This is a genomic window from Paenibacillus sp. sgz302148 (assembly GCF_056120465.1).
Map to the genome: position 1 here is coordinate 1 of NZ_JBVYOJ010000008.1, position 57,671 is coordinate 57,671.

A 57,671-nucleotide genomic window follows, 5' to 3' on the forward strand; every position below is an offset into this window, starting at 1 on the left:
TTTCCCAATTCGTAAGACCCCTCGTAGACGACGAGGTTGATAGGTTCGGGGTGGAAGCGCAGCAATGCGTGCAGCTGACGAATACTAATCGGTCGAGGGCTTAACTAAATTACCCCAAAAAGTGACGTAATGCTCTGTAGCATATGCCGATTACTTTTCGGGGACCCCGGAACCAAAACACCGGGAAGCTAAGGATATCGAAGCACACTTACTTTCGCATTCAGTTTTCAGGGAATAATGATGAACGCTCGAACCGCCAAGCGCGATTCGGGTGAACGTTGTTTTCGCGGCATTTGGCGATGCTGCAACCTGAGCATTGCACGCTTTCGCGATAAGCGATAGCACGTTTGGTGGCGATGGCGGAGGGGTTCCACGCGTACCCATCCCGAACACGACCGTTAAGCCCTCCAGCGCCGATGGTACTTGGATCGCAGGATCCTGGGAGAGTAGGACGTCGCCAAGCACATGCAGAGAACAGCCATTACGATTCGTCGTAATGGCTGTTTTTTATGTTCTACATTTTTTTTAACTCCCGGAATACGATATCCCTCCGTTCTCGAATGTAATTGATAATCACATCCGGTTCTCCGCTGAATACCGAATAGGACCATTTACGCATCGTATCGCGATAGATATGCGGAGCTATGCTGTCGTGCAGCTTGTAGACGATCGGTTCGATCCGCTCTCTCGTGAACGTATCGTCCAGGATACCTTCCAGAATCGATTTGTATTTTTTCTTGACTGAGCTGTAGTTCAAAAGAGCTTTCGTTAACTTATTGTGTCCCGTGACCGATACCAAGTCGCTCCTGCAAATTTTGCCGTAGCAGTTTCTTCCCCAAGTCCCTTCATAATCCCAAGGCACAATGCGAAGTACGTCGCGTGATCGATGCCTGTACAGGGCATAGTTCTGATCAAATCCGTCATAATTGCCGGTTAACACGGCCCCTGCAAGCCAATGCAAATAGTTGTCGATGTCGAGGTGGCGGTTTAAATAAGCGTATAAATCTTTTTTGCCTCGACGATTCAAATTGCGAACGAATGAAGCGATCCGTTTGCGGGTGCCGCTATTGCCGATTTTGAGCCGATAGCCGTCGAATAGCGATTTTTTGCGCTTATTCGTATCCGGACTTATCAATGAAAAGTTGGCATCGTCGTTTGACGCGTATACCAGCGATTTAACGGAGATGCCGCGGCGGTTGAAAAAATGTTTGTCAACCGCCTCGATTTCCAGATATGGACCGAGCGGTTCATCGTTCAAATAAAGCAAGCAGTGTCTTGTTTGGGGGCTGGGTACGCCAATCATTCGAAAAAAACGGAAGGATAGCGCATTTCTGATCATTGAAGGGTCATCGTATTCGGCATTAAAATGAACGGTTTTGCCTTTTCTGACGATCTCGTACGATTTTTTGGGATAATCGCGCGTATGGCCGCCGCGATAACGCAAGTAGATTTGTTCTTGCTTCCCTTTATCGTTGTCGTAAGAGGCTCGAACGAACTCGTCGCTCCATACGTCTTTTTGGAGTTCTTTCATTTGTTGATCCCGAACGGCAAAATGTCGAGTAGGCAGCTCCATCGAGATTCTCCGCCTTCCATCGGAAAATAAATAAGCCTATCTTGGAATGATAGGCTTACGATGGATTACTATATGACGCCGAACAAGACTCTGGCACGGCGAATGGCGATATGCGGTATATTATCAGCGGCCACGGCGAAATCCATGGGAGCCCCCGCGAGAACCGTGAGAGCGGCGAAAACCGTGAGAACCGCGAGTACCGCGAGTACCGCGAGAACCGTGGGAGCCACGAGAACCGTGAGAGCCACGAGAACCGTGAGAACCGCGAGAACCGTGAGAGCCGCGAGAACCGTGAGATCCGCGAGAACCGTGTGAACCGCCAGAGCCGTGGGAGCCGCGAGAACCGCGGGAACCATGGGAACCACGAGAGCCACAAGAGCAATGCGAGCCTTTTGAACCGCCAGAATCATGACAGCCGCAAGAGCGTCTAGAACCGTCTGAGCTGCTGGAATCCCCGCATGAGCAATCTTCGTTATCCCCTAACCACCAATCGCCTAAGTTCCACTCATTCATATTGGTATCCTCCCTTCATTACTATAATCTATGATCTAGCTGCTAGCTTTGATTGGATAAAGGTCATCCTTTTTAAAAATAGGAGAATATATTGCAAGCGTATTCGCCCGCTTGTTCCATATGAGTGGAATTTATCAGGAAATAGTTTTAAGACTAGTACACCCCTTATACGGGATACATATTTATAAATTACAAATAAACATCAATGACACTTGAAAGGAGGTAATTGTCCAACAGGTACCCGAGTGAATCATAAAACGCCGCAAAAGCTTCTTATAAGGTCAATCGGAACGTAATTCCGTAAAGGAGGTGATCCGCAAGTTATCGTTGCGGTCTATCCTGCAGAACAGTTTACTCGCAGATTTGCCGTGAACAAGCGGCGACCGGCCATGAGTGGCGGAGGGAATTATTTTATTTTCAGGAGGAGAAAACAGAGATGGCGAACTATGAAATGGTAGGCAGAGAAGTTAAGGTCAATAGAGGTGGACCTGATACGATCACCGGCAAACTGCTCGAGATCGGTTCCGACTTTTACGTAGTCCATTCCTATAACAACAACAATAACAATAAGAATAACAACGGCGACAATAACGGAGGCAACAACAATAACAACAATCAGGGCAATGCGGTCATTATGTACGTGAATGCAAGGCACGTAAAAAGCTTAAGCGACTCCGGCGAATCGAACTATTCCTATGATGAAACGCCGGAACACATTACAGGATCGAACTTCAAAAGCATCCTGCAGAAGCTGAAGCATGAATTCGTGCAAATCAACAGCAACGGTCCGGAAAAAGTCGCCGGTTTCATTACGGAATGCACGGACAACTCTTTGCTTCTGGTCGTAAACAATGAAGTGGTGCAAATCCCGTTGTTCCACATCAAAAGCGCAAGCATATATGACAGAAGCAATAACAACAATAACAATAACAAAAACAACAACAACAACGAAAAAAACAAAGACAACAATAAAAGCGAGCGCAAAGATAACCGCAGTTCCAAACATAACAGCAGCGGACGCAGTCATAGCAGCAATCACAGCCACAGCAGCGGACGAAGCAGCAGCAAACGCGATCGCAGCAGCAAGTTCAGCCGGAGCCGCAGATCGAGAAAAACCAGCAGCCGACGCAGAAAAACAAACGCCAGAAGCAAAAGCACAGCCAAAAGAAGGTAACAAGCTAGCCCGGCGAATAAATCCTTCCAGAAGGAGAGTTTACCCGGTCCGGTTGAATGACTGTGATGCGGAGGCTGCAGTTGCGAAATCCTACTTGGCGGATAGGATACAGGTCGCTCCTATGGCTTTCGCATCCGGTTTCTTTTTTTAAATCGTGTATAGCGAGATGGTGTATTGTTTGATGCGGTGCGTTGGTCGCAGCAGCCTCCAGCGCACCAATTATGTCGGCCGATTTTGCGTTGGAATGCTCGGAAAGGAGGCTTCGGAGTGAATAAATTACGTACATTCGTAGGGAAATATGTCGAGATGGAAATCTCGGGAAGACCGATCCCGATCAAAGGAAATTTGGTCGATTTGGGCAGCGATATCCTCGTCATCCATGACGGCATGCAATTTTTATATATTCCATTAATTCATTTGCAGAACATTCGATTGTCTCGATCGAAGGATGCTGAAATCATTGTCCCGCCGGAGGTTCCGTTCGAGAACCAAAGCGAAACGATTTCCTATCGCAAAATGCTGATGAATGCCAAAGGGATGTTCGCTGAGTTGTATATTGCCGGAAATCAGTCGATACATGGTTATTTGACAAGCATTATGAACGATTTCTTCGTTTTCTACTCCCCGGTGTTTCATACGGTGCTTATTTCGCTGCAGCATCTCAAATATTTGATTCCGTATCACCCGAACTTGACGCCTTACTCATTAAATCAGGAACGGTTTCCTGTCAAACCGTCGAATATGACGTTGGCGCGCACGTTTGATTTGCAGCTTAAAAAGCTGGAGGGCGAGTTTATCGTACTGGATCTGGGTGAAAACCCTAATAAAATCGGCCTGTTAAAATCGGTGGAAAATAGTACGCTCGAGCTCGTTACGGCGAATGGAGGAACCGTCTTTCTGCATCTGGACCACGTGAAGACGGTGCACCTGCCTTAAAGGAACATACAAACAGACTTAGAAAATAGACTTGGCAGCCTTTCGGGTTGCCAAGTTTTCGATGTTGCGGTTTCGCCGGTTTATTTTGCCCCCCTAAGCGCATGGCTTCTCCTCTCTGTTCCTTTGTGGTATGCTGGTGAACAATCGCCGTGAAATGAGGGTTGGAATTGGGGAACGAGATCATTTTGATCGCTTATGCGGTTGTCATCAATGGTATAGGACTAGCTTCCATGCTGTCCGATAAGAAAAAAGCGAAACGAAGGAAACGCCGGATACCGGAGCGGATGCTGTTCATCGTTGGCGCGCTTGGGGGCGCGTTAGGCTCGCTCATCGGGATGTATTCGGTCCATCACAAGACGAAGCACCGATCTTTTGTCATTGGCATGCCGATCTTATTGCTGGTGAACGTCGTGAGTTACGTTTATTTGCGACAATTGTGTTAAAAACGAACTATTCCCAATATACATATTATGAATGTTCGGCTTTTTGGGTTGACACCTTTCATTTAACTACGTTAAACTAAAAGTGAAGATAACAATTGAATCTCGTATAATATCGGGGATAAGGCCCGAAAGTATCTACCCAAAAACCGCAAATTTTTGGACTACGAGAAAAACCTCGCTGCGGAAGGTAAATAATACGGCGCTGTTTGTGCGATACTATGCGATATAGGTAGTTGAGAGCAAAGGCGTTCGGACAATGCCGCAAAGCGAACGGTTGAAGTGCGGCAGTGGCCGGTGCAATGCGAGACGGATGATCATCCTCCGACTGCTGTACGGGCATTTCGCACGTTTTCTCGTGTCCAGTGGGTAGGTTCCTTGCGATCCTGTCGCCGGACTTTTTTTGTTTGGAGAAAACGTTCCTTATTTCATTTTATTGCAGAAGGTAGGTTGAAGGATGGCAGTGCAAGTGGGCGTCATCATGGGCAGCCAGTCCGATTGGGAAACGATGAAGCATGCGTGCGACGTGCTGGACGAGCTAGGCGTGGAATATGAGAAAAAGGTTGTTTCCGCGCATCGCACGCCGGATTTGATGTTTGAATATGCGGAAGCGGCGATCGGCCGCGGATTGAAGGTTATTATTGCGGGTGCCGGCGGCGCTGCGCACTTGCCGGGCATGGTCGCGGCGAAGACGGTGCTGCCGGTCATCGGCGTACCGGTCAAGTCGGCGGCGTTGAACGGGCTCGATTCGCTGCTGTCGATCGTGCAGATGCCGGGCGGGATACCCGTCGCGACGGTAGCGATCGGCAAAGCGGGCGCGACGAACGCGGGACTGCTCGCGGCGCAGCTGATCGGCGCATTCGACCCGGAATTGCAGCGCAAAGTACAAGCGCGGCGGGACCGGACCCGCGACGACGTGCTCGCGACGAGCGACCGTCTTGGGGAGGAAGCGCTATGAGCGCCTACGATCCGGGGAAAGTTCTTCTTCCGGGCTCGACGATCGGCGTTCTGGGCGGCGGACAGCTCGGGCGGATGCTGGCGCTTGCGGGCAGCAACATGGGCTACCGGTTCGTGACGCTCGACCCGACGCCGGATTCGCCTTGCGGCCAAGTCGCCGGCCGGCAAATTACGGCGGCTTACAGCGACATCGTTGCGGCACGGGAATTAGCGAAGCTTGCGGACGTCATTACCTATGAATTCGAGAATGTGGATGCGGGCGTTGCGGCTCTGCTTATGGACGAGTCTTACGTACCGCAAGGCAGCGAGCTGCTCTACACGACGCAGCATCGGCTTCGCGAGAAACGCGCGATCGAAGCGGCGGGCGTCAAGGTGGCGCCATACGTTGAGATCGTCAGCGCGGAGCAGCTTCGGGAAGCGGCCCGACGCTTCGGGACGCCATGCGTGCTGAAGACGGCGACCGGCGGGTACGACGGCAAAGGTCAATGGGTCATCCGTTCGCTTGACGAAGTCGGAGAAGCTTACGAAACGTTAAGCCGTGCCGGTACGCAGCTTGTACTAGAGCAGTTTATCCGTTTCGAGAAGGAACTATCGGTGATCGCGGCACGCAGTCCGCGGGGCGAAGTGAAGGCTTTTCCGGCGGCGGAGAACATCCATGTCGATAACATCCTGCACTTGTCCATCGTGCCTGCGCGGATCGAAGCTTCGGTGCAGCGGCGAGCGGAGCAGCTCGCGGTCCAAATAGCCGAAGCGCTCGACGTCGTCGGCCTCATCGCGGTAGAGCTGTTCATGACGCCGGACGGCGACCTGTTCGTGAACGAGCTGGCGCCGCGGCCTCACAACTCCGGTCACTATACGATGGAGGCATGCAAGACATCGCAATTCGAGCAGCATGTGCGGGCGATTTGCAACCTGCCGCTTGGCTCCACGGAGCTAATGTCGCCGGTCGTCATGGCGAACATACTCGGCCAACATGTCGAGCCGCTGTTGCAATGGATGGCGGGACAAGAACAAGATCAAGCTGACGGCGTGAATGGAACAAATGCCGGTACAGGTACCGGTGTCACGCCTAAGATTCATTTATATGGCAAGCAAGAAGCGAAACGTCAGCGCAAGATGGGACATGTGAACATCCTCTGCGATGATGTGGAAGATGCGCTGGCATGGGTTCAACAATCGAATATTTGGAGGGCCGATAGAACATGATCGAACGTTACAGCAGACCGGAAATGCGGGCCATTTGGACCGAAGAGAACAAATTCAAGGCATGGCTCGAGGTGGAGCTTTGCGCTTGCGAGGCTTGGGCCGAGCTGGGCGCCATTCCGAAGGAAGATACGGTGGAGCTGCGCAAAAACGCGGGTTTTAACATCGACCGGATCTACGAAATCGAGCAGGAAACCCGCCACGACGTCATCGCGTTCACGCGTGCCGTGTCGGAAACTTGCGGGCCGGAGCGCAAATGGGTGCATTACGGTTTGACGTCGACGGACGTCGTTGATACGGCGCTAGGATATTTGCTGCTGCAAGCGAACGCAATTATCGACAAGGACATCGTCGCTTTTATCGACATTTTGCGCGAGAAGGCGATTCAATATAAGCATACCCCGATGATGGGACGGACGCACGGCGTTCATGCCGAGCCGACAACGTTCGGCCTTAAGATGGCGCTCTGGCACGAAGAAATGAAGCGCAACTTGGACCGTTTCCGCTCGGCGGCAGATGGTGTACAATACGGCAAAATGTCCGGCGCGGTCGGCACGTTCGCCAACATCGATCCGTTCGTAGAGTCGTTCGTATGCAACAAACTGGGCATTAAAGCGGCGCCGATTTCGACACAAACGCTGCAGCGCGACCGCCACGCCGACTACATGGCAACGCTGGCACTGATCGCAACGTCGCTCGACAAGTTCGCGACGGAAATCCGCGGCCTACAGAAGAGCGAATTCCGCGAGGTCGAGGAGCCGTTCGGCAAAGGGCAAAAAGGCTCGTCGGCGATGCCGCACAAGCGCAACCCGATCGGCTGCGAGAACATCAGCGGCCTCGCGCGCGTCATTCGCGGCCACATGGTTTCGGCTTACGAGAACGTGCCGCTCTGGCATGAACGCGACATCTCGCACTCGTCCGTGGAGCGGATCATTCTGCCGGATGCAACGATGCTGCTGAACTACATGCTGAACCGTCTCGGCAACATCATTAAGAACTTGACCGTGTTCCCGGAAAATATGAAGCGCAACATGGAAAGAACGTACGGCGTGCCGTTCTCCGGACGCGTCATGACGAAGCTGATCGAAAAAGGCTTCAGCCGCGAGCAAGCTTACGACACGGTGCAGCCGAGAGCGATGCAGGCTTGGGAAGAGCAGCGTTCGTTCCGCGATATCATTTCGGAGACGCCGGCAATTACCGAAGTGCTGAACGCCGACGATATTGCTGATTGCTTCAACCCGGCTTGGCATTTGAAGAACGTCGATGCGATTTTTGAACGTCTAGGACTTGCGTAATTTGAGGTTGTAGCAGATAGAACAATCATGTGGGAGAAAAGGAGATGCCGGAGCTGATGAACAATACGGCGATTGCAACCGCGGCGGAGTATGTCAAAGCACCCCTGCTGTACAAAGGCAAAGTCCGCGAGCTTTATGACCTCGGCGAGCATTATTTGATCGTCGTGACGGATCGGATTTCCGCCTTCGATTATGTGCTGGAGCCGGCCGTGCCGGAGAAAGGCAACGTGCTGAACCGGCTGAGCGCTTACTGGTTCGAGCAAACGGCGGCCATTCAGCCGAACCATGTCGTTCATACCGACGTTGAGCGGCTTGGCGACATCGTCACCGATAAGGCGGTCATGAAGGACCGGATCATGGTGACGAAAAAGGCGGAGCGGATCGACATCGAATGCGTCGTACGCGGCTATATAACGGGCGGCGGTTGGAGACAATACGAAAAAACGTCCGAAGTGAACGGCATCAAGCTGCCTAGCGGCATGCGCAAAAACGAGCGCTTCCCCGAGCCGATCTTCACCCCTGCGGCCAAGAACGACGTCGGTCACGATGAAGACATTTCGTTCGCACGAATGGTGGAACTCGTCGGCGCCGACGTGGCGGAGCAGCTGAAGGAAAAAAGCATCAAGCTGTACGAATTCGCTCATGCGTATTGCGCGGAGCGCGGCATTATCCTGGCGGATTGCAAGTTTGAATTCGGCATCATCGACGGCCAGATCATTCTGATCGACGAGTTGTTTACCCCGGATTCCTCACGTTTCTGGGCCAAAGAAAATTACGCTCTCGACATCGAGATCGACAGCATGGACAAGGAGCCGGTCCGGACGTATCTTGCAGGCTCCGGCTGGGACAAGAACAGCAAGCCCGATCCGCTGCCGGCCGAAGTCGTAAGCGAAACGACACGCCGCTACAAAGAGATTTACGATCGTTTAACCAAATAGATTTGTTGAAAAGAGGAGAATAATCGATGATCAAAGCAACCGTCTACGTAACGATTAAACAGAACGTTTTGGACCCGCAAGGCAACGCCGTGCAAGGAGCGCTTCACTCGATGGGCTTTGCGGAAGTAGCCAAAGCGCGCGTCGGCAAATATTTGGAGCTCGACCTGAATACGACGGACCGCGCCGAAGCGGAAGCACGAGTGAAAGCGATGTGCGAAAAGCTGCTTGCGAATACGGTCATCGAAGACTACCGTTTCGAGTTGGAGGGCTAAACGACATGAATTTTGCGGTTCTCGTATTTCCGGGCTCGAACTGTGACGTCGATTGCTACAAAGCGATCGAAGATATCGTGAATCAGCCGGTCGAATACGTTTGGCATACGGCTACGGACTTATCCAAATACGATTGCATCATCCTGCCGGGCGGATTCTCCTACGGCGACTACCTGCGCTGCGGCGCGATCGCGCGCTTCGCGCCCGTCATGGCCGAAGTGGCGAAAGCAGCCGAGCAAGGCAAATATATTATCGGCATTTGCAACGGGTTCCAGATCCTGACGGAAGCGGGACTTTTGCCGGGCGCGCTGCGCCGCAACAAATCGATGAAATTCCAATGCCACGCGCAAATGCTGCGGGTGGAAAACAACAAAACGCCGTTTACGAACCAATATGCGGTGGGTGAAGAAATCAATATTCCAATCAACCACGGTGAAGGCAACTATTATTGCGACGCCGCAACGCTTGAGCAGTTGAAAGCGAACAACCAGATCGTATTCCGTTACGCGGGCGGCAATAATCCGAACGGATCGGTGGACGATATCGCGGGCGTGTGCAACAAGCAAGGCAACGTCGTCGGCATGATGCCGCATCCGGAGCGTGCAGTGGATCAATTGCTCGGCTCGGAAGACGGCAAACGGATGTTTACTTCGATTTTGAACGCATGGAGGGAACAGCATGGCGCAGCAGTTAACGGCTAAAGAACCGACGGCGGAACAAATCGCCGAGCAAAAAGTATATAAGCAATTCGGCGTGACCGACGACGAATACGCGAAAGTATGCGGATTCCTCGGACGGAAGCCGAACTACACCGAAATCGGCGTATTCAGCGTCATGTGGTCGGAGCATTGCTCTTACAAAAACTCGAAGCCGGTATTGCGCCGCTTCCCGACGACGGGCCCTCGCGTTCTGATGGGACCGGGCGAAGGCGCCGGCATCGTCGACATCGGCGATAACCAGGCGGTCGTATTCAAAATCGAAAGCCATAACCACCCTTCCGCGATCGAGCCTTACCAAGGCGCAACGACAGGCGTGGGCGGCATTATCCGCGATATTTTCTCCATGGGCGCAAGACCGATCGCATTGCTCAACTCGCTGCGCTTCGGACGTCTTGAGAACGAGCGCGTTCGTTATCTGTTCGAAAACGTCGTTGCCGGTATCGGCGGCTACGGCAACTGTATCGGTATTCCGACGGTTGGCGGCGAAGTCATGTTCGACGAAAGCTATGAAGGCAATCCGCTCGTGAACGCGATGTGCGTAGGCCTCATTGATCATGATAAAATTCAGCGCGGCGTCGCCAAAGGCGTCGGTAACCCGGTATTCTACGTTGGCCCGGCAACAGGCCGCGACGGCATCCACGGCGCAACGTTCGCTTCGGAAGAGCTGACGGAAGAGTCGGAAGCGAAACGTCCGGCGGTGCAAGTCGGCGATCCGTTCATGGAGAAGCTTGTTATGGAAGCTTGCCTCGAGCTGATCGACTCCGGCATCGTGCTTGGCATCCAAGACATGGGCGCAGCCGGCTTGACCTGCTCCAGCGCGGAGATGGCGAGCAAGGCGGGCAACGGCATGGAGTTGTACCTAGACGAGGTGCCGCAGCGCGAAGAAGGCATGACCGCTTATGAAATGATGTTGTCCGAATCGCAGGAACGGATGCTGTTCGTTACCGAGCCGAAGGACGAAGCGCAAGCGAAAGCGATTTTTGAGCGTTATGGCCTGCACTGCGCGAAGGTAGGCAAAGTAACTGACGACGGCCGCCTAAAGCTGTTCCACCACGGCGAAATCGTCGCCGACATGCCGGTTGGCGCACTCGTTGACGAGTGCCCGGTTTATCATAAGCCATCGAAGGTGCCTGCTTATTACGAAGCAAGCGCGTCGATCGATACGAACCGTTACCCGGAAGTGACCGACCTGAACGAAGCGCTCAGCAAAGTGTTAGCTTCTCCGTCGGTTGCGAGTAAGGAATGGGTTTACAAGCAATATGACCATATGGTTGGTACGAGCACTTACGTACAACCTGGTTCGGATGCGGCTGTCGTCGCAATCCGCGGCACGCGCAAGGCGCTGGCGATGACGACGGACTGCAATGGACGCCATGTATATCTTGATCCTGAAGTCGGCGGCAAAATCGCGGTCAGCGAAGCGGCGCGCAACATCGTTTGCTCGGGCGCGGAGCCTCTTGCGGTAACGGACAACCTGAACTACGGCAGCCCGGAGAAGCCTGAGATTTTCTGGCAGTTGGAGCGTTCGGTCGACGGCATGGCGGAAGCTTGCCGCGTGCTGGATACGCCGGTTATCGGCGGCAATGTCAGCTTGTACAACGAAAACGCCAAAGGCGCGATTTACCCGACGCCGGTTATCGGCATGGTCGGCCTCGTTCATGATATCGATCATATTACGACGCAAGCGTTTAAACGCGAAGGCGACGTTATTATTCTGCTTGGCGAGACGAAAGCCGAGCTTGGCGGCAGCGAATTCCAATACGTCATCCATGGCGTAACGGAAGGACGCCCACCGCAGCTTGATCTGCAAACGGAAAAAACGTTGCACCGGACGGTGCTTGGCGCGATTCAAAAGGGCCTCGTCGCTTCGGCGCACGACTTGTCCGAAGGCGGCCTTGCCTTGGCGCTGGCGGAGAGCTGCATCAGCGGCGGCATCGGTGCGGAAGTGAACTTCACGGCCGATCTGCGCAGCGATATCGCTTTGTTCAGCGAAAGCCAATCGCGTATCCTGCTGACGGCAACGCCTGAGAAGGCGGAAGCGTTGAAAGCATGGGTTGTGGAGCAAGGCGTTCCATGCCAAACGCTGGGCGTCGTCAAAGGCAGCGAGCTGAAAATTCAAGTGAATGCAAAACAAGCCGTCCAGGCTCCGGTTAAGGGGCTGGAAAAGGTTTGGAAGGATGCGATTCCATGTCTGATGCAATAAAAGGCAAGCAGGTATTGTGGACCGGCGATTACTACAACGAAGGCATGGGCCGGGACGATATATTCGACAAGCTGAAGGAGGAGTGCGGCGTGTTCGGCGTGTACGGACACGACGCCGCTTCCACGCTGTCGTATTACGGCTTGCATGCGCTGCAGCATCGCGGGGAAGAAAGCTCGGGCATATGCGTCACCGACGGTAAAACGTTCAACTATCATCGTAACATGGGGCTTGTGAAGGAAGTGTTCGACAACGATAAGCTGGCGTCGCTGACCGGCAACGTGGCGATCGGCCACGTCCGGTATTCGACGGCCGGCGAAAGCAAGCTGGCGAATGCACAACCGCTCGTGTTCAAATATCGCGAAGGCGACCTCGCGATCGCTACGAACGGGAACATCCTGAACGCGCCGGAAATCCGCAAGAAGCTGGAGCAGCAAGGCTCGATCTTCCAAACGACAAGCGACACGGAAGTTATCGCGCATTTGATCGCCCGTTCGCCGCTTGACGTTGTCGAGGCGGTTCGGGAAGCGCTGCAGCAAATTATCGGCGGCTACGCGTTCCTCATCCTGACGAACGACAAGCTGATGGTCGCTTCCGACCCGCACGGCTTGCGCCCGCTCGTGATGGGGCGTCTCGGCGACGCGTATATTTTCGCGTCGGAGACGTGCGCCTTCGAAACGATCGGCGCCGAATACGTGCGCGATATCGCGCCGGGCGAGCTGCTCGTGCTTGACAAAAACGGCTTGCGCGAGGATACGTATACGCCGCTGGAGCGCCGCGCGGTATGCGCGATGGAATATATTTATTTCGCGCGCCCGGACAGCGACCTGAACGGCAACAACGTGCATACGACGCGCAAGAAGATGGGCAAGCAGTTGGCGCAGGAAGCGTTCGTCGACGCCGACGTCGTAACCGGCGTGCCGGATTCGAGCATTTCCGCGGCGATCGGTTTTGCCGAGGAAACGGGCATTCCGTACGAGCTTGGCCTCATCAAGAACAAGTACACGGGACGTACGTTCATTCAACCGAGCCAAGAGCTGCGGGAAAAAGGCGTCAAGATGAAGCTGAGCGCCGTTCGCAAAGTCGTCGAAGGCAAACGCGTCGTCATGATCGACGACTCCATCGTACGCGGCACAACATCGCTGCGAATCGTCAACCTGCTGCGTGAAGCGGGCGCAACAGAGGTGCATGTGCGGATCAGCTCGCCGCCTTTTGCCAATCCGTGCTTTTACGGCATCGATACGCCGGATCGCAAGGAGCTCATCGCTTCGTCGAAGACGATCGAAGAGATCCGCAAGGCGATTAACGCCGACTCGCTCGCTTTCCTGAGCAAGGAAGGCTTGATGAATTCGGTAGGCGGCGGCGAAGGCGAGCATAATCGCGGATTGTGCATGGCGTGCTTCGATAACGATTATCCGACCGAGCTGGTTGAAGCGGAAGCCGGCTGCGGCGGTTGCGATTGATACGGTTGGATTTATAGATATCACTTATAGAACAAGGGGAGTGGGCACGGTGTCGGAAGCTTATAAAAATGCCGGAGTCGATATCGCGGCAGGCAACGAAGCTGTGGAACGGATGAAAAAACACGTCAAAACGACGTTTCGGCCGGAAGTATTGACCGATCTGGGCGGTTTTGGCGCATTGTTCTCGCTGAACAAGGACAAATATGAGGAGCCTGTGCTCGTATCCGGAACGGACGGCGTCGGAACGAAGCTGAAGGTTGCTTTTACGATGGATAAGCACGATACGATCGGCGTTGACGCCGTGGCCATGTGCGTGAACGACATTATCGTGCAAGGCGCGGAGCCGTTGTTTTTCCTAGACTACTTGGCTTGCGACCGTGTCGTGCCGGAGAAGATCGAAGCGATCGTCAGCGGCATCTCGGACGGCTGCCGTCAATCGGGCTGCGCGCTCATCGGCGGCGAAACGGCGGAAATGCCGGGCATGTACTCGGAAGGCGAATACGATATAGCCGGGTTTACGGTAGGCATCGTCGACAAGAAGAAGATCATCGACGGCAAGTCGATTCGTCCGGGCGACGTTGTATTAGGTTTGGCATCGAGCGGCGTACACAGCAATGGCTTCTCGCTCGTTCGCAAGCTCTTGTTGGAGCAGAAGGGCTACAGCTTGCACGATACGATTGACGCTCTAGGCGGTGCTCGCCTTGGCGACGTATTGCTGGCGCCAACGAAAATTTATGTGAAGCCGGTTCTTGCCGTGCTGGAGCAAGTGGCAATCAAAGGGATGGCGCATATTACGGGCGGCGGCTTCCTCGAGAACATTCCGCGCGTACTGCCTGAAGGCGTCAATGTCGAAATCGATTACGGCTCCTGGCCGATTCTGCCGATTTTCGAACTGATGCAGCGTGAAGGGAACATTACGAACAACGATATGTTCCGCACGTTCAACATGGGCATCGGCATGGTCGTGATCGTATCCGAAGCGGACGCGGCCAAGGCGGCGGCTTTGTTCGAGCAGCACGGGGAAAAAGCATATACGCTGGGACGCGTAACGGCAGGAGAGCAGGTCGTTACATTTACCGGGGCGGACGTATGAGTGCAAAACAGGTGACCATCGCCGTATTCGCATCGGGAAACGGCAGCAATTTTCAAGCGATTGCGGATGCGGCGAAGGAAGGACGGCTCGATGCTCGCATCGGGCTTTTGGTCTGTGACCGCCCGAACGCGGCGGTCATCGGACGTGCCGAGGCCGCAGGCGTGCCTGTGTTTGCTTTTCGGCCGAAGGAGTATGCTTCGCGCGAGGCGTACGAGACAGAGATTCTACAGCAGCTGCGCGAGAGGCAGGTTGATGTAGTCGTCTTGGCCGGCTACATGCGGATTTTGACCCATGTCATGGTTGAGGCGTATTGGGGACGCATGATCAATATTCATCCGTCCTTATTGCCGAGCTTCCCCGGTCTGGACGCGATCGGACAAGCGCTGCGCCATGGCGTGAAGGTGACCGGCGTAACGGTCCATCTCGTCGACGGCGGTATGGACAGCGGCCCGATTCTCGCGCAGCGAGCGATCGAGATCGGCGCGGACGATACGGAAGAAACGCTTGCGGCGCGCGTGCATGAGATCGAACACAAGCTGTACCCTGAAGTGATTCAAAGCATTTGCAACGGCAGCATCAACCTGAAGCAGGCTGCCGATTTTAAACATAAGGATGGGATTCCTCAATGAGTCAGTCGAACGTTCTGGAACTGCGTTACGGAATGAACCCGCATCAAAAACAAGCGAAGCTGATGAGCGAAGGGGAGCTGCCGATTAAGGTGTTGAACGGCGATCCTGGTTTTATTAACCTTCTCGACGCATTCAATGCGTTCCAGCTTGCCCGCGAGCTTCGCCATGCGACGGGAATGCCTGCGGCGGCGTCGTTCAAGCATGTCAGCCCGGCAGGAGCCGCGATTGCCGTTCCGATTCCGGACGATCTGAAAAAGGCGTATTTCGTCGACGACCTGGAGTTGTCCCCGCTTGCAACGGCTTATGCCCGCGCCCGCGGCGCAGACCGGATGTCCTCGTTCGGCGACGCCGCCGCGCTTAGCGACATCGTGGACGTTTCGACGGCGCTGCTGTTGAAGCGCGAAGTATCCGACCTTGTCGTCGCGCCGGGGTATACCGACGAAGCGCTTGAAATTTTGCGCGCCAAAAAAGGCGGCAAATATCTTGTCCTGCAAATCGATCCGAACTATGAACCGGATCCGGTGGAAACGCGCACGCTGTTCGGGCTTACGCTTCAGCAAGAGCGCAACAACGCGGTCATCGACAGCTCGGCGCTTGAGAAAATCGTCACCGAAAACAAGGAGCTTCCGGAGCAAGCGAAGCTGGATATGCTTATTGCGCTCGTGACGCTGAAATATACGCAATCGAATTCGATCTGCTACACGCTGAACGGCCAAACGATCGGCATCGGCGCAGGACAGCAGTCGCGCATTCATTGTACACGCCTTGCCGGCGACAAAGCGGACCGTTGGTTCCTGCGCCAGCATCCGACGGCGCTGAGCATGAAGTTCCGCGAAGGCTTGTCGCGCGCGGAGCAGAATAACGCGATCGACCTGTGGCTCGAGGAGGAGCTGACGCCTGTGGAGCAAGCGGCGTGGGAAGCTTGCTTCGCGGAAGTGCCTGCGCGCCTGACGCGCGAGCAGAAGCGCGAATGGCTGAACAAGCTGCAAGGCGTGTCCTACGGCTCCGACGCATTCCTCCCGTTCCGCGACAACCTCGACCGCGCCAGCCGCAGCGGCGTCAAATACGTCGTCCAAGCTGGCAGCTCGATGCGCGACGAGGAAGTGGTCCAAGCCGCGAACGACTACGGCATGGTAATGGTATACTCCGGCGTACGTTTGTTCCACCATTGATTTGAAGCGTCGGAGCGGTCCGAACATTTCGGGCCGCTGCGTCGGCAGGTGTTAAGACTAGTGATTTCCGGCCGCTGCGCCGACGTGTGTTAAAGGCTCGGTGCTAAGATAAATGTAAAGGGAACCCGCTGACGCCCCGGGCAAAATAACTGGAAAAGCTCCATTTAAATTCGCCGAATTTCCGCGAATTCATCAAATAACTGGATTTCATGCAGGTAATCCGGGACATTATTCCCGCAGACGGCTTTTTCGCTGAAATTACCTGTAGGTTTTCCAGTAAAATGATCTGACACGGCGAGTATGATCGAATTTAACTGTAGGTTTTCCAGTAAAGTAACTCCGTTCAAGATGCCGGGTTAGCAGCAGGGGATCTCATGCGAGAGTAAAGTCGAAGTTTGCACGTAAAATCGAGGAGGAAACAAAGTGTCGACGAACAGAGCCGCGCAAGCGGAGCAACATTTGAACAATTTGCGGGAAAATCCGTACCCGGGCCGGGGTATCGTCATCGGGCTGACGCCGGACGGCACGAGACTCGTGCAAGTGTATTGGATCATGGGTCGCAGCGAAAATAGCCGCAACCGCGTATTCATCGGCGAGAACAACGGATTCGTTCGTACCGAGGCCAAAGATCCGGCGAAGCTGACCGATCCGTCGCTGATCATCTATTACCCGGTCCGTCACGCAAATGGCGCGCATATCGTCACGAACGGCGACCAGACGGATACGATTTACGACGCGCTGGCTCAAGGCGGCACGTTCGAAGCGGCGCTGGCGACACGGACGTACGAGCCGGACGCGCCGAACTTCACGCCGCGCATTAGCGGCATCGTCGACCTGAACGACAGCCAGTTCGCGTACAAGCTGTCGATTCTGAAATCGAACGGAAACAGCGAGGACCAAACGCTTCGCCATACGTACACGTACGAGAAGGCGTTGCCGGGTTACGGCCACTGCATCCATACGTACCAAGGCGACGGCAATCCGCTGCCATCGTTCCAAGGCGAGCCGGCGCTTGTCCCGCTGCATGACGACGCGGCGGAGATCGCCAAGACGTATTGGACCGCGCTGAACGAAGAGAACAAAATTTCTTTGCTGGTCAAAACAATTCGCCTCGACAACGGCGCGGCGGAATTGCTGATCGTGAACAAGGAATAGGGGGAGCGCCACGTGCGGATATTGGTAGTAGGCGGCGGCGGCCGCGAGCATGCGATTTGCTGGGCGATTCGCAAAAGCGCCAAAGTAAAGGAACTGTATTGCGCGCCGGGTAACGGAGGCATTGCCGAAGTTGCGGAGTGCGTGCCGATTGCAGTGAATCAATTCGAGGAGCTGTCGCAATTCGCGATCGACCATGCGATCAATCTCGTCGTCATCGGACCGGATGATCCGCTGGCCGACGGCATCGTCGATCATTTCGAAGCGAAGCATATTCCGGTGTTCGGACCGCGTCAGAACGCGGCATTGATTGAAGGCAGCAAAACGTTCATGAAGGATCTGCTGAAAAAATACAACATTCCGACGGCCACCTACGAAAAATTCGACAGCTACGAGGCCGCGGCGGCGTATTTGAAAACGCAACAAATCCCGATTGTTATCAAAGCCGACGGACTTGCGGCAGGCAAAGGCGTTACCGTCGCTTTCTCGATGGAAGAAGCGGAGAAAGCACTGCATGACATCATGGTTTCCAAAGTGTTCGGCGAGTCCGGCAACCAGGTCGTCATCGAGGAATTCCTGCAAGGCCAGGAGATGTCGATTCTGTCGTTCGTCGACGGCGACATCGTCAAACCGATGGCACCGGCGCAGGACCATAAGCAGGTATTCGACGGCGACAAAGGGCCGAATACGGGCGGAATGGGAACCTATTCGCCGCTTCCGCACATCCCGCAATCGGTCATCGACGAAGCGATCGAAACGATCATCAAGCCGACGGCGGCGGCCATGGTGTCCGAAGGACGGCCGTTCAAAGGCGTTCTGTTCGCGGGACTTATGATTACGCCGGAAGGCCCGAAGACGATCGAGTTCAACGCCCGCTTCGGCGATCCGGAAACGCAGGTTGTCCTGCCGAAGCTGAAGACGGACATCGTGGACATTTTCCTCGCGACGGTGAACGGCTGCCTCGGCCAGCTCGACATTCAGTGGAGCGACGAAGCGGCGGTCTGCGTCGTGCTTGCATCCGGCGGATATCCGGCTTCGTACCCGAAAGGGCTGCCGATCGACGGCCTGGATCAAGTGAGCGATGCGCTTGTGTTCCACGCGGGAACAGCCGTGAAGGACGGGCAGGTCGTCACGAATGGCGGCCGGGTTCTCGGCGTCGTAGGCCTCGGAGCGAACATTGCCGAAGCCCGCACGAAAGCGTATGCCGAAGCGGACAAAATCCGTTTCGACGGCAAGCACTACCGGACGGATATTGCGAACAAAGCACTTGTCTAACATTAAATCACATAGCGTACGCATGCATTACAGCAGCCGGTTATTGGAGCAATAACCGGCTCTTTTTCTACGCGGGACTGAAGGTGGGTAGTTCGTAGGGATACAAATCCCGGTTTCCTGATCCCGTGACACAAGCTCTCTTTTATACACGACAATTCACTGCGAGAAGGCTTCGAATAACTTGTCTTATAAGCTGACTATAGCTGAGAATTGAGATGAGGGCTTCGATAGAAGATATGTTTAGTCTTGGCAGTTTCGTGACGGGACTGGTCTTTTGGTGTGATTTTTGTTACTGTAGTATCGTTACTTACTATTTATAAGGAAGAGGGATCCGCAGTTGAACAAAAATGAATCGAAAAAGGAGCGTAAGGAATTACGCCAACGACAGCACGCTAGACAACAGAAAATCAAAAATCTCATCTGGATTACGGCCGCTTGCCTGGTAGCTCTTTTTATCGTTTTATTGATTTTCAAGCCAAAGGCCGATCCTGCCGACTTTGCTTACGACCAGCTCCCACGCCTCGGCAGCGCGGAAGCGCCGATCAAAATCGTCGAATTCGGGGATTACAAATGCCCTTCATGCAAATATTTCAGCGATAACGTGAAACCTCAGCTTGTAAAAGATTATGTCGACACCGGCAAAGTCGCGTTCTACTTCATGAACTTTACGATCATCGATCCGGACTCGACGACGGCCGCTTATGCGGGACAAGCCGTGTACAAACAAAATAACGATGCGTTCTGGAAGTATTTTGACGCGTTGTTCAAAAATCAGGGCGAAGAGCATGTGCCTTGGGCCACTTCGGAATTCCTGACGGATTTGGCGAAGAAGGAAAACTTGCCCATCGATTACGATAAAATGAAAAAAGAAATCGACGAAGGCACGTACGCCGATGTCGTGAAGAACCATTACAACATCGCGCGCCAATTGAATCTGACCAGCACGCCTTCCTTATTTATTAACGGGAAGCCTGTTGCGGAAGAAGCCGTATTCGATTACGCGAAGCTGAAGGAAGTTATCGAAAAAACGTTAAAGGGTGAATAATGCGATGCGTGCTTTTTGCCGGCAGTACAGCTTATATTTAGCCTGGGTCGTATCGCTGGTCGCAGTGGGCGGTAGCCTATATTTCAGCGAAGTGATGCGCTATGAGCCGTGCAAGCTATGTTGGATTCAGCGCATCTTCATGTACCCGCAAGTGCTGCTTCTTGGCATGGCGGCTTACAAGAACGACCGGAAAATGATCGGTTACGTGCTGCCTTTGTCGTTCATCGGCGGGTTCGTATCGCTCTATCATTACGCAGAGCAGAAAATTCCCGCTCTGGCCAAAATGACGCCGTGCACCGTCGGCGTTCCGTGCAATCAGGATTATATCGATTGGCTGGGCTTTATCACGATTCCGTTTCTGGCCCTTATCGCGTTTATTCTCATTATTATTTTCTTGTCGTTCGGCAAAGTGCGCTCGAATGAGGCGGAGCTGGACGAGATGGAAGAAGACGAACTTCAAGATGCATGATGTGTTGTAAGGCCACAGATAGAGGGCACGAATTGCCGCAGACCGAGGACACTTCATTTCTTCCTCGTATTCTAGGTGACAGAACTGAAGTTTGAAGTTTGGACGGAAGTTGAACAGGATCCTTCTTCGAATCCAGGCATATACGTTTCGGAAAATCTTTTCTGAATTTCAGAAAGGATTTTCTTTATTTTGCGATAAAAAGCGGGAAATGATCGTTATTCAGAAATTTATTTCTGAAATTCAGCCAAAAGGTTCCGAAAATCAGAAAGTATTTTCTGAATGCTGGGTAAAATGCAACGATTCACGGTAAAGTCAGAAGATTGCTTCTGAAATTCAGCCAAGAATTTCTGAATGCGAGTCCAATTACTTCCGCGCAGCGGAAGTTTCTGAATGAGAGTCAGTCTGACGAATTTTCTGATTGTGAAAAAGTTCGGCATAGCAAGTTTTTCCCCGCATAACCGGACTTCCCGTATAACCGGACATCCTGTATAACCCGTCCCGGCACGACCGGAAATTGCCGACAATCCTATTGACACCATAGGAGGAGGGTGGTAAACTGTGTTTAATTCATACTAAACTTATCGGAATTATATGTTAAGATAGAAGGAGTGCTGCTGCTATGGAACGCCACATCGTTATACGCCATGAATCGCTGGATCTGACCGGTACGATCCATTACCCGGTGCGTGAGGAGGCCGCCGTCGGCAAAGGCTGCACGCGTGTGCCGCTCATCGTGATATGCCACGGGTTCGTCGGCAATCGGATCGGCGTCGATCGGCTGTTCCTAAAGACGGCGCGGGCGCTGGCGGCGGAAGGCTACATGGTGCTGCGCTTCGACTATGGCGGCTGCGGCGAGAGCTCCGGCGAATACGGCGAGCTTGGCCTCGACGCGATGATCGAGCAGACGCGGACCGTGCTGGACTACGGGCTCGATATCGAGAACGTCGACCCGACGCGGGTGACGCTCATCGGCCACAGCTTGGGCGGTGCCGTTGCGGTGCTGACCGCGGCCAGAGACAAGCGGGTCAAAACGCTTGTATTGTGGTCGGCCGTTGCATATCCTTTTAACGATATCGTCAAAATCGTCGGCCGGGACAAATACGATGAATCGGTCAAGACGGGGCAAACCGATTATCTCGGTTATACGTTCAAGCCCGAATATTTCGATTCGTTGTCGCGATACCAGCCGTTCCAGCAAGCGGTCAAGTTCAGTGGAGACGTCCTGCTCGTTCACGGTACGAGTGACGACGTCATTCCGGCCGACTACAGCTTCCTGTACCAGAAGCTGCTTTGGATGCGGCAGGAGGGGCAGTGCGACAAGGAAATTATTTTTCAGGCGGATCACACGTATTCCTCGGGACCGCATCAACAGCGGCTCATCAAGATCACGAAGCAATGGCTCGGCGGACTTGAGAAGCGGCACGGCGACTGGCTCCACTGGACGATATAGAAGCGGCTATAGAAGCAAGCGGCCGGCGTCATTCTTTGTAGAAGAGGTGTTTGCGCCTAAAGAATACGTACAGTGAAGCATAGAGCAAACCCAAGATGAGGACGATCGACAGCCAATGCTCGTAAATAAAATCGAATATGCGGTTCAAATCGAGCATAAACATCCCTGCCTTAACAGTCATGATGTGAAGCATATGGAGCGTATCATTGTATAGCATTCCCAGAGATGTCCCAAAATATTGCCGAAACCGGTATTTTTCAGGGAGAAATATGCTACAATGATAGTAACCGAGCTTCGGTTGATACTATTTAGGGTGGTAGGTGAAATTTATGAACTACGAGCAAAATCAAACGATGATCGATACGGAACAGACATACAACTCTTCGTTCCACAAGCTGATGCGGATGTTTACGCTGTCGGTTCTCGTATCGTTTATCGGAACTTTCGTCGGCGTGATGTTCGTTCCGCCAGCGCTTGTGATGCCGCTTGTGATCGTGGAACTGATCATGCTGGTGAGCGTATTTTTCATTCGCAAGAGAAAATCGGTCGGCTACGGTTTCGTCTTCGCATTCTGCTTCATTAGCGGCGTTACGGTTTATCCGGCCATTCAGCATTATGCCAGCATCGGCGGTTCCAGCCTGATCCTGACGGCATTTGGCTTAACTACGGTGAGCTTCGCAGGACTATCGCTGTACGCATATTATTCGAAACGCGATTTCAGCTTCCTCGGATCGTTCCTGATGATCGGACTCGTGACGCTGATCGGATTCAGCCTTGTCGGATTGTTCACCGGCGGCTTCGGCAGCACACTGGGGTTGGTCATCGCGGTGGTAGGCGTGCTGGTATTCTCCGGCTACATCCTGTACGATGTGTCCCAATACCGTCACGGTCTTGCAGAGCAGGACATTCCGCTCGCCGTATTGAACCTGTACTTGGACTTCATCAATCTGTTCTTATATTTGCTGCGTCTGCTCGGCATCCTCAGCTCGGACGACTAGGATTGCAGCAATACATCAAGAAAGCCATGACTTTGGGTCACGGCTTTTTTTGCATGCAGACGCGCCCTACAATCGGGCATTCCGCAAATAATACGCCCAATACCCTTGCATCGCTCCATAACGCTCGGCAAGGCTAAGCAGCGTCCCCGGCGTCATCGTATCGGCTAGACGGTACAGCCGCGCCGCGGCGGTTTGGATGTTCTTCTCGTCCAGCGGCACGCGCTCCATCCGTCCGAGTCCACGCAGCATAATGAACGCAGCCGACCAAGCGCCGATGCCCTTAAGGCCGAGCAGCCGCGCCTTCACCGTCTCATAGTCGCCGGTTCGCAGAAACGCTTCGTCTACAACCAGGAACTGCTCGGCTATTCCGTATAGATACGCCGCGCGTTTGGTGCCGACGATCGCGTCAAGCTTGCCGATGCCGTTCGCCAGTATCGCGTCAGGTACCGGAAATGCGTAGTAATCGGCACCGTCGACGTACATGGGTTCGGCATAAGCACGGACCAAGGACATCTTCACCCGCCTGGCCAGCGGCATCGGATTGCGCTGAACGAGCACCGACCAGCAGGCGATTTCGAACGGCGTCATGAATTTGACATGGTGAAAGCCGTACAGCTGTTGGACTACGCGTTCGAACGGAGCGTCTTGACGAGCTGCCGAGTAGAACGCGGTCAGGTCATCCTCCAAGCTGAGGAAGAAACGGATCCGATCAAGCACGGCGTCGATAGCCACAGTATCCAATGGTTCATAGGAATACAACGTGTACTCGAGCAGCGGCCGGTCAACGGTGCCGCGGGAAACGAGCCGGAAAACGACGGGCTTCCCGGCTGCGTAAACGGCTTTCGTCAATGCTTGCGGCGCAAGCGACTGTTCCTCGCTCATCGGCGTAAAACCGTTCAAAAAAGCGATCGTATGCTGAAAATCAAACGGAGGTACGGGAGACAAGGTTCCGGTTGCGACGACAGCGGCGCCGTTATGCATGGTTGTTCTTCACGCCGTACAGCTTATACACGGTCAGCAGGTTGCCCTCAGGATCGTATGCGATAAATTTGCGGCCAATCGAGAACGTGACAGGGGATTCCACCGATATCCCTTGATCGCGCCATTGCTGCCACACGGCATCGACGTCGTCGGCCTCAAATCCGATCTCGATCCGGTTGTGCGTACGATCGCCGGCTTCGTAAGAGGCGTCGATATTGCGAAGCGACAGCATCGTCCCCGTTCCGGTTGCAAAGGCCGTAAACCGGTTGTTGGAGATCGCCTCCACAACGGCAAGCCCGATCGTTTCCCCGTAAAATCGTTTCATGGCATCCATATTCGCCGTATGAATCGTGATCGTTCCCAATTTCAAATTGTTGTTCATGTTCATTATTATCGCTCCTCGTCTTGTTTTCGTGACCTACAAGACCACTATACAAGAACGCTCCTGACAACATTATGTCAGGAGCGCGAAGTGCGATTTTTAAAATGTTGAATTATTTTCTGCGCTTCCTCGGCAATCCGTTCCTGCAACGATGAAGGCGCAATCACTTGAACGGCGCCTCCCCAGCTCATAATCCACGGCAGCACGTCTTCGATGCGATTGACGCGCAGGGTGACGTACAGCGCTTCCCCGGTGCTGCGTTCTTCAACCGTATAAAAGGAGCGGTTTTCTTTCAACCGCCGCGCCAGATGTGGTTCGAACCGAAGCTCGACCATCGTTTCCCGACGGTCCGCCGGACGGTATTGCTGAATGTCGAAGCCTTCGGGACGCGCATAAGGCTCGTCGGTCAAGCGCAGCTCCTTCATCCGGTCCAGCCGGAAATGGCGAATTTCCTCACGGAGGCGGCAATATGCGGTCAGCAGCCAGATGCCTGCTTGCAGCACCAAGCCGTACGGCTCCACGGTGCGCCATTCCGCCGCTTGTGCGTGCACGGCAGCGGCCGCTTTCTCATACGCCAGCTCAACGCATACGCCGCTGACCATGGCTTGCCGGAGCAGCGCGAGCGCGCTTTTCCAAGCAGGCTCGTCCTCTCCGCTCACGGCATCCGCCGGCTGAGGGACAATGAAGCGGTAATAGCTGCGCAGCTGTTGCAATTCAAGGCACAGAGGCTCCGGCAGAATCGCTTGGATTTTCTGCTGTGCGGTTTCCGCGTGGCGGGCGTATTTGGCGTCAAACTGCATTTGGACGTAATCGCTGCCGAGCATCATCGCGATCGCTTCATCGGCGCTCAAGGTGACCGGAGGAAGGAAATACCCCTCCATCAAGGAATAGCCCTGTCCGGGGATGGCGACAACAGGCACGCCTGCCTCGCAAATCGCTTGAATATCGCGGTATATGGTGCGCACGCTTGTCTCGAACAAGGCGGCCAAATCTTCGGCGCGCGTCATTTTTCTTGCTTGCAGCTCCAGCAATATGGACAGCAGCCGGTCAGTCCGGTTCATCCGTTTCACCTCATCGCATTGGCCTCGATCAATCCTGCTTGAATGAGACCGCGCAAGATCCCATCCTCGTCGACCGACGTCGTTACGAAGTCGGCCGCCGCTTTCGTTTCATCTTCGGCATTGCCCATGGCGATGCCCGTACCGACATAAGACATCATCTCGATATCGTTGAGCCCGTCACCGAAGGCGTAGCAATTTTGCCGCGGGATACCGCGCGCTTCAAGAATTTTGCGGATGCCGATCGCCTTCGAGCAGCCGGTCGGAAGGACGTCGGACGCCAGCTCATGCCAGCGGATAAAGCTGAGCTCGGGGAAACGCCGGATATATTCGGCCTCTTCCTCCGCGCCGCAGAACAAGTGGCATTGGTAAATCGGAGATCTTCTATAATAATCATGCTCCAGTGGCGGATGGGGGATGCTGAGGCCACCGAGGCTGGCACTGATATAAGGATGGTCGGGAGCGGTCACGGTGACGCGCTGTTCGCTGCAAAACGCGAGCGGATGATTGTTCGCGGCAGCCATCGCCGACAGCTCGTCCAACATCGGAGTATCCATCGGGTTCGTATAAATCGGTTGACCGTCCAATACGACATATTGACCGTTAATCGAGACGTAAGAATCCATCTGAAGCTGCTCCCGGACAAATGCGAACAAAAAAGGGACACGCCCGGTCGCAATTGCCGTCATAATGCCCTGCTCCTGAAGCAGCCGGATCGCAAGCCGCGTCGAGGAAGGAATTTGCATATGCTTATTTAATAAAGTTCCGTCGATATCGAAAAATACGATTTTGTCCTGCGCTTGTACGTTCAACTGATCAGCTCCTTCATAGTTGGCCCCGGAACGTCGAGCAGCCGTTACGCCCTGTAAAGTAAGCTACAGGTTACGCCGGCTGCTTGACTGCTTTCGCAACCTTATCGTAACTTATGAAATGCTTTTCAAGTCAAGATCATTTTTCGTTATTATCCATCTCTCCGTCATTCCACCGGCTCACGAGTCATATTTGGAAGTCCGGGGATCATAAATAAAAATAAAAATACCTCTTTACATACAGTAGGGGGGTATAGTAAAATGAAGTCAAGTTAAACAAATACAAAGACGGAGAGGGAGATTACGATGCAAAACGTTACATTAAAAGTAGAAGGCATGTCCTGCGGACATTGCGTAAATTCGGTGGAAGGCGCGCTGCGCACGGTCGGGGCTTCCGGTAAAGTGGATCTGGCAAGCGGCACGGTCAAAGTCGAATTCGACGAAACAAACGTTTCTCTGGATAAAATCAAAGCGGCGATTGAGGATCAAGGCTACGACGTGGCATAGCCCGCGAACTGCATGAATCCTTAAGCGGCGACATCGAAACGTGCGGATCTGACGCGCAAGCGAATGACGAGACCGAGCGTTCACGATACTCCCCGATGAATCATTGGGGAGTATTTTTTTAGAATGAAATATAGGGTACATGGGTATATGATAATTAAGTCCATACATGATCAAAGAGAGGTTGATACGAAGATGAAGCGTTGGATTTCCATCCTCATGGCGGCATGCCTTGCCCTTGTTATTTCCGCATGCGGCGCGCAAAGCTCCAAAGAAACGATGAACCACGATGAAATGAAGGACGGTGCCAAGTCCGAAGAAGCGGGACATGGTGGCCACGGCGGAACGGAGGACGGCGGCGAAGCGAAAGAAGCGGGCCATGGGGAGCACGGCGGTACGGACGGCGGCCAAGCGGAAACGTCCGACATCGTACAGGCGAAATGGACGTTCTCCCAGGAGAAGCCGAAGGCGGAAGAGGAAACGAAGGTTACGATCCGAATCGAGGACAAGGAAGGCAAAGCGATCGATAAGTTCGACATCAACCACGAGAAGAAGCTGCACTTGATTGTCGTCAGTAAAGATTTGTCGTTCTTCAGCCACGTTCATCCGCAGGAGCTGGGCGGCGGCGAGTTCGGCATTCCGTTCGAATTTCCGGCAGGCGGCGACTATCAGCTGATAGCCGATTTGATCCCGACGGGGCTCGGCAGCACTACGCTGAAGGAATGGGTTAAGGTTGAAGGCGACGAGCAGGCGCCCCAGCCGCTGAAGCCGCAGAACGATGCGCTGACGACCGTCGTGGACGGCAAAGAAGTGACGCTGACGATCGACCATCTGATGGCCGGCATGGAGACGAACTTGACTTTTACGCTAAAAGATGAGAAAACAAAAGAGCCGATCACGAATTTGCAGCCTTATCTGGGCGCTGTAGGGCACGTCGTCATTATCGACGAGAAGGTGGAGCAATATTTGCACGTTCACCCGATGGAAGAGAAATCGACAGGTCCGGAAGCGAAATTCATGACGGAATTTCCAAGCAAGGGGATTTATAAAATATGGGGGCAGTTCCAGCAGGACGGCAAAGTATTCACCGTTCCGTTCGTCGTAAGTGTCCCATAATGTCGTGTAACGGGGAGCAGGCGCTTTGAAGCGTTGGGGAATCGCAGTGATGTACGCGGCGGCACTTGTCGCCGTTTTTCTATATAAAGAGCCGCTGATCGAATGGATCGGGCGCGGGGAAAAGGACATGGCGGAAATTCCGCTGCTGCTTCTCATTTCCACCCTGCTCGGTCTATTTCCCGTTATTCCGTTCGGCGTATTCGCCGGGGCGATGGGGGCCAAGTACGGCATGGCGACAGGCATGGCGATCAGCATGTTCGGTTCGGTGGCGGCGGCGCTGCTGACGTTCTGCCTTGTACGTACGATGTTCCGGGAGCAGGGGCGGGCTTTTCTCGTCCGGTTCCGAGGGATCGACAAGCTGACGCTTTTGATCGAGCGAACTCCGTTCTACGCCATTACCGTAGCCCGCATGATTCCGATTATGCCCGCGCAAGTCGTGAATGTGTATGCGGCGTTGTCCCGCGTGCGCTTCGGAATATTTACGGCGGCGACTTGCATCGGCAAGCTGCCGATGATGCTGATCTATGTTTTTGTCGGCAACCAAATCTTCCAAAGTCCGGGCAAAACTGGGGCGGCTATCTCGATTTATGCCGTTTTTCTCTCATTGGTATACTTAGGCTACAAAAGCAAAATGAAGCGGCACGCTGAATGAATATACAGACAAATGGTTCAATCTGTGATTTAATAGATAAATAGAACTTCTTGAAACCGTTTACTGCATCGCGTCTTGGAAGGAGCGGATGAGCCATCATTCCTGTTCAACCTACAATGAATCACACGGAGAGTCGGAAGAAGACTCGCATTCGACAATACAGCCGGACGGCCTTGATCGTAGTTTGCTTGACGCTTGTCCTAGCGGGTTGCGGCGGAGGGAAGGATGCCTCGGAGCCTACGGATGTGAAAACGCCCGATCCTGCGACGAACGAGCAGAAGAATGAGCCGCAGCAGCTGGTCGAGCCGGATACGTCGAAAATTTCGTTAACCTATCCGCTAACCGGATTGCAGAGCGATAAGGAAATGAAAGAACGCCCGGTGATGGTCATGGTCGAAAATTCGCCGAAAGCCAGGCCGCAAACCGGCCTCGATCAAGCGGATATCGTATACGAAATATTAGCCGAAGGCGACATTACGAGATTCGTGGCGATCTATCAGTCGCAGCAGCCGAAGGTGATCGGACCGGTGCGCAGCATCCGGCCGTATTTCGTGCAGCTCGGGGAGCAGATCGACGCGGTGATCGTCCATGCGGGCTGGAGCCAGGACGCGATGAACCTGCTCGTCTCGCATAAGCTGAATCATCTGGACCAGGTGTACGGCGACGACAAATATTATTGGCGGGACAAAAGCCGGAAGGCGCCGCACAATTTGTATACGAGCATCGAGAAGGTCCGCGAGGGTGCGGTGAACAAGAAATTCCGCCCCGAGTGGAAGGAAGTGAAGCTGCCGTTCCTGCAGACCGGGACGGCGATCGAAGGGACAACCGCGGGCAGTGTGACGATTCCGTATATCGGCGGGTACAAAGTAAGCTACCAATACGATGAGTCAACGAATACATATCTGCGAACGATGGCCGGCAAGCCGCATACCGACAAGGAAACCGGCAAGCAGCTGTCCGCCGCGAATTTGCTGATTGTCGAAACGAAGCATCGCATTCTGGACAAGGCCGGACGGCGGGATGTCGACGTATTCGGTCCGGGCAAAGGTTATTTGCTTCAGCAGGGCAGCGCGCAGGAGATCCTATGGGAGAACAAGGACGGCTTGATTCGCGCGTACGCGAACGGCAAGGAATTGCCGCTGCTGCAAGGCAAGACGTGGGTACAGGTCGTGCCGACCGGGTCAAAAGTGACGTTCGAGTAGCGAAACCGCTTAGGGCTCGGATTCGGACGGTTCAGCAAATCCGGAGAAACGCCGGGAATCGGATGAAGCCGGTTCCCGGCGTTCCATTGTACGCCGTGTCGATTAGGCTTTGCGCTTGCGCCGGGTAGGGGTACGGGTTTTGACCTTTTTGCGGACGATGGCCCGCGAGCTGCGCTTCTTGACTTTGCGGCGCTTGCGAAGTTTCGGAACGATATGATCAAGGCTGGTGTCCTCGTCTCCATCGTCGTTATCCGTTGTTTTTGCCTTCGGGGACAGGAATGACCCCATAAGCAGCTTCGCGAGCGGTGCGATCTGCTGAAGGCTCTGGATCATCTTCTGCACCTTGGTGACCGTGCTGACGATGCCGTCGATGCCGCCAAGCCGGTCGACGATACCTTTAATATCGCCCAGCGCGGCGAGCGGGGAACTGCCTCCCGGTTTGGCCGAGGCCGCGGACGCGGCGGGACCGAACCCTTGAAGTCCTTGCTGCTGGAACGGGACCGGAAACTGCTGCCCGGGATTATAGAACCCTCCGCCGTATTGCGGATAAAACGGAGACTGTCCGCCAAAAGGCAGTGCGTTTGTCACGATCTGTTCTTCGTTACTCACGATTTATCACATTCCTTTTTTTGCTTTACTGTATGTATTAGGCAAACATAAGGATTGGACTGATGTCCCGGGTTTGTGATTTTTGCCCGGGGGATCGATTTAACTCTGTAAAGCGCGAACACGGCAATGCTTGAAAACTTTACGTGAATAAAGTAAAATAAGGGATAACGATGTTGATAGATTACGGCCTGAGGTGATAGAGCATGCAATTGAAGAAATTGAACGATAAGGCGATCGACCAACTGTTCGAAGCGATCCTGACCCTGAAGGATGTAGAGGAATGTTACGTGTTCTTCGATGACCTGTGCACGGTGAACGAGATCCAATCGCTGTCGCAGCGACTTGAAGTGGCGCGTATGCTCGGCAAAGGCAGTACGTACAACCAGATCGAAGCGGAGACGGGCGCAAGCACGGCGACGATCTCTCGGGTGAAGCGGTGCCTGAACTACGGCAACGACGGGTACAAGATGGCGCTGGAGCGGCTGGGCCGCTAATCGTAACAGCATATGCGCGGTTTCGATCCTTCTCTTCTATATGGGAAGGATTTTTTGCTATTGCCTTTGATTGACTTTCGATGTCCAATTCGCTAGCATGAAAAGTATGTGTAAGCATCGGAAGGAGCGGGAGCGATGAAATATGGCATACTCGTCATCAGCCACGGCTCGAACGACGAACGCTGGGTGGCGCTCGTGGATGAAGCCGTCGCCGGCGTCAAGCCGCCGAAGGAAGGCATGCCGATCGTCTCCTCGTTTCTCGAAATCGTAGAAGGGCGGCTCATCCAGGACGGGATCGACAAGCTGGAAGCCGAAGGCGTAACGGACATCTTCGTTGTGCCGCTGTTCGTGTCTTCGGGCAGCACCCATGTGCATGAGATCAGCTATGCGCTTGGCGTGACGAAGGAACTGCGGACGGAGAGCGATCTGGCGCCTTTCCGCCTGCAAGCGAACGTACATTTCGGCGCGCCGATCGACGACGATTCATATATTGCGGAGATCCTGTATGAGAAGCTGAGCGAGCTATCGGAAAAGCCGGAGGAAGAAGTTATCGTGCTTGTTGGGCACGGCAGCGCGGAGCCGGGGTTTTACGAACGCTGGCGCGGAGGGCTCGAGCAATTGGGCCGGAGGCTGCAGTCGCTAGGGCGATTTGCCGCGATGGATACGGCCACACTGCTGCCCGATCAGGCCGCGGAGCGGGTGTGCGCTTGGCGCGAGGCGAAGCCGCACTGGCGGGTAATCGTCGCTCCGTTGTTCTTGAGCGAAGGATATTTTACGAGCAAAGTCATTCCGAAGAGGCTGGAAGGCTTGGACTATCGGTATAACGGCAAGGCGCTGCTGCCGCATCCGCTCGTATCTCGCTGGATGGAACGGCAAATTGGGCTGTGGACGATGAAGCGGAATGGGGATTTACCGAGGTAATCACCCGGGATGAATGAGTAAGATGAGTGAAAGCTCAGAATGAATCATAGATGCGTTTTGAAATAAAAGATTGTCATGATCGGATAGAGTCCGGATTTTCTTGTTATTATGATCATAAGGGAGAGCGAGCATGGTCAAACGGGCAAGATTAATATATAATCCGACCTCGGGTCGGGAAGAAATCAAGAAGCGGCTGCCGGATATCCTGCAGCGGCTGGAACGCGGCGGCATCGAAACGTCATGCCATGCGACGATCGGGGAAGGCGACGCGTCATTAGCCGCAGCCGAAGCGATCGAGCGCGGCTTTGATATGGTTATTGCGGCCGGCGGGGACGGCACGCTGTATGAAGTGATCAACGGCATGGCGGAGAAGGAAAACCGCCCGCCGCTCGGCATCATTCCGCTTGGCACGACGAACGATTTTGCCCGGGCGCTGGGCATTCCGAAGCATTGGGAGTATGCTTGCGACCTGATCACGCAGCAATATACGCGCAGCGTCGATCTGGGCAAGGCGAACAGCAAATACTTCATCAACATCGCCGGAGGCGGCTCGATGACGGAGCTCACCTACGAGGTGCCGAGCAAGATGAAAACGATCATCGGCCAGCTTGCTTATTATATGAAGGGACTCGAGAAGCTGCCGCGTCTGCGCCCGACGGAGCTGATCTTCCGCTCGGAAGGCATCGAGCTGCATGACGAGTTCATGCTGTTCCTGATCGCGAACAGCAACTCGGTCGGCGGCTTCGAGAAGCTGGCGCCGGACGCGAGCCTCGATGACGGGATGTTCGACGTGTTTATTTTGCGGAAGTGCAATTTGGCCGAGTTCATTCGGCTTGCCACGCTGGCGCTTCGCGGCGAACACGTCAACGACCCGCATATGATCTCGTTTAAGACGAACCACCTTCAGGTAACGTCGCCCGATTACGTCCAGCTCAACCTGGACGGCGAATACGGCGGCACGCTGCCGTGTACGTTCTCGGTGCTGCCGCAGCATCTGCGGATTATCGTGGACGAGGCGGGGGTTAGCACGTATCGGTAGGTAGTAGTAGGGCGGGGGGAGAAGGGTATGGCAAATAATCCTACACCACCCACCTGCGATGTTTGGGACAAAGCGGAAACCAGCAATCCAACCCAAATAAAAGTGAAAGTATTTCTAGTTGCGGAGTGAATTGAACTTACGATGGGTAAACAACGACGTTCGTCTCAACATACAATGAATTTCCGCCGTCCAGCTACGGCGAAGCGGGAGAAAGAGCTTGAAGATCTCCCGGTCGAAAAAAATGCCGACTATGTCACGGACATCGTCGGCATTACGCATGATGGGGAAGGTGTCGGCCGGGTGGAAGGCTACACCTTGTTTATTCAGGGCGCGCTGCCGGGAGAGAAGGTGCTCGCCAAGGTCGTGAAGCTGAAGAAGCAGTACGGCTATGGCAAGCTGCTTCAAGTCATTGAACCGGGCAAGGGGCGGATTGAGCCGTCTTGCCCGATTTTTAAGGAGTGCGGAGGCTGCCAGCTCCAGCACTTCGATTATGCGGAGCAGCTTGTGTGGAAACGTCAGATGGTCGTCGACAATCTGACGCGGATCGGCAAGCTGCGCGTGGAGGGCGCAGCGGCGGCGGCCGGCGAAGCCGCTGCGGTGGCGGGCGTCGCGGAAGCGGGCGGCGTCGGGCAAGGCCGCAGCGATAGCGCGGTCGTCGTGCATCCCACGATCGGGATGCACGCGCCGTGGCGCTATCGCAACAAGGCGCAGGTGCCGATGGGCACTGCGCCTGGGGGCGGCCTTGCCGGCGGTTTTTACGCCCGCGGCAGCCATCGCATCGTCGACATGGACGCGTGCCTCATCCAGCACGAAAAAACCGACGAAGTCGTCCGCCGCGTCAAGGAAATCGGCCGCAAGCTCGGCATCACCGCCTACGATGAAGAGAGCGGGACAGGCCTACTGCGCCACGTCGTCGTTAAAGTCAGCTTTCGCACCGGCGAAATCATGGTCGTGCTCGTGACGAACGGAGCCAAAATCCCGCGTGTCGGCGATTGGGTTGACGAAATCCGCAAGCACATCGATGGAGTCGCAAGCATCTGCCATAACATCAACACGGCGCGTACGAACGTGATTTTTGGCGATGTCACCAAGACGCTGTGGGGCAGCGACGTGATTTACGATTACATTGGTGAAGTCAAATTCGCCATTTCTGCTAGATCGTTTTATCAAGTTAACCCGGTACAGACGGAAGTGCTTTATCGGAAAACGGTGGAGTATGCCGGTTTGACCGGAGATGAGACCGTAATTGACGCCTATTGCGGCATCGGCACGATTTCGTTGTTCCTTGCACAGCATGCGAAGCAGGTGTATGGAGTGGAGATCGTCAAAGAAGCAATCGACGACGCCCGCAATAACGCCGAATTGAACGGCATGGCCAATGTTGAGTTCGCAGTCGGCGCTTCCGAGGATGTTATTCCTAAGTGGAAGGAGCAGGGCATCGTACCGGACGTTATTGTCGTTGACCCGCCGCGCAAAGGCTGCGACCCGACCCTCATCGATACCATTGTCGCCATGCAACCGCGGCGCGTTGTTTATGTGTCATGTAATCCTTCGACGCTTGCGCGGGATTTGCGGCTGCTTGAAGATGGCGGCTATCGCACCGTCGAGGTGCAGCCTGTGGACATGTTTCCGCATACAACACATGTGGAGTGCGTAGTGTCAACACATCGAATTGACAAGTAATGGGGCGCCTAAAACTGTAGTCAATAATAAAGCAGCCTAACCATCCGCATACAGTGGCTGGTTAGGCTGCTTTAATGTCATCAAATTATCGACTCCGCTGCTTTATGACATCTATTTGCTCGATGAGTTCAAGCAATGGAATGCTACCGTTTGGTTGCAACAACTTCCGCATATTCGCATGGAAGCAAAAATAATCAATGCCCGTTACGTCACAAATTGCGCCGCGCAGTGGCAAGCGCGGTGTTCCCGCTGTCTGTCGCTACATCCAATACTTTACGGAAAACGATGATCGGACTGACTGCATCGAAGGATCGGAGTTGTGGCTCCGGTCTTCTTTTTTTTGCCCCCTTGGCATCGACAATGTCACAAATCGGAGCCTTACCTCGTCTTATGTGCAAAACATAAAGGAGCTGAAGCAAGATGAACGACATGACATGCATCATCATCGGGGGCGGCCATGCAGGACTTGGAGCGCTCAAAGCAATACAGGCAACAACCCGGAGCAGACGGATTCGGTTTGTTCTGATTGACAAGCAACCAGGTCATATACGCAAAGTGATGTTATTCCGGCCGGCCGCGGGCGGGGAAGAGATTATGATCCCCTGGACGCATTATTGTTCAGATGGAGTCGAATTCGTGCAAGGTACGGTTACGTCCGTGGATAGTAAAGGAAAACAGATTCAATATGAGGATGCGCAAGGAAATGATGCCCGAATTCGTTATGACCTTGCAATCGTGGCGGTCGGCAGCATCGTTCGGCGACCGGATCCCGATGAGGGGGGCGTCGCCTTGACCGACCCGCAAACCGCGGCAGACATCCGGGAGCGCTGGTGTGCCAATCTGCGGAAGTCTGCCGGCGAACCGAACCCCGAGGAACGAAAGCGACTGATGACAATCGCGGTTGCGGGAGCGGGCATCAGCGGTATGGAGACGTCCGCCGAGCTGGCGCTCGCCATGCGGAAGGAAGCATCGGCGCTCGGGCTGAATTCGTCCGATATCTCCGTCTATTTACTGAATGCACAGAAGCGGCTGTTCCCGGAAGGGCCAGAGAAAGTCGGACGGAAGTTGGATCAGACGCTCAGCGAATGTGGCGTGACAGTGCTTCACAATCGCAAAGCGATACGGGAGGAAGCAGGAGCGGTGATGCTCAGCAATGGCGATAGTCTGGCGGTTGGCCTATGTATATGGACATTAGGTTTGATTCCGAATCCGGTCCTTCGCGGTATGGGCTTGCCGCTTAATTCTGATGGCCGAGTACTTGTGGATGAATGTTATCGCGTCCAAGGGATGCCGGGCGTATACAGTATCGGCGACTGTGCGAGAATCGTCGATCCGACGACTGGCAAGGCGGATCAGATGACGTGCAAGGAAGGGGGATTTCAGGCGCTCCGACTGGGGAAAATCGTAATTGCCGATCTAGAGGGCCGTCCCGCACCGGTTCACAAATCTTTTATGGATGCCTTCGCCATCGGCCTGGGGGAAAATCGCGGATTGACGTGGGTACGCAAATGGGGGATTGATATAATCATAACGGGAAAGCTCGGGTGGAAAATCAAGAAACTGGCATGGGATTTAGCAAGTCAGCTTTCACGCCGGCGTATCAGTTGACAGGCTCTGCGGCAGACGCGGAAGATGCGGTGCAGGTGTGTTTTTTAAGGCGTGCGACGTACATCCCGAACGTTTGGAGGAGCCGAAGGCGTATTTGTGCAAAATGGTAACCAATCGCTGCCTCGATCTGCAGAAGTCGGCGCGGAGGAAGAGGGAAGTGTACTTTGGTTCATGGCTCCTCGAACCGATTCGGACGCCGGAGGCGGTTACGCTCGAGATGACGGTTGTCCGCCGCGATCTGCTGTCTTACGCCTGCTCGTAAATGTTGGAGCGGCAAACGCCGACGGAGCGGGCGGTTTTCGTCCTGCGTGAGGCGCTGGGCTTCGATTATCCCGAAGTCGCCGAACTGCACGGCAAGCGAGAGGCGAATTGCCGCAAGCTGATGAGCCGGGCAAGAAGCAAGATGGGCATATCCGAGGAGGAGCCGGTCGCGACCGAGGCGGTCGAATTGGAGTGGGTTAGAGGTCAAAGCCCTATTATCAGGGAAGTGTTCACTTCGAGTATTTTGAAGTCGCATCTACCAGTAACAATAAAGGACCAGGCTGTAGTAACCTGACCCTTATATTGATTGTGTTCTAAGGAAGCGTAGACATCATTCTGTGGGGCGCCCATTTTCGAACGTTTACCTGTTGATATTCGTGGCAATATACCAGTGGTTTCCAAAAGGGTCTTCCACACCTCCTGAGCGTTCCCCATAATCATGATTTTGCGGTTCATATAGGGAACGTGCTCCCGCTTTCAAAGCCCGGTTGTACACCTCATCTGCGTCTTTCACAAATAGATGGATCGCATTTTTCATCGGCGGAAAATCTATATTGGTTCCTCCACCGATCTCTATGATGGAGTCACCGATTCGACATGCGGCATGTTGAATGCTTCCGTCAGGCCGGGTATACTTCTCAAGCTCCTCAGCATCAAAGCAATTCTTAAGAAATTCAATAAATCGATCTGCTCCTGCGACAATGAAATACGGTGTGACAGCGGAATATCCTTGCGGTTTATAAGTTGTTGTCATTGCCTGTCCTCCTCCATTTTTATGAATTATAGTTACCTAATCAGTTTAGCTGTATTAAATCAGAACGTATTGTATAAAGTTGATCTTCATTTCATTTAATTAGATGGTATAATTTTGGCATCGGAACTCGTTTTAATCTGGGGGGGGATTGCTTGAACTTCCATGCTCGCAAACCTAGACATGTTTTAGCAAGATGGATTGATAAGTTGTGGATATGTGAAGGCTATCACCCAAACCATCGGATTGAATTTAAACTTCCCGATGCCTCTTTGGCATGGATTATTAATCTCAAAGAGGATCGGATCCGAGTGTTTGAGAGTAATCGCATGGATCGTCATATGATTCTACCCGGCAGTATTATCGCTGGTCCGCGGTCATCCTACTACTTCATGGACACGGTATGTCAAGAATCATGTATGGGCATTCAATTCAAACCGGGAGGAGCGTTGCCTTTTCTCGGTAATTTGGTAGGCGAACTAAAAGATGTTGACATGCCTCTTGAGTATGGCTTGGGTCGATATGCCCATGTGGCTGATTTACGGGAAAGGCTGCAGGAGACTTCTAAGGCGGAGGAACGGTTTCAATTAGTTGAACAATACTTGCTGCGATGTCTGGAGAAGAAAATTACTGTTCCGAAAAGGCATCCAGCCGTAGCTTTTGCGCTGCAAATGTTTGAGCAGTCCCCCGCGACTGCGCCTTCCATTGCCGAAATCGCGGACATGGCTAATCTGAGTACGGAACGTTTTATTCGTGTCTTCAAGGAAGAGGTAGGACTGACGCCTAAAAATTATGGAAGTATTGTGCGATTCCAGCTTGCATTTCGAATGATCAGACAAGAGCGGGTAAACCCGAGTATTGATCTGGCTCTATCCAGCGGATATTATGATCAGTCCCATATGTATCGGGAGTTCCACAAGTATGCCAATATGACCCCGGCTGAACTGTTTCGCAGGCAGGATATTCTTGAGAATCATGTTCCCCTATCAAGTCTAGATGGCAAGCAGACCGTATAATAAAGGTTGTTCACAATGTACAACTCAAATGCCCCTTTATATCCCTTATCCGCGAATCGCTGCAAAGCCGCCTCTTTGATTCGTTCTTTAACAGATTTCTGTCCAGGCATTTTCATTTTCAGATCATTATCCATTTTAATACATAACGCGAGGAGCTTGGCGGATGAAGCCGGTGTTTGAAAGCTGTTTCAACATAAAATCCGCCAAGTCTGCACGGGAGATCGTCAAAATCGGGGATGTCGGCATGATCTCTAAACCGCTTCTATAATTTCCCGTCTTTCGGCCGTTAGTCAATCTCGGGGGACGGACAATGGTCCATTCCAATCGGCTTTGTTTTATGATGCTCTCTTTTTCCTGATGGTCCAGAACAACATTATGCAAAAACGGAATGGCGACATGATTCGCGACAAAACCCAAGTCCTTGCGTTTTTCGTCAAGGCCGATAAAGGACAAATAGATAAACCTAGGCACGTTTTTTGTTTCCATTGCTTGAACGATGTTGCTAATTCCTTCGACAAGCGCAGGATTTCGTTCAAATGGAGTGCTTGCCCCGAGAGCACAAAGTATCGCTTCCTATCCCTCCAGACTTTGCTCCACAGATGCATTATCCGTAATATCGCCCTTAAAAACGTTTAATCGATCGTGTCTAACTCGCAGTTTTGCCGGATTCCGAACAAATGCGGTTACTTGGTGTCCCATGGTTAATGCCTGTTTGACCAATTCGTGACCGGTGGCTCCAGATGCGCCAAAAATAAGAATGTTCATGATTGCACCTCCGTTTTTTTAGCGGGGTAAGTACTTACTTACCATATTACGTCAATATTTTGAAGGCGACAATTACTTTGGAATATAAACGACCGGGAACCGGGATTTCGAATATCCCAACCGGCTTCACTCCCCATGCATCTGACAACGGTAAGATACAAAAGGGCACTGGGCGGAGGCCGGGATCGACGCGCTGAAACAAGCAGGCGTATTGACAGAGATGGGCGACGGTTCCTTCAAGCCGGACCACCCCATCTCCCGTGCTGAAATCGCCGCGATTCTAGCTCGTATAATGAAAATGACTTCGGCAAAGACGAATTCCTTCTCAGAAACGTCGAACAGCTGGGCCAAGACGTATCGAGCAAATGCACAACGCAGGCATCATCCACGGCACCGGCAACAATCAGTTCAAGCCAAACGATAAAGCAAGCCGCACTGAAGCGGTAATGATGATTGTTTGGATGCTATACGTAACGCTTGACCTTGGACTCGATTTGTAAAAGTTAATTTCGTAACGACTCCGGTGGACACTGTGAATAACGGTGTCCACTTATTAATTCATGCAACATTTACGCACCCGTATCAGAGCAAAAATGGAATGAACATTGCCCTCGGGAGCTGAGCTTGATGAACGTCATAATGTATTGAACGGATGCTCTGAATTCATGATAAATGTGTTTGGTGATACAGGAGTTCATGTTCGCACCATACTTGGTGCTGTATCGGTAAGAGATAACCTTCCAATGGCTGTGAAGCTGGTTTTTTCTTTTTGAGCTAGAACAAGTAGTCAGGAAAGCAAAGGCATCTGAGTTTAGCCCGCAGTTTTTCCCCTCAAATGATGTAAAGTTCGAGGATTATGGATGTTCCCTAATCCTTTAAGATTTCATTAAGAGTCTTATGTAGGCAAGGCTAGTATAATTTTTTGATAGAGAAGCGGAATCTGAAAGGAAGTCATAAAAACTTCAATCTAAAGCGAGGCGGATAACCATCCATGATAGTGCCAGTAAAGAAGACAGCAGCAGTACTATTGGCCATGTTGTTGATTCTCTCGAATGTAATGTTCACGATCGGCATCACGGAAGAGAAAGCTTCGGCTGCCGGCGCAGTCGTCGTCGCGGAAGGCGACTACATCACATTCGGAACCTATGGCGGGCAACCTTTGAAATGGCAGGTCATAAAGATTGATGGGAATGGATACATGCTGTTAGCGGCTAATTCTATCGGTCTAAAACCATTTGACGCAATCGGAGACGGAACCGACGGCCGCACCGATTCGGATCGGGAAACGCAAGGCAGCAATTTCTGGGAAAAATCCAATCTGCGGGAATGGTTGAACTCTAGCGACGTTTCGGTTGCGTATTCGCATCAGAAGCCTGATAGCGCTCATGTTAGATTTTTCCCCTATGATCAAGAGCCCGGATTCCTGTCGGACGGTAATTTCTCCGCCCACGAGCGGGCGTGGATAAACCCGGTGACTCTTAAGACGCTGCTTGCTTCGATCGATGAGCCGGTGAAGGATGGAGGTTCGGCTACGCACGTATATGCGACGGCATCCATACCTGATGCTGAACAGAATTACGCCACAGCCTATTATAAGAACGTTACGGATGATGTCTTTCTACTATCCGTCCAAGAATTAATCGATCTTTACAATCGCGACGCGCAAAATGACGGCAAGGATTTCCCTTATCAGCCCGGAGGTTATTGGTTAAGAGATGCGCACGCAGACGCCTCTGACAGTGTGAGGTATGTAACTGATCACAATATTGGTTTTAACAGCGCGTACAGTTATGAAAACGTGCGACCAGCGCTGTATTTGAAACCGGGATTCGTTGTCTCGGGCGCAGGAACGCCCGCCAATCCATATAGGGTTGATGCTGCGGGGGAGCTACAATCTTCGCTTACAACTGCAGCAACTTTATTGCCGGCCGACGGGACGATGTCTCCATTATTGACCGTAACTCGGCTCGACGCTTTCGGCCAGCCGGTTGCAGGACACCAGATCATAATTGAGCAGGGCCCGGGCAACTCAACGATATCGCCAACGACGGTATCGTCGAATATTACGAATGGAAGCGGAAACGCATACTTCTCTATAGGAAGCACGAAAGCGGAAGTCGTCACCTACTCCGCTTACGATATGACGGATCATGTGAGGATTGACGAGCAGGTTCAAGTGACCTATTTGCCGGGAGCAACGAGTGCGGCCTCCCTGGTAGAGGCGAACACGGACCAAGTCCAAGCGGACGGCTCGGCGGCGGCCACGATTACGGTGACTTTGAGAGATAACTATCTGAATCCGATCGCCGGGCATACGGTAAGCCTGACGCAAGGAACGGGCAGTTCGACGATAACGGCATTGTCGGCAACAACGAATACGGACGGACAAGCAAGTTTCTCCGTGAAAAACACGAAAGCGGAGTCTGTGATCTATACAGCTAAGGACGAGACGGATCATGTGAGGATTGACCAGCAGGTTCAAGTGACCTATTTGCCGGTAGTAAGTAGTGCGGCCTCCCTGGTAAAGACGAATACGGACCAAGTCAAAGCGGACGGCTCGGCCGCGGCCACGATTACAGTGACTTTGAGGGATAACAATCTGGATCCGATCGCCGGGCATGCGGTAAGCCTGACACAAGGAACGGGCAGTTCGACGATAACGGCATTGTCGGCAACAACGAATACGGACGGACAAGCAAGTTTCTCTGTGAAAAACACGAAAGTGGAGTCAGTGATCTATACAGCTAAGGACGTGACGGCGAATGTGACATTGGCGGCAACGGCGCAAGTCAGCTTTATTTTATCGGAACAGTTCACCCTCGCCTTCGGCGGTCCTTATTATTTCGACCTATCCGGCGAAGCGGGTCATATCGGTACAGTGAACACGGCTATGCCCGATTCGACCTTGCACTATGTACCGTTCACCTATGCGGGAACAGTCAACGCGTATAGTCTTGACAGTTCAAGCAGCGGTTACATAAGCTCATCTGAGGCAGCAACCGCAAGCAAGCGCAGCCTCTTTGTGGCAGATTATAACATAGGCCGTAATGTTGCGTGGGATACGTTGAATACGAACAGTCTCATCTTTGGCAAAGTCTTTGATATAAACTATAGACTGCGCTCTCTGAGTGGGGGGAGTAACGCTGGCGCTGTACGTAGCACAGGCGGAACACCAACTACCAATGAATGGGATCAAATCTTAAATAAAAATGATACCTGGATAAAAAACGAGCCCTTATTCTCTTGGGTGCAGGATACCTATGCGATTACTAGAACGTTCCGCGCCTCGCGGGGGGGGGCCTCAGGCGTGCGCAGTTGGATAGGTGGTCTAGCCAATTTATCCACCAACAACTACGGCTTCCGGCCCGCTCTTGAAGTTCTGAATGCCGGCGCGTTGGGCCCTGATGGATTACAAGCTGTCACCCTTGATCTTGGAGAAGGCAGCGTCAACGGAGAAAACGTGATTTACATCGTCAGCGCCGGCGATCAGTTCATCGCGCCAAGCGGCACGGGCTTGACTCCGCCGGCTCATATGACTTTTTACAAATGGCAACAAACAGGGGACCCAAGCAAGACCTACAATGCCGGGGATATTATAACGTATTCGAACGGTATAGGTTTGACTGCGATATGGAAAGAAGCCTCGCCTACGATCGTGATCGACTTTCCCAATGAACAGCTGACAGGCTTCGAAAACGGCGGCAGCTATACGATCGACGGCATGCCTGTATCGCCAGTTAGCGGCAAGCTGGATGTTGAAGATTACATCGGAACGACGATTGCTATCGTGAAGAAGGGCAATGGCACAACGACGACGGATAGCGATGCTCAACACGTGGTTATTCCAGCAAGACCGGCTACCCCGACGGCAACGGGCGTAGATCCGACAACGATCGGCGGCAAGGGGACGATTACAGGCGTAACGGCAGACATGGAGGTTCAATCGTCAGCAGGCACGTGGGCGGATGTAACGGGTACGGAAATTACGAACCTGACAGCAGGCATCTACCGCATTCGCGTCAAAGCAACGGCAACCAGTTTCAAGAGCGCTGAGCAGATCGTTACGATCACGGCACTGACGCCGGTTGTGGAAGCCACGCCTGCGATCGCGATCGACTATGTCGGCGAACAACTGACGGGTTTTGACGTCGGCGGCAGCTATACGATCGACAGCGCGCCGGTATCGCCGGTTAGCGGCAAGCTGGATGTTGCAGGCTACACCGGAACGACGATTGCCATCGTGAAGAAGGGTAACGGCACAACCACAATCGATAGCGATGCCCAAAGTCTGGTTATTCCAGCAAGACCGGCTGCTCCGACCGCAGTAGGCGTGAATCCGACAACGATCGGCGGCAAGGGTGCGATTACAGGCGTCACCGCTGCCATGGAGTACAAATCTTCAACCGGAGGCTGGACGGATGTAATGGGTACGAAAATTACAGGCCTAACAGCGGGCACCTACCACATTCGTGTCAAAGCAACGGCAACTGGCTTCAAGAGCGCCGAGCAGGCCGTTGTGCTGGCCAATCCTACACCTTACACCGTGACCCTAGGCAATGGCGGCATTGGTGCTAGCGGCAGCGGAGATTATACAAGCGGTGAGACGGTTTCGATCCAAGCAGGAACCCGCGGCGGTTACAGCTTCAATGGCTGGACTTCATCAGACGGCGTAAGCTTTGCGGATGCCAGCAGCGCGACGACCGCCTTTACCATGCCTGCCCGCAACGTGACCGTCAGGGCGAATTGGATGGTTAACACCAATGGCGGCAATGGATCCAATGGCGGCAACGGCGGCAATGGCGGAAGTGGAGGAGGTTCATCCTCAACCACGCCAGGCAATCCTCCGATCACCATCAACAAAGAGCCAAACCAGCCGACTTCCGCATCCGTGAACTTGGCCGCAACCGTGGCTCAGAACGGAGTTGCTTCGGTCACCATCAAGGAATCGCAAGTAAAGACATTGATCGATGCGGCGAAAAAGGAGGCTCAGAACAAAGGAAATATAGCTGACGGCATCGGCATTGTCTTCAACGTTCAGTTCGGTGCAAACGGGGCAAGCTTCAGCGTGAAGCTGGAGGAAGGAGCCCTCGCCTTGTTGGACAAGGAAGGTGTGAAACGCTTTGATGTAAACACTACGCTTGTCAGTTTCTCTTTTGACCAAACAGCTCTTCGGGAAATGAATTCCCAGTCGGTGGGAGATGTCGCGTTCGGAGCGAATCCTGTAACCAAGCTGTCTGACGCGGCGAAGGTACTGATCGGCAACCGTCCCGTGTACGATCTCACCGTCAGCTATCAGAAGGACGGCAAAACCGAGTATATAACAAACTTCGACAAGGGCTCGGTCACGCTAGGGATTTCCTACAAGGCGGCTTCCGGTGAAAAGAACGGGAACCTCTACGTCGTCTATGTAAACAAGATAGGTAAACCACAGCTTATGATCCGTTCCAGTTATGATAACAACAAGCTGACAATAAGCAGGAACAGTCTGTCCATCTACGGAGTAGGCTATCTGGTACTGACGCCGGCGTATATGGATACGGCAAAGCATTGGGCGAAGGACAACATCGATTATGTAATCAGCCGCGGGCTTATCTCCGGCACTGGCGCGGCAACCTTCTCGCCCGATACGGCCATTACCCGCGCGGACTTCCTTATGGCGCTGGGCGTGCTCTCCGGTGCTGACATGAGCGAGTACAAGCAAAGTAGCTTCACTGATGTTTCAAGCACAAGATCTGCCATGCCCTATATCGAATGGGCGGTGCAGAACAAGATCGCGCAGGGCATCGGCAATAACAAGTTTGATCCGGACAGTCCGATTACCCGTGAAGAGATGGCGGTTATGATGGCGGGTTACGCCAAAGCCACAGGTTATAAGCTGCCCGTTACTAGGCAGGCTGTCACCTTTGCAGACGACGCGATAATCAGTTTATGGGCCAAGGAAGCGGTAAAAGCGATCCAGCAAACAGGTATTGTGAACGGCAAAAATAACAATCTGTATGATCCTGCCGGAAATGCAACTCGTGCGGAGGCTTCGACCATCCTGCGCCGGTTCGTAGAGTTTGTCATTGACAAGGGTGGGAGCAATATACCAACATAAACGGCAAGGCTGTTACCGTCTACGGGACATCCTATTGTGGCTCAGTTCCTATAAGGAAACTGAGCCATAATAATGGGTACAAGCGTTGACTGACGGGTTACCTAAAGTATGAATATTCCTTTTATTTACGAGGCAGCTTGATCCGAAACACCGTTTCCACGTTCGGCGTACTTTCCATCTCCACATTACCCTGGTGGGCGAGGGCGATGTCCTTGACAATGGCCAGGCCAATCCCCAATCCTTCTCCACTTCTTCCGCTGTCCACGCGGTAAAAGCGTTCGAAAACGTGCGCCTGATGCTCGCTAGGAATCCCTTTTCCTTTATCCTTCACGGTCAAATTCACGGATTGATCGTCCGCTGTCAGCTGGATGCCAAGATATCGTCCATCCTTGCCGTACCGGATCGAATTGTCGAGGAGATTACGGAAGGCTCTCTCCATCAGGGGAGCGTCGATAGGGAGATAAATATCCTCATCGGGCATTTCGACGTCCAACTCCACTTGATCGCCATCGAGCACCATGATGTATTCCACCGCGATTTTGCGAACGATCTCCGATACATTATGATTCGCCAGGCGAAGGGTCAGATCGTCCGCATCGGAGCGGGAGATGTCCAGCATTTGGTCGAGCAGCTTGTCCATGTATCTGCAACGTTGCAGAATGATTTTGGCTCTGCCCAGAAGCTCTTGCTGATCTTTATAATTTCCGGTGCGTATCATTTCGGCGCATCCTAGCATCGTCGTCAGAGGCGTTCGCAGATCGTGCGACAGATTGGATAGCAGGAGCTTGCGCTTATTTTCGAACTGTTGAATTTCCGCGAATTGAGCTCGGATCCGATGCGCCATGGAATTATAATGCTGCGTCAGCTGGCCAAGCTCGTCCTTGGAGGTGTCGACCAGTTCTACAAGGGGCGAGTCGCTTTGGATATTCAGTTGATTCAGCGCATGGTTGAGTTTGCGAATTCTTTTATTCAAGGATGTGAACAACCATAAGGCCAACAGAAAGGGAATCGAAAACGACAGGATAAGCGGCAATACCAGCGTGAGCAACGATTTGAGCGTGCGAATGAGAAAATAAACCTCGCCTTGCTTCATCGCGGAAGCTGGTATGCTCATGAGCAAGAAATACGACTGTCCGTTCTTGGCGGCAGGCGTGAGGATATTAACATCGTCTTCAGTTAAATAATTCTGCGGCATATTCTGCATCATCATCGCCAAGTCATGGAAGGTAAATGTCGGGTTAAGCCCTGCCGTATCATAGAGGGATTGTCCCTGATCGTTCAGCCACACCCAACGAATGGCAGGGTGTTCTGCGTGCGCGCGATCCAAGGTTTGTTTTAACGTACCTACCCCGAATTCAGGCTGTTCCCCCATAGAATCGACAACGGATTGCGCAAGCGGATTTAACTGGAAGAGCGCGTAGCCTTTATTCGCTACCTTTCCGATCCAGACTGTCGAATAGCCGAATAATACCATACTCAATGCGGCGCTAATCACAAGCGATAGCCATAGCTTGGTGCGTAATTTCATAGGCCAACTCCCGTCAACCGGTAACCAACGCCGCGCACGGTTTGAATTTCCCAAGGCGACTTAGCCCGTTCCAATTGTTTGCGCAGCCGGCTCATATATACGCTTAAGTTGTTATCGTCATACCGTTCATGCTGCCAGACATGTCGATAGATTTCGAGCTTCGTCATCACGCGGTCAGGATTCTGCATAAAGAGCTGCATTAGACCGCACTCCACCATCGTCAAGGAAATCTTCTTGTCATAGATGAGAAGCGTGTAGTTATCGATATCCAGAATCATATTGCTCAAACGAATGACCAAAGAAGGGGGGCTGGATTTAGGGTGCCGTCTGCGCAGAACGGCTTGAATGCGGGCCATTAACTCCATGGGGCTAAAGGGCTTCGTCATATAATCGTCGGCCCCGAGTCCAAGCGTGGCGATTTTATCTTGTTCCGCTCTTCTAGCGCTAACCACAATAGCCAATACGTCCAATCTGCGCTTGTTCAAGTAACGCAGCACTTCGAATCCGTCGCGATCATCCATCATCAGATCCAGAATGAGGACATCCACCTGCTCGGATTCCAGCCGTTCGATCGCTTGTTGTCCGGACTCGGCTTCGAGCGCATGCATGCCGGATTGTTCGATATGGGTACGGATCACTTCGCGAATTTGCGGGTCGTCGTCAACGATCAGAATTCGTTCCATTCTATTGCTGTCACCACCAAGATATAGATTTACTCGATCATAGCACGATTCATCTGGAATTTGTTGTTTCAAGGCGAATAATGTTGAATCCTCTAAGGTTCCTTTTAAGATTGCTGAATTGTCTTCCGACCTGTGATAAAATGTTGAGTTAATTGAATGGATTGGTAGGGACAGGTGATGGGTTGTTCGGAATAGCTATTTTACTGGTACTCGGTTCAGGCTTCCTTCATTCCGTTTGGAATCTTTATACAAAGAAGAGTCTAAATAAGAATGTTTTCCTTTGGTTCTGTCAGCTTGTCGCAATTCTTGTATTTTTACCTTGGACTATCGTTGAATGGGATATTAGTCGATTGAATGGAACAGGGTTATTGATCATCCTTGCATCCGTTTTCCTGCACGGACTGTATGTTGTTTTACTCGCGGCTACATATTCTGTAGGGGACTTGTCGCAAGTTTATCCTATTATGAGGGGCACAAGCCCGTTATTAGTGCCATTGCTCGGATGGGCATTACTTCATGAGAAATTAACTTTCATTGGATGGTTAGGTGTTATCTCGATTGTTCTAGGAATTGTTTTGTTAAGTGATATAAAGTTCAAGCGCAATGAATTGTCATCATCAAAAGCACCTATACTAGCATTAGCAGTTGGAATATGTATCGCTTGCTACATTGTGGTGGATAAAATCGCCCTAAATTATGTATCGGCAGTCGTATTAAACGAAGCGACTAACATTGGAAACCTACTGGTTCTATCATGGGCGACATTTCATTCGGGCGCAATACGAAACGAACTTAAAGCAAACTGGAAGATCATGTTGCTCGGCGGAATTATCGCACCGGGAGGATACCTGCTCTTTTTATTTGCCCTGTCTCTCGCGCCAGTAGCCCAACTCGCACCGATGAGGGAGATCGGTACTGTATTCGGAACGATTATGGGGATCTTTATTCTTAGGGAAAAACAAGGGACTAGACGAATCCTGACATCGCTTTTTATTACCGTTGGAGTCATTATTATAGGAATTTGGGGTTAGGAAGTAGCCTATTTAAAGGGGGAAATGAACATGACAAAAAAGGAATTATCGCCGGAACAACGTGAAGGACTACTCAAAACATTGAAAGCCCGATTTGAGAAAAACATGAACCGTCATCAAGGCCTTGAATGGGCTAACGTACAAGCCAAGCTCGAAGCTCAACCTGAAAAGCTGTGGTCGCTCCATGAAATGGAGAGAACCGGCGGCGAACCGGATGTTGTAGGTCATGACAATAAGACGGGCGAATACATTTTTTACGATTGTTCAGCGGAAAGTCCTAAAGGTCGCAGAAGTATTTGTTACGACCGTGAAGCGCTGGAGTCAAGGAAAGAACATAAACCACAAAATAATGCGATTGAAATGGCAGCTGACATGGGCATTGAGCTTTTAACAGAAGAACAATACCGGGAGCTGCAGAAACTTGGAAACTTCGATTTGAAAACTTCGAGCTGGGTGATAACACCCGCTAGTATTCGAAAACTCGGCGGGGCCATCTTTTGCGATCGTCGCTACGACACGGTCTTCGTGTACCACAATGGAGCAGAATCCTACTATGCTGCAAGAGGGTTCCGCGGCTCGCTAAGGGTCTAAACATGCTATAATGGACTGAAAGGAAGTGTAGCCATGGATTTCGAAACGGTGATGCAGGAGCTTGAAGCACTCGGTAAGGAACGGACCAAGAAAATTTATCAATCCAACGGAGCGCGCGAGCCGCTTTTTGGCGTGGCTACAGGCGAAATGAAGCCCATTGCCAAAAAAATAAAAATCAATCAACCTTTGGCCGAGCAGCTATACGCTACAGGAAACTACGACGCCATGTACTTTGCCGGAATCATTGCAGATCCAAAAGCGATGACGGAAGCGGATTTTGATCGTTGGATCGATGCGGCTTATTTTTATATGCTGTCCGATTTTGTGGTGGCGGTCACCTTGGCGGAAGCGGATATTGCTCAAGAAGTGGCCGATAAATGGATCTCAAGCGGCGAAGAACTGAAAATGTCGGCGGGCTGGAGCTGTTACTGCTGGCTTCTGGGGAATCGTCCGGATGGGGAGTTTTCCGAAACCAAGCTTGCCCATATGCTCGATAGGGTGAAGGATACGATTCATGATTCTCCCGAGCGAACGAAATATGCAATGAATCAGTTCATTTACACGGTAGGGGTATCCTATCTGCCGCTTCATCATAAGGCGGTCGAGACCGCAAAGGCCGTAGGCCCGGTAGAAGTCAAAAAGGACAAGGGAAAAAGCGGCTTCTTGAACGCTTCCGAAACAATCCAAAAGGCAGTGGATAAAGGTCAACTTGGTTTCAAACGCAAACATGTAAGGTGCTAGAATTTGAAGGAGAAGGGGCACACTGTGGCCTCTTTTTTTTGTTCTGGCGGGTAGTCGGTTTGACTTCCTTTAATAAATGTTTATACTTTGTATATACTTATTGTTGGGGGCGGTTCTATGTTTCGGGTTCAAAAGTGGGGTAACAGCTTAGGTATTCGCATCCCGAAGTCCCTTGCCCTGAAGGTCGGTCTTGAGGAAGGCTCAGAGGTCGATCTCGATGTGGAAGATGGCCACCTTGTCATAAAGCCTAAGTCGGCAACACTGGATGAACTCCTTGCCAAGGTCAAGCCGGATAATCTTCATAAAGAGGTGCCAACCGGCGAACCACAAGGAAGGGAGTCATGGTGACTCATCCGTATGTGCCGGATCGCGGCGACTTGGTGTGGTTGCAATTCAACCCACAATCAGGTCATGAACAAGCTGGGAAGCGTCCTGCCTTGGTTATTTCACCCGCCGCCTATAACGGGAAGGTCGGGCTTTCCCTGCTCTGCCCGGTAACCTCCAAGGTCAAGGGCTATCCATTCGAGGTCATCATTCCGCAGAATTTACCTGTGGAGGGGGCAATTCTATCCGATCAGGTGAAAAGTCTCGACTGGCAATCCCGACAGGCAACTTTAATCTGTAAAGTACCCGATGAGACGCTGGCTGAGGTAATTTCAAAAATGGAGTTATTGATTCGATAGTCAGCCTAACTATCACCATGATTCGAGCGGAACGGAGGCAAATAAACGGTAAATGTCGTACCTTGATCAGGCTCACTCACGACGCGGATGAACCCGCCGTGGGCTCTGACTAAATGATGAGCGATCGATAATCCGAGCCCCGTTCCGCCTGTATGCCGCGAACGGGCCTTTTCCACGCGATAAAAACGATCGAATAGGTGGTCTAACTCTTCGGCCGGAATACCGATGCCGGTGTCGATCACGGAGACACATGCATAGACTGCATTTCGCTCCTGGACCTTGTCTTCAATGACAACCGAAATCTTTCCGCCTTCCGGCGTGTAGCGGATCGCATTCGTCAACAAATTGATGAACACCTGCGTGATCCGTCTCGCGTCGGCCATTACCTTTACCGGCCTCGTGTTCGAATAGAAGCACATTTCCAGTCCGTTCTCCTCAGCCTCCATTTTCACATCATCAACGACTTGTTCAAGTCTTGCCGACAGATCGAGCGGTTTGCAATCCAATGCCAACCGGCCCGCCTCAGCTAAAGACAACACATGAAGATCTTCCACGAGATGGCCTAATCGGATCACTTCGTCATGGAGTCTAAGCAGCATTTCCGGAGGGGGGGATTGACCGGTCTGTTGAGCATTTTCTAATTTCAGCCGCATGATCGATAAAGGAGTTCGAAGCTCATGGGCGACATCGGCTACCAACCGCCTGCGGGCGTCCTCAGCTTCCCGGAGGCGAAGCGTCATATCGTTGAAGGTCCGGATGACTTTACCGTATTCGTCTTTGGATTGTACAGGAACGTTCACGTCCAGATCCCCCTGCGCGACGCGTTCGATAGCGGCAACGAGCTTTCGAAGCGGGATCGTCAGCACCCCCGAAATCCACAAACTGCAGAACAGCCCGATTACGATGAAAAATACCCAATTTCCAAGCGCAAAATTCTGCATGTTATCCGAAACGTAAGTTTTCAAGATCTCGATTTGTTCCCCGGGCGGCGCGTTCAAATAAGATGCACTGATTTCTTCCTTACGAAATTGATCGAACAGAGCCTCCATGTAAGCCTGTTTGGTTACGGCATGAGCGCCGCCGAGGATAAGAACGAGCAGTCCCATGTAGATAAATATTTTTTGGCGTACCGTAAGCGTCATGATTGTTCACCGAATCGGTAACCGAAACCGTATACCGTTTGAATATAACGAGGATTGGCCGGATCGTCTCCCAGCTTGCGGCGAAGATTCCGGATATGGGAATCCATCGTTCTTTCGTATCCCATATATTCGTCCTCGAGTGCGGCCGTTAATAATTGCAGGCGGCTGAAAACAATTCCGGGACGCGCAGCGAGCGTGTACAAAATTTTGAATTCCGTCGGTGTCAGTTGAATTTCCTGGTCGTCCTTGAATACCTGACATTTGGCTTCGGAAATGATCAGGTTGTCTCTTTCCAACAACATCGCCCTGTCTTCAGGCCCGCGCAAGCGGCGAAGTAAAGCTCGGATGCGCGAAGTGAGCTCACGCAAGCTGAACGGCTTCGTCAAATAATCGTCCGCGCCGATTTCCAGACCGACGATTTTATCCGATTCATCCGATCGGGCCGTGACCATAATAATGCCGCAATGCGAGGTTTGCCTTAATTCGCGGCATACGTCGATGCCGCTTTTCTCGGGGAGCATCCAATCAAGCACGACGAGATCAGGCCGTTCAGACCGGGCAATCGAGAGCGCTTCCTTGCCCGTACGGGCGGTCAATACCCGAAACCCTTCACGTTGCAAATAGGTGTACATTTCCTCAAGCATGCCCGGTTCGTCTTCCACAAGCAACAACTTCGGTTCCATTCCAATCCCATCTTTCCAGTTTAGTCTGCTTCCAGTGCGAGAATATACCGCTTACCCAAAATTATACCGTGATTTAACATGCTCTTGAAGGAATCCACACAAAAAGAAGAAGATCTGCATAAGTTCTCGACATTTATTGTTTAAACTGACTGTGAAACGATCTTATTTTATCGAAAGCGAGGATTCAATGATGAGCAACCTATCCGTAAAGAGCAGTAAACCTGAAGCCGGGGATCGCGCGGCGGAAATAACCACTCTTTCACCGTTCGTGGTTAGGGCGCGTTTGGTGTTTAAGGCAATGGTCATGATATTTGCGATTTGCATTTTAGTTCAAGTGTTTCTTGCCGGTCTCGCACTGTTTTGGAATTCGGCGGAGTGGGCCAGCCATAAAGGCTTTGCCATAGTGTCGATCGTTATTTCGATCCTGAACCTCGTCATATCCTTCATCGCTCGGCTGCCGCTTTCTCTTCGACTGCGTAGCGCGGGGTTGTTCGGCATCATCATTTTGATAGCGGTCAGCGCCAAATTACCGTCCGGAATTGGATATTTATCTGCTCTTCATCCGGTACTTGCTCTGATGTTGTTTTTTGGAACGGTGTCTCTCGTACAGAAGACCAAACAAAGAGGAGAGATTAACTAATGAAAATGAAGCTGGTTTTATTCGCAGTGCTTTGTGCAATTCTACTTGTTCCAACTATTGCCTTTGCTGAAGCTACCAACGGTAATGCCGGATATGGAGTAGTCACCCCCGGGCGACTCTGGGCCACGATAGACGCGGGGGTGGGGCTGATCAGCGCGGTCATCGCCGGGCTGGCTTTGGCTCGCTCCGCCGGTCGTTTCGGCACCGGCAGCGGGCGACGCGGGGCCGTCGTGGCCGCGGTGGTAGGGCTGATCGTCATAGCCTACGCTGTGGTGCATTTGAACCTATTCACCGGTGACTTCGGCACCGGCGACGGGCGAGCGGGGGCCATCATTGCTATTGTGATGGGGCTGATCAGCATCATCCTCGCTGGGCTAACTCTGGCCCGTTCCAAATGAATGAATTGCGACAATCTATCAGCCGGACGTAATCCTTGGTTGAAGAAGATGATGACTGTGCTTATGGCACAGAAGGGTAGCCTGGAAATGATTCGGTTAGTTCGGTCGATTCGACATGAAAAAACATCAAAGTTGAATGATTGAGAATAAGCAAACTCCTTTGTTCCATTCGGAATAAAGGAGTTTGTTTTGTTTTTGCACGGTTTGTTAATTGGAATTACGTATTTCAACCGACATGCAACAAGACGTAAAACTACTACAATACATTGAGAGATGCTACTGTTCCATTGATTTTTCGGAGTTTTCGGAAGTTTCCTTCGTATTCACAAACGCATTTACCGTAAACAAGATGATGCCGATTATAGCCAAGGTACCCCCAATTTCAATCAGCGGCAAAGAAGACAGTTCCATCATCCTTACGTACAACCCTGCCAGCATCAACGGAAGTCCGATGTTGTGCAGCCAGAAATGGCACTTGCCCAAAACGCTGACGCTTGCCTTCGGATACATGCGATAAATGATGCCCGCCAATGCGAGCGAAACCCAGCCAAGCAAGTTGGCATGCGCGTGCACCGTCGTGAGCTGAAACTGATGCGTGATGCCGATTGTCATTCCAAAAACAACTGCAAAAGCAAAGTACAATACTGCAATTCGAATCCAAACGATCCCTTTCATGAAAAATCCTCCTTATGATTGGTTTTAATAATTGAGCACCTGAGCGCCGCTCGCAGACGATCAACTATGCTTTCCTAATCATAGCTACCGGAAGAAAAACATCACATCGGGTAGACTACGTATTTTCTCATTCCATCCCGATTAGGCAGGGGGAGCGAAGAAATACGTAAATCGATTCGGCCACAATACGTTATTTACTTGATAGGTTCCAAGCAGCGGTCATGATAATTTAATGCGTGTGATCGATTCATTTGTATCGATGGAGATATACCGAGAGGAGAAGGTTTTATGAAAATTATGGTTATCGGAGGGACAGGAACGGTAGGCAGCCAGCTCGTTTCAGAGCTTTTGGAACGCGGCGGGGCCTCCATCCGTATCCTAGCGCGGGATCCGGAGAAATATCGGCACAACCATTCGAGCGGCATCGAATGGTTTCGAGGCGATCTGGAAGCTCCCGAAAGCTTGGAGGGGGCATTCGACGGGCAGGATGCCGTATTCCTCTTAACGAGTATGGCGCAGAACGAAACAAGCCAAGGAATCGCAGCTGTAACCGCGGCTAAAAAAGCGCGAGTTCCCAAAATCGTATTATTAGCAGCGCCGATCGCAAAGCAGATGCAGCACATTCCGCATATCAAGAGCAAGATCGAGATCGAAGATGCGATTAAACAATCCGGGATCCCTTATACGATTTTGCGTCCGAACAATTTCTTTCAGAATGATTACTGGTTTCAAGAGGCGATTCAAACCTATGGGGTATACCCGCAGCCTATCGGCTCGATTGGTCTTCACCGTGTCGATGTTAGAGACATCGCTTTCGCAGCGGCAAATGCGCTTTTACTAAGCGGATATGAAGGCCAGGAATATCCCATCTACGGACCCGAAGCCTTAACAGGGGAAGCGACCGCCGATATTTATCGCAAGCATATGGGTACTGACGTGAGATACGCAGGCGATGATCTGAATGCATGGTACGCGCAAGCGATAAAGACGATGCCGGAATGGCTTGCTCACGATTATCGGGTTATGTACGAATGCTTTCAGAAGTTCGGTTGCCTAGGTACCGAGCAAGATTTCATGAGGCAACGGGAGCTGCTGCTTCGCGAGCCGCGTACTTTTGAAGACTTTGTAGCCGAAACGGTTGTGAAATGGAGGAAAGCGAAGTAATGAGAAAGGGTTGGATGAAAAAGAAGCGACGAGCCGCTGTGGGACTCGCGCTGTCGGTAATGCTGATTACGGGAATTGTACCGCAAAGTGTTTTTGCGGAAACTGCCGGACAGACGGGAGACGGGATCTTTAGCGGTCTGGAATCGGTGTACGGGAATGACGTACAAACGGCTGGGATCGGACCCAGTGGCGCTCCGGTGCTCGATCCGCTAACTACCGACTTGATCGGTGCGCATCAAGTGACGATCAGCGGCACAGCACAGAAGGGGGCCTCCGTCCAGATCTGGTATGCTCTGGGCACAGGGGAGGTGGCGGCTCTCGGTGAACCCACGGCTTCTGATGAGAACGGCAGGTTTACTATGGATGTGTCGCTGGAGAATATCGGAGAAGGCACGTACACCTTCTCGGCTTCATCCATTGTTGACGGACAGGAGAGTGTCCGATCGGAGCCGATTACGCTGAAGGTGGATTGGACTCCGGCAGGCGAAGTCCTGGACGTCAAGTGGGAAATGACAGCACCCGCTCAAGCGATGATAAGCTGGAATCCGCCATTGTTGGAGGGGGACTTGATTCCGGATCCGGATATTGCAGGATACCGCGTTTATGACAATAGGACAACGACCAAGCTTGGGGAAACGGCGGATACGTATCTATCGGTTCCCGTAGCGGCTGGCGTTGAAACGCCCATTCGGATCAGTACGGTGGATCGTGCCGGCAACGAATCGCCCGGCACGACGGTATTCGTTAGCGGCACGGAGGTATCCGTTAGCGGCACGCTGGCTGAGGAGACGATGCTGACGCAATTGCATCGGCCGGCCTCCGAAGACGGCTTCGAAGCGGAGGTAAGCGGAGACGGCTCGACGGTAGTCTACACGGATTCTCCGGACTCTCAAATCGAAGAACGATTTGTTTTTGCCCTTAAGAGAACGCTCGGCGGGACGATGAATAAACATTTGATCTCTACTTTCAAGGGGGGCGGTCCGGGTCTTCCGAACGGGCGCATTCACAGCCTCCGTGTCAATGAGGCCGGAGATAGAGTGCTATTTATCTCGGATGCCACGAATCTGGAAGCTTCACCCGAGCAAGCAGGTGAACACCTCTATGTTTACGACTTTGGGATGGGCGGGTTGAAGCTGCTCTCCACGCCCGGCACGAACGCCCGGGGGCCAGGAATCAGCAAAGACGGCCGTTATGTCGTGTTCTCCGAAAACGGAAGGATTTATTTGATCGACCGCAACGCCGATCCTTCCATGCAGCGCAAGCTAATCAGCGACACGGTGGACGGTGCACCCGAGAACGGGATCAGCACGAGCGCTGCCATCAGCGGCGACGGCAAGAAGATCGCTTTTGTCTCTACATCCCGGAATATCAAGGGAAAGCCGATTGGTTTTCCGGGCACATTCATCTACCTCTATGATGTGGAGCAAGACATCGTTGTGGACTGGTTCTCCGACCACAATCGATATGATCGTTTAGAGATGGATGACAAGGGCAAGTTCATCGCTTACAACAGCGGATATTCGCGAAGTCGGGACGATGCTTACATTCTTGACGTAGAGAAAGGAACCGAGATCAACGTTAACGGAACGCGGAGCGTCTGGGATAATTCATATGATAAAGTCATGATTACCGGTGATGGGACTCAGGTTCTGGCTCAATTGACGGAATATGCATCCGACCGGGTGAAGCATTACAGCGAGCTGTTCCAGTTGAATGATCTGGGCAACCCGATCGTTCCGGTCAATGTCAACGAGGATACGTTCGGAGCTGCGATGGACCGCGCGGGCAAGCGTATTGTCTACGGACGGGGGAATGCCCTGTACGCCTCTTGTTTGGCGGATTGCGGAACTACGAACCCGGGATCCACGCTTTCCTCGGCCCGTTGGTTGGCGTATAGCCAGGTGGACGATCAGTTGACGGCGGGCGGTGCCGTGCTGCTGGAGGCAGGCGGAGCGGCTAAGCAGCAGGTTGAGGCGCTGATCTCGTACAAAACGGCCGGTGAAAGTGAAGTCAAGATGAAGACTGTGCCTATGCCCGAGTCCTCTTCACAGGGCTATTACAGCGGCATATTCCCCCTGGACGAATCAGTGGCGGAGATTGTCGCGGGCGAGGTGCAGCTGCAAGGAGGCGGTTCCCGCATCAGTCTTGACCGGTTCCCGGTCAAAGTAGGAGGCGTGCTGTCCTTGAATGTAGAGACTGACAAGACGGACAGATTGGACAAATTGGTTCTGTACGCCATTGCGGACGGTAAGGAAGCTGCCAATTTGAAAATGTCCAATAATCGGCTGAACTACGAGCTTCAACTTAAGTCGGGCGTTGCGTATACGGTGGGGATTCGGTACGGAGACGCTATTTTGGCGAAACAGGAAGGGGTCATTTTGACAGGTGGAAAAACTTCCTCCCTTAAGCTTGTGCCGGAATTACTCTCGACCCTGAGGGCGACCGTGAATCCGCCGGTGGGTAAACCGCTGCCGACAGGCATTAAGGTGAAGTTTACTCCGGCAGGCAAGGAGCCTGTTGAGGTGGATGTTGATTCGCAAGGAACGGCGGTTTTGCCCGGCAAGCTGCCGGTGGATTCGTCCGTTACGGTGCAAGTTCTTCCGCCTGCAGGCTATAAGGCTGGCGCGGAGCGCACCGTCCAGTTGTCCCTTGGCGAGAATGATATCTCGTTCGATCTGTACGCTTTGACGGATTTAGTTAACAGGGTCGTCATGAATTTCGACAACGACAAGACGGTCGGCGTCGGAAGCGATAGGGTCCCGGTGATGGGCAGCACCGCCCATCTTGTTGCGGAAGGC

54 protein-coding genes, 2 rRNA genes, 3 pseudogenes and 1 riboswitch (1 of these 60 running past the window's edge) are annotated in these 57,671 nt (G+C 52.6%); of the genes and pseudogenes, 46 read left to right on the forward strand and 13 right to left on the reverse strand.

The features are described from left to right. Both AC0LWM_RS13180 and rrf read left to right on the forward strand, forming a co-directional pair. Positions 1–108 (forward strand): 23S ribosomal RNA (locus AC0LWM_RS13180); the annotation flags it as partial. A 238-nt stretch (positions 109–346) separates the two neighbouring features. Then, positions 347–463: ribosomal RNA gene (gene rrf, locus AC0LWM_RS13185) — 5S ribosomal RNA — on the forward strand. A gap of 51 nt (positions 464–514) precedes the next feature. Here rrf and AC0LWM_RS13190 read toward each other — a convergent pair. Further along, positions 515–1,573: a CotH kinase family protein gene (locus AC0LWM_RS13190; RefSeq protein WP_474675415.1), complete on the reverse strand. Its 1,059-nt coding sequence runs from the start codon at positions 1,571–1,573 to the stop codon at positions 515–517. Between the two features lie 110 nt (positions 1,574–1,683). Between AC0LWM_RS13190 and AC0LWM_RS13195 the strand changes: the two genes are divergently transcribed. The 21 genes from AC0LWM_RS13195 to AC0LWM_RS13295 all read left to right on the forward strand — a co-directional run bounded on the left by AC0LWM_RS13195 (position 1,684) and on the right by AC0LWM_RS13295 (position 22,966). After that, the gene (locus AC0LWM_RS13195) at positions 1,684–2,004 is read left to right on the forward strand and encodes a hypothetical protein (RefSeq protein ID WP_474675416.1); all 321 of its coding nucleotides are present in this window, start codon (positions 1,684–1,686) and stop codon (positions 2,002–2,004) included. 518 nt (positions 2,005–2,522) lie between these two features. Next, positions 2,523–3,260: a hypothetical protein gene (locus tag AC0LWM_RS13200; RefSeq protein ID WP_474675417.1), complete on the forward strand. Its 738-nt coding sequence runs from the start codon at positions 2,523–2,525 to the stop codon at positions 3,258–3,260. A gap of 267 nt (positions 3,261–3,527) precedes the next feature. Then, positions 3,528–4,196 (forward strand): DUF2642 domain-containing protein, encoded by a 669-nt coding sequence (locus tag AC0LWM_RS13205; protein ID WP_474675418.1) that lies wholly within the window; start codon positions 3,528–3,530, stop codon positions 4,194–4,196. A 167-nt stretch (positions 4,197–4,363) separates the two neighbouring features. Beyond that, positions 4,364–4,639, forward strand: coding sequence for a DUF1294 domain-containing protein (locus tag AC0LWM_RS13210; protein WP_474675419.1), 276 nt, complete (start codon positions 4,364–4,366; stop codon positions 4,637–4,639). Positions 4,640–4,721: 82 nt separating this feature from the next. Beyond that, positions 4,722–4,823: riboswitch (purine riboswitch) on the forward strand. Positions 4,824–5,093: 270 nt separating this feature from the next. Further along, complete coding sequence (purE, locus tag AC0LWM_RS13215; protein ID WP_474675420.1) at positions 5,094–5,594, forward strand: 5-(carboxyamino)imidazole ribonucleotide mutase; 501 nt, start codon at positions 5,094–5,096, stop codon at positions 5,592–5,594. After that, a complete protein-coding gene (gene purK, locus AC0LWM_RS13220) occupies positions 5,591–6,799 on the forward strand; it encodes a 5-(carboxyamino)imidazole ribonucleotide synthase (protein ID WP_474675421.1) in 1,209 nt (402 codons plus the stop codon). Before purE ends, purK begins: the two co-directional genes overlap by 4 nt. Continuing rightward, complete coding sequence (gene purB, locus AC0LWM_RS13225; RefSeq protein WP_474675422.1) at positions 6,796–8,091, forward strand: adenylosuccinate lyase; 1,296 nt, start codon at positions 6,796–6,798, stop codon at positions 8,089–8,091. Before purK ends, purB begins: the two co-directional genes overlap by 4 nt. Positions 8,092–8,135: 44 nt before the next feature. Continuing rightward, positions 8,136–9,029 carry a phosphoribosylaminoimidazolesuccinocarboxamide synthase gene (locus tag AC0LWM_RS13230; RefSeq protein WP_474675423.1) on the forward strand — a complete coding sequence of 298 codons (894 nt, stop codon included), beginning with the start codon at positions 8,136–8,138 and terminating at the stop codon, positions 9,027–9,029. 26 nt (positions 9,030–9,055) lie between these two features. Further along, positions 9,056–9,301 (forward strand): phosphoribosylformylglycinamidine synthase subunit PurS, encoded by a 246-nt coding sequence (gene purS / locus AC0LWM_RS13235; RefSeq protein ID WP_474675424.1) that lies wholly within the window; start codon positions 9,056–9,058, stop codon positions 9,299–9,301. Between the two features lie 5 nt (positions 9,302–9,306). Beyond that, positions 9,307–10,002, forward strand: coding sequence for a phosphoribosylformylglycinamidine synthase subunit PurQ (gene purQ, locus AC0LWM_RS13240; protein ID WP_474675425.1), 696 nt, complete (start codon positions 9,307–9,309; stop codon positions 10,000–10,002). Beyond that, on the forward strand, positions 9,980–12,223 hold the full coding sequence (gene purL / locus AC0LWM_RS13245) for a phosphoribosylformylglycinamidine synthase subunit PurL (RefSeq protein WP_474675426.1): 2,244 nt from the start codon (positions 9,980–9,982) through the stop codon (positions 12,221–12,223). The genes purQ and purL overlap by 23 nt, the downstream gene beginning before the upstream one ends. Then, on the forward strand, positions 12,208–13,683 hold the full coding sequence (purF, locus tag AC0LWM_RS13250; RefSeq protein ID WP_474675427.1) for an amidophosphoribosyltransferase: 1,476 nt from the start codon (positions 12,208–12,210) through the stop codon (positions 13,681–13,683). Before purL ends, purF begins: the two co-directional genes overlap by 16 nt. Positions 13,684–13,732: 49 nt before the next feature. Beyond that, positions 13,733–14,776 (forward strand): phosphoribosylformylglycinamidine cyclo-ligase, encoded by a 1,044-nt coding sequence (purM, locus tag AC0LWM_RS13255; protein ID WP_474675428.1) that lies wholly within the window; start codon positions 13,733–13,735, stop codon positions 14,774–14,776. After that, positions 14,773–15,405: a phosphoribosylglycinamide formyltransferase gene (purN, locus tag AC0LWM_RS13260; protein ID WP_474675429.1), complete on the forward strand. Its 633-nt coding sequence runs from the start codon at positions 14,773–14,775 to the stop codon at positions 15,403–15,405. Before purM ends, purN begins: the two co-directional genes overlap by 4 nt. Then, positions 15,402–16,577, forward strand: a complete 1,176-nt coding sequence (locus tag AC0LWM_RS13265) for a phosphoribosylaminoimidazolecarboxamide formyltransferase (protein ID WP_474675430.1) — start codon at positions 15,402–15,404, stop codon at positions 16,575–16,577. Before purN ends, AC0LWM_RS13265 begins: the two co-directional genes overlap by 4 nt. 423 nt (positions 16,578–17,000) lie before the next feature. Beyond that, positions 17,001–17,732, forward strand: a complete 732-nt coding sequence (locus AC0LWM_RS13270) for an IMP cyclohydrolase (protein ID WP_474675431.1) — start codon at positions 17,001–17,003, stop codon at positions 17,730–17,732. 12 nt (positions 17,733–17,744) lie between these two features. Further along, entirely contained in the window at positions 17,745–19,004 is a 1,260-nt protein-coding gene (gene purD / locus AC0LWM_RS13275) for a phosphoribosylamine--glycine ligase (RefSeq protein WP_474675432.1), read from the forward strand. 337 nt (positions 19,005–19,341) lie between these two features. Beyond that, on the forward strand, positions 19,342–20,049 hold the full coding sequence (locus tag AC0LWM_RS13280; protein ID WP_474675433.1) for a DsbA family protein: 708 nt from the start codon (positions 19,342–19,344) through the stop codon (positions 20,047–20,049). A gap of 4 nt (positions 20,050–20,053) precedes the next feature. After that, on the forward strand, positions 20,054–20,518 hold the full coding sequence (locus tag AC0LWM_RS13285; protein WP_474675434.1) for a disulfide oxidoreductase: 465 nt from the start codon (positions 20,054–20,056) through the stop codon (positions 20,516–20,518). Between the two features lie 619 nt (positions 20,519–21,137). Further along, positions 21,138–21,968: an alpha/beta hydrolase family protein gene (locus tag AC0LWM_RS13290; protein ID WP_474675435.1), complete on the forward strand. Its 831-nt coding sequence runs from the start codon at positions 21,138–21,140 to the stop codon at positions 21,966–21,968. A 329-nt stretch (positions 21,969–22,297) separates the two neighbouring features. Beyond that, entirely contained in the window at positions 22,298–22,966 is a 669-nt protein-coding gene (locus AC0LWM_RS13295) for a Bax inhibitor-1/YccA family protein (protein ID WP_474675436.1), read from the forward strand. Between the two features lie 66 nt (positions 22,967–23,032). On the opposite strand, the gene AC0LWM_RS13300 is transcribed toward AC0LWM_RS13295, so the two are convergent. The 4 genes from AC0LWM_RS13300 to AC0LWM_RS13315 form a co-directional block, all read right to left on the reverse strand. After that, complete coding sequence (locus tag AC0LWM_RS13300) at positions 23,033–23,947, reverse strand: DNA-3-methyladenine glycosylase family protein (RefSeq protein WP_474675437.1); 915 nt, start codon at positions 23,945–23,947, stop codon at positions 23,033–23,035. After that, a complete protein-coding gene (locus AC0LWM_RS13305; protein ID WP_474675438.1) occupies positions 23,940–24,335 on the reverse strand; it encodes a VOC family protein in 396 nt (131 codons plus the stop codon). The genes AC0LWM_RS13300 and AC0LWM_RS13305 overlap by 8 nt, the downstream gene beginning before the upstream one ends. Before the next feature lie 71 nt (positions 24,336–24,406). After that, on the reverse strand, positions 24,407–25,390 hold the full coding sequence (locus tag AC0LWM_RS13310; RefSeq protein WP_474675439.1) for a helix-turn-helix transcriptional regulator: 984 nt from the start codon (positions 25,388–25,390) through the stop codon (positions 24,407–24,409). 5 nt (positions 25,391–25,395) lie between these two features. After that, positions 25,396–26,199, reverse strand: coding sequence for a Cof-type HAD-IIB family hydrolase (locus AC0LWM_RS13315; RefSeq protein WP_474675440.1), 804 nt, complete (start codon positions 26,197–26,199; stop codon positions 25,396–25,398). Positions 26,200–26,502: 303 nt separating this feature from the next. On the opposite strand from AC0LWM_RS13315, the gene AC0LWM_RS13320 reads away from it, so the two are divergent. From AC0LWM_RS13320 to AC0LWM_RS13335, 4 genes are all read left to right on the forward strand, one after another. Then, positions 26,503–26,703, forward strand: coding sequence for a copper ion binding protein (locus AC0LWM_RS13320; protein WP_474675441.1), 201 nt, complete (start codon positions 26,503–26,505; stop codon positions 26,701–26,703). A gap of 192 nt (positions 26,704–26,895) precedes the next feature. Continuing rightward, complete coding sequence (locus AC0LWM_RS13325; RefSeq protein ID WP_474675442.1) at positions 26,896–27,816, forward strand: hypothetical protein; 921 nt, start codon at positions 26,896–26,898, stop codon at positions 27,814–27,816. A gap of 25 nt (positions 27,817–27,841) precedes the next feature. Next, the gene (locus AC0LWM_RS13330) at positions 27,842–28,468 is read left to right on the forward strand and encodes a TVP38/TMEM64 family protein (RefSeq protein WP_474675443.1); all 627 of its coding nucleotides are present in this window, start codon (positions 27,842–27,844) and stop codon (positions 28,466–28,468) included. Between the two features lie 245 nt (positions 28,469–28,713). Next, positions 28,714–29,670, forward strand: coding sequence for a DUF3048 domain-containing protein (locus AC0LWM_RS13335; RefSeq protein WP_474675444.1), 957 nt, complete (start codon positions 28,714–28,716; stop codon positions 29,668–29,670). 102 nt (positions 29,671–29,772) lie between these two features. On the opposite strand, the gene AC0LWM_RS13340 is transcribed toward AC0LWM_RS13335, so the two are convergent. Then, complete coding sequence (locus AC0LWM_RS13340) at positions 29,773–30,279, reverse strand: hypothetical protein (RefSeq protein WP_474675445.1); 507 nt, start codon at positions 30,277–30,279, stop codon at positions 29,773–29,775. Between the two features lie 203 nt (positions 30,280–30,482). On the opposite strand from AC0LWM_RS13340, the gene AC0LWM_RS13345 reads away from it, so the two are divergent. The 6 genes and pseudogenes from AC0LWM_RS13345 to AC0LWM_RS13370 form a co-directional block, all read left to right on the forward strand. Further along, entirely contained in the window at positions 30,483–30,773 is a 291-nt protein-coding gene (locus tag AC0LWM_RS13345) for a YerC/YecD family TrpR-related protein (protein ID WP_474675446.1), read from the forward strand. Between the two features lie 135 nt (positions 30,774–30,908). Further along, a complete protein-coding gene (locus AC0LWM_RS13350; RefSeq protein ID WP_474675447.1) occupies positions 30,909–31,694 on the forward strand; it encodes a sirohydrochlorin chelatase in 786 nt (261 codons plus the stop codon). Between the two features lie 130 nt (positions 31,695–31,824). Beyond that, positions 31,825–32,733 carry a diacylglycerol kinase gene (locus AC0LWM_RS13355; protein ID WP_474675448.1) on the forward strand — a complete coding sequence of 303 codons (909 nt, stop codon included), beginning with the start codon at positions 31,825–31,827 and terminating at the stop codon, positions 32,731–32,733. Between the two features lie 141 nt (positions 32,734–32,874). Further along, the gene (gene rlmD / locus AC0LWM_RS13360) at positions 32,875–34,416 is read left to right on the forward strand and encodes a 23S rRNA (uracil(1939)-C(5))-methyltransferase RlmD (protein ID WP_474675449.1); all 1,542 of its coding nucleotides are present in this window, start codon (positions 32,875–32,877) and stop codon (positions 34,414–34,416) included. Between the two features lie 420 nt (positions 34,417–34,836). Beyond that, positions 34,837–36,024: an NAD(P)/FAD-dependent oxidoreductase gene (locus AC0LWM_RS13365; RefSeq protein WP_474675450.1), complete on the forward strand. Its 1,188-nt coding sequence runs from the start codon at positions 34,837–34,839 to the stop codon at positions 36,022–36,024. Further along, a pseudogene (locus AC0LWM_RS13370) lies at positions 35,982–36,484 on the forward strand (sigma-70 family RNA polymerase sigma factor); the annotation flags it as partial. The gene AC0LWM_RS13365 and the pseudogene AC0LWM_RS13370, both read left to right, overlap by 43 nt. A 162-nt stretch (positions 36,485–36,646) precedes the next feature. Here the strand turns inward: AC0LWM_RS13370 and AC0LWM_RS13375 are convergent. Then, complete coding sequence (locus AC0LWM_RS13375) at positions 36,647–37,039, reverse strand: VOC family protein (RefSeq protein WP_474675451.1); 393 nt, start codon at positions 37,037–37,039, stop codon at positions 36,647–36,649. Between the two features lie 152 nt (positions 37,040–37,191). Between AC0LWM_RS13375 and AC0LWM_RS13380 the strand changes: the two genes are divergently transcribed. Further along, entirely contained in the window at positions 37,192–38,052 is an 861-nt protein-coding gene (locus AC0LWM_RS13380) for a helix-turn-helix domain-containing protein (RefSeq protein ID WP_474675452.1), read from the forward strand. A 135-nt stretch (positions 38,053–38,187) separates the two neighbouring features. Here AC0LWM_RS13380 and AC0LWM_RS13385 read toward each other — a convergent pair. Further along, a pseudogene (locus tag AC0LWM_RS13385) lies at positions 38,188–38,817 on the reverse strand (NAD(P)-dependent oxidoreductase). A gap of 166 nt (positions 38,818–38,983) precedes the next feature. Here AC0LWM_RS13385 and AC0LWM_RS13390 point away from each other — a divergent pair. The 3 genes and pseudogenes from AC0LWM_RS13390 to AC0LWM_RS13400 all read left to right on the forward strand — a co-directional run. Then, a pseudogene (locus tag AC0LWM_RS13390) lies at positions 38,984–39,241 on the forward strand (S-layer homology domain-containing protein); the annotation flags it as partial. Then, on the forward strand, positions 39,183–39,317 hold the full coding sequence (locus AC0LWM_RS13395; RefSeq protein WP_474675453.1) for an S-layer homology domain-containing protein: 135 nt from the start codon (positions 39,183–39,185) through the stop codon (positions 39,315–39,317). The pseudogene AC0LWM_RS13390 and the gene AC0LWM_RS13395, both read left to right, overlap by 59 nt. A gap of 491 nt (positions 39,318–39,808) precedes the next feature. After that, entirely contained in the window at positions 39,809–44,914 is a 5,106-nt protein-coding gene (locus AC0LWM_RS13400) for an Ig-like domain-containing protein (protein WP_474675454.1), read from the forward strand. A gap of 121 nt (positions 44,915–45,035) precedes the next feature. On the opposite strand, the gene AC0LWM_RS13405 is transcribed toward AC0LWM_RS13400, so the two are convergent. Together AC0LWM_RS13405 and AC0LWM_RS13410 are read right to left on the reverse strand one after the other, a co-directional pair. Next, positions 45,036–46,442: a sensor histidine kinase gene (locus AC0LWM_RS13405; RefSeq protein ID WP_474675455.1), complete on the reverse strand. Its 1,407-nt coding sequence runs from the start codon at positions 46,440–46,442 to the stop codon at positions 45,036–45,038. Beyond that, complete coding sequence (locus AC0LWM_RS13410; protein ID WP_474675456.1) at positions 46,439–47,125, reverse strand: response regulator transcription factor; 687 nt, start codon at positions 47,123–47,125, stop codon at positions 46,439–46,441. The genes AC0LWM_RS13405 and AC0LWM_RS13410 overlap by 4 nt, the downstream gene beginning before the upstream one ends. 152 nt (positions 47,126–47,277) lie before the next feature. Between AC0LWM_RS13410 and AC0LWM_RS13415 the strand changes: the two genes are divergently transcribed. From AC0LWM_RS13415 to mazF, 5 genes are all read left to right on the forward strand, one after another. Continuing rightward, positions 47,278–48,156, forward strand: a complete 879-nt coding sequence (locus AC0LWM_RS13415) for an EamA family transporter (protein WP_474675457.1) — start codon at positions 47,278–47,280, stop codon at positions 48,154–48,156. A gap of 24 nt (positions 48,157–48,180) precedes the next feature. Further along, positions 48,181–48,747, forward strand: coding sequence for a DUF4256 domain-containing protein (locus AC0LWM_RS13420; protein ID WP_474675458.1), 567 nt, complete (start codon positions 48,181–48,183; stop codon positions 48,745–48,747). 33 nt (positions 48,748–48,780) lie between these two features. Then, positions 48,781–49,488, forward strand: coding sequence for a DNA alkylation repair protein (locus AC0LWM_RS13425; protein ID WP_474675459.1), 708 nt, complete (start codon positions 48,781–48,783; stop codon positions 49,486–49,488). A 117-nt stretch (positions 49,489–49,605) separates the two neighbouring features. Beyond that, positions 49,606–49,836: an AbrB/MazE/SpoVT family DNA-binding domain-containing protein gene (locus AC0LWM_RS13430; protein ID WP_474675460.1), complete on the forward strand. Its 231-nt coding sequence runs from the start codon at positions 49,606–49,608 to the stop codon at positions 49,834–49,836. Then, entirely contained in the window at positions 49,830–50,171 is a 342-nt protein-coding gene (mazF, locus tag AC0LWM_RS13435) for an endoribonuclease MazF (RefSeq protein ID WP_474675461.1), read from the forward strand. The genes AC0LWM_RS13430 and mazF overlap by 7 nt, the downstream gene beginning before the upstream one ends. A gap of 5 nt (positions 50,172–50,176) precedes the next feature. On the opposite strand, the gene AC0LWM_RS13440 is transcribed toward mazF, so the two are convergent. Continuing rightward, a complete protein-coding gene (locus tag AC0LWM_RS13440) occupies positions 50,177–51,313 on the reverse strand; it encodes a sensor histidine kinase (RefSeq protein WP_474675462.1) in 1,137 nt (378 codons plus the stop codon). Next, complete coding sequence (locus tag AC0LWM_RS13445; protein WP_474675463.1) at positions 51,310–51,996, reverse strand: response regulator transcription factor; 687 nt, start codon at positions 51,994–51,996, stop codon at positions 51,310–51,312. Before AC0LWM_RS13445 ends, AC0LWM_RS13440 begins: the two co-directional genes overlap by 4 nt. A 190-nt stretch (positions 51,997–52,186) precedes the next feature. Between AC0LWM_RS13445 and AC0LWM_RS13450 the strand changes: the two genes are divergently transcribed. Both AC0LWM_RS13450 and AC0LWM_RS13455 read left to right on the forward strand, forming a co-directional pair. Next, complete coding sequence (locus tag AC0LWM_RS13450; protein ID WP_474675464.1) at positions 52,187–52,636, forward strand: DUF6220 domain-containing protein; 450 nt, start codon at positions 52,187–52,189, stop codon at positions 52,634–52,636. Further along, positions 52,636–53,034, forward strand: coding sequence for a DUF6223 family protein (locus tag AC0LWM_RS13455; RefSeq protein WP_474675465.1), 399 nt, complete (start codon positions 52,636–52,638; stop codon positions 53,032–53,034). The genes AC0LWM_RS13450 and AC0LWM_RS13455 overlap by 1 nt, the downstream gene beginning before the upstream one ends. Before the next feature lie 276 nt (positions 53,035–53,310). On the opposite strand, the gene AC0LWM_RS13460 is transcribed toward AC0LWM_RS13455, so the two are convergent. After that, a complete protein-coding gene (locus AC0LWM_RS13460; RefSeq protein WP_474675466.1) occupies positions 53,311–53,709 on the reverse strand; it encodes a cytochrome-c oxidase in 399 nt (132 codons plus the stop codon). Between the two features lie 288 nt (positions 53,710–53,997). Between AC0LWM_RS13460 and AC0LWM_RS13465 the strand changes: the two genes are divergently transcribed. Then, positions 53,998–54,873, forward strand: a complete 876-nt coding sequence (locus tag AC0LWM_RS13465; RefSeq protein WP_474675467.1) for an SDR family oxidoreductase — start codon at positions 53,998–54,000, stop codon at positions 54,871–54,873. A 14-nt stretch (positions 54,874–54,887) separates the two neighbouring features. Continuing rightward, positions 54,888–57,671 carry the 5' end (the start) of an S-layer homology domain-containing protein gene (locus AC0LWM_RS13470; RefSeq protein WP_474675468.1) on the forward strand. 5,790 nt of this gene lie beyond the right edge of the window, so the window shows 2,784 of its 8,574 coding nt (coding positions 1–2,784); the start codon lies at positions 54,888–54,890; its stop codon lies beyond the right edge, outside the window.

What these genes read in the sequence shown, in the direction of transcription:
- AC0LWM_RS13190 (WP_474675415.1), bottom strand. Translation starts at nt 1,573, where the DNA reads ATGGAGCTGCCTACTCGACATTTTGCCGTTCGGGATCAACAAATGAAA.
- AC0LWM_RS13195 (WP_474675416.1), top strand. Translation starts at nt 1,684, where the DNA reads ATGCGGTATATTATCAGCGGCCACGGCGAAATCCATGGGAGCCCCCGC.
- AC0LWM_RS13200 (WP_474675417.1), top strand. Translation starts at nt 2,523, where the DNA reads ATGGCGAACTATGAAATGGTAGGCAGAGAAGTTAAGGTCAATAGAGGT.
- purE (WP_474675420.1), top strand. Translation starts at nt 5,094, where the DNA reads ATGGCAGTGCAAGTGGGCGTCATCATGGGCAGCCAGTCCGATTGGGAA.
- purK (WP_474675421.1), top strand. Translation starts at nt 5,591, where the DNA reads ATGAGCGCCTACGATCCGGGGAAAGTTCTTCTTCCGGGCTCGACGATC.
- purB (WP_474675422.1), top strand. Translation starts at nt 6,796, where the DNA reads ATGATCGAACGTTACAGCAGACCGGAAATGCGGGCCATTTGGACCGAA.
- AC0LWM_RS13230 (WP_474675423.1), top strand. Translation starts at nt 8,136, where the DNA reads ATGCCGGAGCTGATGAACAATACGGCGATTGCAACCGCGGCGGAGTAT.
- purS (WP_474675424.1), top strand. Translation starts at nt 9,056, where the DNA reads ATGATCAAAGCAACCGTCTACGTAACGATTAAACAGAACGTTTTGGAC.
- purQ (WP_474675425.1), top strand. Translation starts at nt 9,307, where the DNA reads ATGAATTTTGCGGTTCTCGTATTTCCGGGCTCGAACTGTGACGTCGAT.
- purL (WP_474675426.1), top strand. Translation starts at nt 9,980, where the DNA reads ATGGCGCAGCAGTTAACGGCTAAAGAACCGACGGCGGAACAAATCGCC.
- purF (WP_474675427.1), top strand. Translation starts at nt 12,208, where the DNA reads ATGTCTGATGCAATAAAAGGCAAGCAGGTATTGTGGACCGGCGATTAC.
- purN (WP_474675429.1), top strand. Translation starts at nt 14,773, where the DNA reads ATGAGTGCAAAACAGGTGACCATCGCCGTATTCGCATCGGGAAACGGC.
- AC0LWM_RS13265 (WP_474675430.1), top strand. Translation starts at nt 15,402, where the DNA reads ATGAGTCAGTCGAACGTTCTGGAACTGCGTTACGGAATGAACCCGCAT.
- AC0LWM_RS13285 (WP_474675434.1), top strand. Translation starts at nt 20,054, where the DNA reads ATGCGTGCTTTTTGCCGGCAGTACAGCTTATATTTAGCCTGGGTCGTA.
- AC0LWM_RS13290 (WP_474675435.1), top strand. Translation starts at nt 21,138, where the DNA reads ATGGAACGCCACATCGTTATACGCCATGAATCGCTGGATCTGACCGGT.
- AC0LWM_RS13295 (WP_474675436.1), top strand. Translation starts at nt 22,298, where the DNA reads ATGAACTACGAGCAAAATCAAACGATGATCGATACGGAACAGACATAC.
- AC0LWM_RS13300 (WP_474675437.1), bottom strand. Translation starts at nt 23,947, where the DNA reads ATGCATAACGGCGCCGCTGTCGTCGCAACCGGAACCTTGTCTCCCGTA.
- AC0LWM_RS13305 (WP_474675438.1), bottom strand. Translation starts at nt 24,335, where the DNA reads ATGAACATGAACAACAATTTGAAATTGGGAACGATCACGATTCATACG.
- AC0LWM_RS13310 (WP_474675439.1), bottom strand. Translation starts at nt 25,390, where the DNA reads ATGAACCGGACTGACCGGCTGCTGTCCATATTGCTGGAGCTGCAAGCA.
- AC0LWM_RS13320 (WP_474675441.1), top strand. Translation starts at nt 26,503, where the DNA reads ATGCAAAACGTTACATTAAAAGTAGAAGGCATGTCCTGCGGACATTGC.
- AC0LWM_RS13325 (WP_474675442.1), top strand. Translation starts at nt 26,896, where the DNA reads ATGAAGCGTTGGATTTCCATCCTCATGGCGGCATGCCTTGCCCTTGTT.
- AC0LWM_RS13345 (WP_474675446.1), top strand. Translation starts at nt 30,483, where the DNA reads ATGCAATTGAAGAAATTGAACGATAAGGCGATCGACCAACTGTTCGAA.
- AC0LWM_RS13350 (WP_474675447.1), top strand. Translation starts at nt 30,909, where the DNA reads ATGAAATATGGCATACTCGTCATCAGCCACGGCTCGAACGACGAACGC.
- AC0LWM_RS13355 (WP_474675448.1), top strand. Translation starts at nt 31,825, where the DNA reads ATGGTCAAACGGGCAAGATTAATATATAATCCGACCTCGGGTCGGGAA.
- rlmD (WP_474675449.1), top strand. Translation starts at nt 32,875, where the DNA reads ATGGGTAAACAACGACGTTCGTCTCAACATACAATGAATTTCCGCCGT.
- AC0LWM_RS13365 (WP_474675450.1), top strand. Translation starts at nt 34,837, where the DNA reads ATGAACGACATGACATGCATCATCATCGGGGGCGGCCATGCAGGACTT.
- AC0LWM_RS13375 (WP_474675451.1), bottom strand. Translation starts at nt 37,039, where the DNA reads ATGACAACAACTTATAAACCGCAAGGATATTCCGCTGTCACACCGTAT.
- AC0LWM_RS13395 (WP_474675453.1), top strand. Translation starts at nt 39,183, where the DNA reads ATGCACAACGCAGGCATCATCCACGGCACCGGCAACAATCAGTTCAAG.
- AC0LWM_RS13400 (WP_474675454.1), top strand. Translation starts at nt 39,809, where the DNA reads ATGATAGTGCCAGTAAAGAAGACAGCAGCAGTACTATTGGCCATGTTG.
- AC0LWM_RS13405 (WP_474675455.1), bottom strand. Translation starts at nt 46,442, where the DNA reads ATGAAATTACGCACCAAGCTATGGCTATCGCTTGTGATTAGCGCCGCA.
- AC0LWM_RS13410 (WP_474675456.1), bottom strand. Translation starts at nt 47,125, where the DNA reads ATGGAACGAATTCTGATCGTTGACGACGACCCGCAAATTCGCGAAGTG.
- AC0LWM_RS13420 (WP_474675458.1), top strand. Translation starts at nt 48,181, where the DNA reads ATGAACATGACAAAAAAGGAATTATCGCCGGAACAACGTGAAGGACTA.
- AC0LWM_RS13425 (WP_474675459.1), top strand. Translation starts at nt 48,781, where the DNA reads ATGGATTTCGAAACGGTGATGCAGGAGCTTGAAGCACTCGGTAAGGAA.
- AC0LWM_RS13430 (WP_474675460.1), top strand. Translation starts at nt 49,606, where the DNA reads ATGTTTCGGGTTCAAAAGTGGGGTAACAGCTTAGGTATTCGCATCCCG.
- mazF (WP_474675461.1), top strand. Translation starts at nt 49,830, where the DNA reads ATGGTGACTCATCCGTATGTGCCGGATCGCGGCGACTTGGTGTGGTTG.
- AC0LWM_RS13440 (WP_474675462.1), bottom strand. Translation starts at nt 51,313, where the DNA reads ATGACGCTTACGGTACGCCAAAAAATATTTATCTACATGGGACTGCTC.
- AC0LWM_RS13445 (WP_474675463.1), bottom strand. Translation starts at nt 51,996, where the DNA reads ATGGAACCGAAGTTGTTGCTTGTGGAAGACGAACCGGGCATGCTTGAG.
- AC0LWM_RS13450 (WP_474675464.1), top strand. Translation starts at nt 52,187, where the DNA reads ATGAGCAACCTATCCGTAAAGAGCAGTAAACCTGAAGCCGGGGATCGC.
- AC0LWM_RS13455 (WP_474675465.1), top strand. Translation starts at nt 52,636, where the DNA reads ATGAAAATGAAGCTGGTTTTATTCGCAGTGCTTTGTGCAATTCTACTT.
- AC0LWM_RS13460 (WP_474675466.1), bottom strand. Translation starts at nt 53,709, where the DNA reads ATGAAAGGGATCGTTTGGATTCGAATTGCAGTATTGTACTTTGCTTTT.
- AC0LWM_RS13465 (WP_474675467.1), top strand. Translation starts at nt 53,998, where the DNA reads ATGAAAATTATGGTTATCGGAGGGACAGGAACGGTAGGCAGCCAGCTC.